Source organism: Marinobacter shunpengi, assembly GCF_045449695.1.
Classification (GTDB): Bacteria; Pseudomonadota; Gammaproteobacteria; order Pseudomonadales; family Oleiphilaceae; genus Marinobacter.
Genome location: NZ_JBJJKZ010000018.1, coordinates 57,672 through 115,342, shown reverse-complemented (window position 1 = coordinate 115,342; position 57,671 = coordinate 57,672). Strand labels below are relative to the sequence as shown.

The following is a 57,671-nucleotide window of genomic DNA, read 5'->3' as shown; positions in this document are numbered from 1 at the left end:
CGCCATCACCACCATGGCTACCTACGTCATCGTGTTCATCGGCATTGCCGCGTCGCTGGCGGTGATCGGTCTGCAGTGGTCCAAGCTGCAATGGCTGGTGGCGGCCCTCGGCGTTGGCCTGGGCTTTGGCCTGCAGGAAATCGTGGCCAACTTCGTTTCCGGCATCATCCTGCTGTTCGAGCGCCCCATCCGGGTGGGGGATACCGTGTCCATTGGCGGCACCACCGGCACCGTCTCCCGCATACGAATCCGCGCCACCACCCTGGTGGACTGGGACCGCAAGGAGCAGATCATCCCCAACAAGACGTTCGTGACCCAGGACCTGACCAACTGGACACTCACCGACCCCATTACCCGGGTCATTATTCGCGTGGGAGTGGCCTACGGTTCGGATGTGGACACGGTACGGGACCTGCTCTACGACGCAGCCATGAAGAACGACCGGGTGGTGGACAATCCGGCGCCGGCGGTTTTCTGCGTGGGCTTTGGCGACAGCAGTGTGAACTTCGAGGTGCGGGCGTTCGTCCGGGACCTGCTGGACATCATGCCATTGTCCCACGAACTGCATTCCGCCATTACCCGGTCACTACGGGAGGCGGGCATCGAGATTCCCTTCCCGCAGCGGGATATTCACATCCGCACCGCGTCGGGGCCCTGGAATCCCGGCCAGCCCGATGGCGGTCAACAGAAAGAGGATGACTGAATCGCCAGCAGCGGGCTACTCCTCCACCCGCCGGGTAAGGCACTGGGCCAACTGTTCATCAAACGCCCGGGAGAGCTGGTCCATGAACGCATCAGCGCTGTCACCGGGCACATGGGCCTCGCCCACGACGACATCGCAGTTGAACGGCACGATCATGGAGCCCCCCTTGGGCATGGCACGGCCAAGTCCGTGCATCACTACCGTGGTCACATTGACGCCGGTCACACTGCGGGCCAGGTGATAGATCCCCTTGCGCAATGGCTGCATCTGCTCCGGATCACCACGACTGCCCTCCGGAAACAGCAGCAGGATCTCCCCGTTGTCCAGCGCGGCCTGGCACTCGGCAAACAGCTCCTCCTTTGACGCACCACCCTGCCGATCCAGGGGAATAATGCCGATAACCCGGAGGGCAAACCAGGCCAGCAGCCGGTTACGCAGGAAATAGTCGGCCGCCGCCACCGGTCGCACCTTTGGCAACTGGCGGATGGGAAACAGCGCCATCAGCACCATGGTATCCAGGTGGCTGTTGTGATTGGCCGCGATGATGGCCGGGCCGGAGCGGGGAAGCCGCTCACGGTTATACAGGTTGAGCCCCAGCCCGATGAACACCACCGGCTTGACGATCAGCAGGAAGAACAGCTTTTTCAGGCTATTGCCAAACATGACGCCCCCTTCAGTACTTGAGGTAGTAGATGAAGTGGAAGAACAGCGGCGCCGTGTACATCAGGCTGTCGATGCGATCGAGGATGCCGCCATGACCCGGAATCAACTGGCCGGTATCCTTGATGCCCAGGTCCCGCTTGGTGGCCGACACCGTCAGGTCGCCCACGAACCCCGCCACGCCAATCAGCAGGCCGGCCCCCAGTCCCTCGAACCAGGACAGCGGCGTCAGCCAGGTGGACAGCAGCATCGCCAGTACCATGGTGGTGCCCACGCCCCCCAGGAATCCGGCCCAGGTCTTGTTGGGGCTGATCTTCGGCACGATCTTGCGCTTGCCCAGGGTCTTGCCCCAAAGGTACTGGGCCACGTCGTTGAACTGGGTCAGGAACAGCAGGTAGAGCACCAGCCCGATGGGCCCGCCCGCCGGGTTGCGCTCCCCGGGCAGGATCAGCAGGTAGGCAATGTGGCTGATGGCGAACACCGTGGTCATCACCGCCCACTGGTAGGAGGTGGCGGACCGGATAAAGCCCCGGGTTTCCCCCAGCATCAGCAGGGCAAAGGGAATGAACAGGAACAGGTAAACCGGGATAAAAATGATAAACACCCCGTACCAATCCAGGGCGACCCAGTAGTACTGAACCGGGATCATCAGGTACAGGGCCAGGATCACACGGCGGTCCGTATGCCGTACCGGCAGGATGGAGAAGAACTCCCGCAACGCCAGGAAGCTCAGTACGGCGAAGAACGCCAGCGACGCCCCGCGGCCGATGATCAGCACCACGAACACCACGCCGACCATGATCCACCAGGAGTTGATACGCTGGCGCAACTCCCGGTGAGCTTCCTCCGCCATACGGCTCGCCAGCAGGCGTTCCGCCACCGAGCCAATGACCAGCAGCAGGAATACCGCCAGCATGGCGTACTGGATGCTGGCGGGTAGCGAGAGAATCAACAGGAAAGACAGATCCATGGTTTATGCCTCCCCCCGGCTGAGCGCGTGATGGATACCCATCAGACGTCTACCACAGGTCACAGCGCTCCCCACCGCGACCACCCATAACGTCAGCCAGAGCGCCATACCGGGCGCTGCCCAGGTGCTGTCAAAAACGGATACCACACAGGCAATGGTCATCAGAGCCATTCGATGCTGCTTGGCCATGGGCCCCCGGAAATCCGCCGGCACCCCGAGGGAGCTGCCCAGCACCCGGACGTAGGCAGTGAGCACCGCCAGCAATGCCCCCAGCCAGCCCAGCCAGGGCGCGGAATCGAACCCCGGCAGTGAGTACCCCAGGGCCACCAGTAACAGGGCGTCACTGACCCGGTCCGGTACATCGTTGAACAGTTCGCCGGCGGGCGTACTCTTGCCCCCTTCGACCGCCACCATGCCATCGAACAGGTTGCACAGCAGGCGGCCCTGGATCATCGCCGCCGCCAGCAGCAGGCACAGCCAGCGCCATCCGCCATCCAGCACGCCACTGGCCAGGAAGGCGCCGGCCCCCAGCAGCGCAAACAGGATACTCCCCAGGGAAATCTGGTTGGGGGAGATCTCACGCTGCGCCAGCCAATGGGCGAACTGGCCAGACCACTGTTTCTGTCGAACCTTGAGCGGCCTTCTCTGGCCTTGTACATCATCCATTACTTACAACTCCGGGATATGAGTGACTTTCAGGGTAAGGACGCCTGGCGCTGAAGCTGGAGACTCAGAAACAGGCAATAGCAGAACGCCACCGTCGACGGTGGGACGATGGTCCGCCAGACATCGGGGGTCTGGCCAAGGGTATGCGCAAGGTAGAGAAAGGCCCCGGTCACCGACACGGTCAGGAAAGGAGGCACCAGCACCCGGCCAACCGGGGTCCGAAACCGCCGGACCTGCCAGGTCACCGCAGCTGCCATGATCAGGGTGACGACAAAACTGATGGCGCCCTGCACCAGGCAGGCAATCAGTGCCGGCTGCCAGCCGGCTTCCCGGTTGACCACCAGTGCCCAGCCTCCCCAGAGGGCAAAGGCCAGGCTGGCGGCCAGCAATTTTCCGGATGTCCTTTCCATGGTCTCCCGTCCCTGGAACAACGGCCTTTGGATTACCTGAATGTAACAGCGAATGCTACACCATGCATCCGACCGGTACTATCAGGGCCCGGCTCCCGCCCCGGCGAGCCGCAACGAAAAAGGTGAACCCGGTTCACAACCCGACCGCTTTTACATCAATTGACAATTCAGGGCTCCGCCCCCGGCACCGCCTCCGATAAACTTTATTCCACCCTAACCATCACCTTCGTCGCCCCGGTGGTTTGACCCGACCCTGTAAGGATACTGTTCATGATACAACGGATTCTGATCCTGCTGGCCCTCCCGGTCCTGCTGATGGCGTCGTCCATCACCCACGCCGGGGTGTACAAGTGCGAGATGAGTGACGGTCGCATCGCCTATTCCGACAAGCCCTGTACCAATGGCAGGTCCAGCGAGGTGCGGGTACGCAGCCACTCCGGTTCCAGCACCACCAGCCGGGCCAGCAGCGCCTCGCCCGTATCCGCTTCCGGTGACGGCCTGGACTGTTCAACCTCGGTGGCCAATGGGCAGGAATGGATCGAAAGCATGCGCAGCGTCGGCCATCGCAACCTGGATACCGGCCACATGTCGCGGGAGCAATATAACAACGGCATGAAACAGATTGACGACATGGCAGGCAACATCACGGTCGGTAACTGTCAGAGCTCAACCGGCAATACCCGCAAGTTCTTCGAGTGCCTGGGCGACATCTCCAACCACCTGGCCCGTTGCGGGCAGCGTCATAACCCGGTGTTCTGACGGAATAAACACCTTCACTCAACCGGGCTGATACAATCGGGCCGGATCCGGAATCCATTCCCGCTGATGTGTCATGGCTGGCAGAATTGATCATGAATATCCGTTAATGTCAGTCTGATTCCAAGCAGAGCAGGGAAAGCCTGGGCCCATGACGCAGATTGTTGTTATCGCCGTACTCCTGGTGGCCATCGCCTTCGCAGCGATGTTCGTGGCCGCCTATCGCCAGATCCGAAGCATGCGCTGGAAGCAGGCCCCTGTTTTCACGCCCATCGATGCACATCGTGTCCCCGGGAACGAAAAATCCCTTGTGGAGGAGAAAGCGCGCGAACTGGAAGCACTGGGGTTCGAGCCCCGCTTCTGGCTGGTGATCAACCCGCCGATGAGTCATCCGGATAGCACCCTTCACGGTCTCGTGCTTTTCCATCCCGACACCGGTAGCTACGGCGAAGTCACCATCCACCCGCAGCCCGAACCCGGCCATGAGTTCAACGTGGAATTCCTCCACTTCCCCGTCAACGGTGACATCCTCTACACCACCAACCGCATTCGCCATGTCCTGGGCGTAACCCCCCAGGGCTACCAGTGGGAAGATCCTTACCTGGATACCCTGGACGAACTCTGGGACTACCACCGGAACCGTGTTTCCGGTCAGGCAGCCAACGCAAGGGAAGTGTCTGCCAGCGAATTCTGCCGGCATGGCCATGCGTTCTTCGACGGCCTGGCGACCGAACTCTGCCACCGTGGAGACCTCACCATGGGCAATCGGGAAGCCGGCTACCGATTCAGCCACCTGGGAGCCTGGCGTCTCATCCGACGCATGCAGAAGGCGGGAAGCAAACTCGCAAAGGCCACGACACACAACGACCCTCAGACGCCCATGTTTCCCGATCCCCGGGTTTCCGTCATCGCCCACGCGAACAACGAGGCGGATATGGCCCGCAAACCCGCACCCGCTTCCCACAAGCTGGGCCTGTTGCTGGTTTCCCTGGTGCTGTTCATGATCAGCTTCGGTATGCGGCTGGACCTGACCGCCCTGATCGTCCTTGTGGCGGTCCTGTTCTTCCACGAAATGGGCCATATAGCGGCCATGCGGCTGTGTGGATTCCAGCGTTTGCAGGTGCTGTTCATCCCCTTCCTTGGCGCCATTGCCCGGGGCGAGAAAGAGGGCGCCTCCCCCCTGCAGGGCACCTTCATTGCCCTGGCGGGACCGGTGCCCGGCATCCTGCTTGGGGCTGCACTCTGGCTCACCTACCCCGAGTGGAGCCCGGAGTGGATGAGCACACTGATTTTCATGTTGTTGTTCATCAACTTCTTCAACCTGCTGCCCATCTACCCCCTTGACGGCGGCCAGGTGGCCAACCTCCTGATATTCCAGCGCTGGCCCGGACTCCAGGCCGCCTTTGGCGGGACCAGTATGCTGGCCTTCTTCGGGCTGGCCTGGTGGCTGTCCGAGCCATTACTGGCCGGTATCGGCATACTGCTGGCGTTCGGCCTGGTTCACCAGTACCGGGAAGCACAGGTACTCGCCCATATCCGGCGTGGTGCCCGGGATGGGCAGAAGACCGGAGAGGCACCTTCCCTGCATGCCATCTATCAGGGCTTCGAGGCCACGCGGACCATCCTGCCCTTCCATGGCCGCTTCCAGCTTGCCAGAGGGTTGAGCAAGCGACTCAAGGAGCCCACACCAACACTGCGGGACAGCGTTATCGGGCTTGCCCTGTACCTGCTCTTCCTGCTGGGAACACCGGTAGCCGCCGCCTATCACGGCATTGTGGACTGGCCGTTCAATGACTACGAGACCGTAGACTGGGAAGCTCGCCTCGCCGAGACAGAGGACGATGCAACGCGGGCCCAGGTACTGTACTCCGCTGCCCGGGACGCCTATTACATGGATCGCTTCCAGAAAGCGCGGGAGTATCTGGACGAGTCCCGGGAATTGCTGGCCAGACTGGGTCTGTCGGAGTCGCTGTCAATGGCCCGGAACCTGCACCTGTCGGCGGAGATCGCCCACTACTACGACGAGGAACTGGCAGGCGACGATACGGAAGCCCTTGAGCAGCTACGGAAAGACGCCATCAACGATCTGCAGCGGGCCGTGGAGCTCTATCAGCTCAACGAGTCAACGGTTGAGGCCATTGACGGCCACGCCGAAGCGCTGGACCAGCTGGCCAGCATCGCAGAAACAGACGATGCGCCAGAACAGGCGTTGGCATATCTCAAGGAAGCCGAAGCACTCTGGAGGCAACTGGCCGCGGAGGACAACGGCTACAGCCTGGTTTACAACCTGAATCATCAGGCCAGGGTGTACTCCGAACTGGAGAATCACACTGCGGCCATCGGTCGCCTTCGGGAGAGCATGTCAGTAGCCAGGAGCATGGACGAATTCTCCCGCCCTTACCTCCTGCGGACTTCCGCCAACCAGCTCATCGACCTGCACCTTGACCTTGGTGAGTACAACAGGGCCCTGGCACTGGCGGACGAACTCCGCGACCAACCGGACATGGAACCCGACCTGTCGGAACGACGCGCCTGGGCACACTTCAAGCTCAGCGACCATACCAGTGCCAGGGCCGACCTGGAGGCTGCCATTACCACCCTGGAGTCCAATGAAGGCGAAGACTACCGCTATTATTACGACAAGGAGAAAGCAGATTACCTGGCCCAGTTACTGATGGTGCACCGTGAGGAAAGCCATGGAGGCCTGACCCGCGAACCACCTACCCGGGATACCGAACGTTTGCTGGCGGAGCTTGACGCCATCGACCTGAGTCCCGAAGACTACAAGGCCCACCTGCAACGCCAGTGCGAATGTGGCGACAAGTCCGGCTACCGCTACCAGCGTAGCCTGCTGATGCGAGATGCGGTTCACGAATATTTGCCCTAGTTCGGTATCCGCCTCTCTGAAAAGCGATAGGTTAGCGGGCCAGCCCGCACCCGGAAAGCCACTCTGGAAACGACTGCCAATTTGAGAACTGCTGCACGTTTGCCCATACCTCTCTGGACAGATTAATTAATTTTGGGCAATCTTTTTGCCCAACCTGCAATGGCCATAGGTCATTTCGCTCTTTTTAATGCATTCTCAAGGAATCATTACCATATGGATCTGGTCTACAAGAACGAAAAACCGTTATTCGTGATTGCTGCCCTTATCTCCGGGCTCTTCTGGCTGGCTCTGGTGCTGGGCACCCTGGGCATCTTCCTTATCTATGTCCTGCTTGCCTACGTCATCTTCCTGTTCGCCCACTCTGCCTTTATTTCTCACCTGAAGGGGTCGGGGGTGAAAATAACCCCCGAACAATATCCGGACCTGCACGCCAAACTGGTCAAGAGCTGTGAGCGGGTAGGACTGAAAGAGGTGCCCGATGCCTACCTGCTCCGGACTGACTTCTTCAATGCGCTGGCCACGCGGTTCCTTGGGCGCAGCTTTGTGGTCCTGTTCACGGATGTGGTGGACGCCCTGGAAGATCATCCAGACGCTATCGACTTCTACATCGGCCACGAGCTGGGACACATCCACCGCAATCATCTGTTGTGGAAGCCTTTACTCATGCCCGCCTCCATCCTGCCACTGCTGGGGCCGGCACTGCGACGGGCGGAAGAGTATACCTGTGACCGTTACGGCACCGCCTGCTGCGAGGCTGAAGATGACGTGAAAGCGGCTCTTGCTGCCATTGCTGCGGGTGACTCACGCTGGAAAACCATCAATGTGAGTGCTTATCTCGAGCAGACCAGGATCACCAGCGGGTTCTGGATGTCGTTCCATGAACTGACTGGCGACTACCCCTGGCTCACCAAACGCATGGCCACGGCACTCGCCCTGCACCGTGGCGAGAAAGTATCCCATCCGTCCCGTCACGGGCTGGCGTGGCTACTGGCCCTGTTTATTCCCAGAACTGGAGTCGGTGGCGGTATCGCCTCGATCTTCGTCGTTATTGCCATCATCGGTATCCTGGCGGCGATCGCCATTCCGGCATACAAGGATTACCAGCAGCGCGCCGCCATGACATCGGGTTATGGGGCATATTCCGACATGGATATGGCCGGGGCGGAGGCGGATACCACCGACTCATCGATCCGGCTTCGCGCAGCCTATTTTGAAGCTTACCCGCTTCAGCAGGAGGTGACGGATTACGCCATTGAAAACCAGGAATGGCCGGCGTCCCTGGAAAACCTGGGCTACCCGGACGTCACCATCGCCAACCACGAGCTCAGTTACGACATTGATCTTTACGATGGCGGCATGATTGGCGTCTGGATGGGCAACGATGTGTACGGCGAAGGAGAGTACCTGGTGATGGAGCCACAGGTGGACGAACAGGGGCAGATTAGCTGGCTTTGCTATGGGCAGAATGTGGACACAGGAGCGTTGCCCGCGGAGTGTCGCTGAGGGGGAAGGCCCCCTCTTTCGCGACCTGGACTGTCGAATGAAACGGACCGGTAACGGGGTGTAAACATCCCTGTTTCTGTAGACCACCACCGACCGATCTAACGCCTTTCCGAAACCGGGGCCAGCCCCATGCGTCGTGACTGCCCCGGCAGAGATAGTCCGGGCTACCGTGGGCCGTCACTCACCAGCCACGGGGGCAACACTACCCAACCATTGCCGCAGGTCGTCACCCAGATGGTACTGGGGATAGGACCAGTCATCCTCCTCCATACCGATCTCTTTCTCCCACACCCGGATCTGCTTGCTGATCTGGTCGAACATGGCGTCCGGGTCGGTGAGTGACAGTCCCACGCTTCGGTACACCGCCTTGGTGAACCAGGTCATCTTCGAGTCATCGCCGCACCCGAACGATGTGCGGTCTTTCCGGGCGGAGGTCATGATCAACGTGTTGCTGTCCTTGAGCTGATCCACCCAGTGGCCGGAATAGCAGGCCGACACCACCAGCAGCTTTCGGCGGGCTTCCAGGGGTTCCAGCATCGCCGCAAAATCCTCGGGGGTCAGGTCAGGAAGATCGATACCGGGTTGCCGCAGCACCAGTTGCCCGTCGCTTCCGCCATGGCTGACCAGGTGGATGACCAGCAGGTCTTCCTCCGGGTTCATGTGCTGATCCAGGGCTTCCAATGCCGTTGCAATGGAGGGCCTGGTTGCCAGGGGAAGGGACTCGTAATCCCGGTGGTTGAGCAGCATGATGGCGCGATTCTCAGTATCGAACAGCGTCTGCACGCCTTTCCTGGCCACCTTGATGTCGCGCATGAAAACGGACTCGGTGCCGTCACCGCCCACGGCAAGGAAGTAGGCGTCCGTCACCCCCGGACGCTCCGGTGCCAGGTTGTCGATCTGTTGGTCCAGGCGCTGGCGGTCCTCGGCAAGAATGGTTTCGGTGAGCGCTTCTGCGGGTTCCTCCGGAACCGGCGCTTCGGGGATGTATTCATCCCCTCCGACAAACTCACCCTCTTCCCAGATACCCGAGAGGCTGCCCAGTTCCGCCGATTCCCCGGAATAGTAGTAAGTTCCCTCGCCGTGGTAATACCAGTCGCGGAATTCCCCCTGGTAGGTCCCGTACTCGTCGATATGCATGCCCTTTACGGGGCTGCCATTGGCAAACTCCGCCACGTAAACGCTGTTGCCGACTTCATAACGACCATGACCGTGGAAGTCATCCTTCCGGAAGCCGCCCTCATAGCGGCTGTGCGCATCCTCAAGCACACCCTGGCCCGACATCAGGCCTTCCCTGAAGCGACCCTCGTAACGCCAACCCGCCGGGGATTCCAGCACACCCTGACCATGCCAGTACCCGTTCCTGAACTCCCCGCGGTACACCATGCCGCTGTTGAATTCCTGGACGCCCTCACCGTGGAAACGGCCCTCTTCAATATCGCCCGTGTAGGTGCTGCCGTCGGGGAGCTGGGCATCGGGGGGGAGCAGTTGTGCCGTGTCGCAGGCTGCTAGTAGAAGGACAGCAATCAGTGGGAATGATAGTCGCAAATGGCATGGTAGTACGGTTGGCATCTTGCTGTCTTTTGGGTGAAAGGTCAGTGTACAGTCAGTGCCAGTTTGCCAGTGAATCGGGGGTTAGTCACACCGAGCGCCTTCCAGCGTTCCATCGAACAACCAACGGGGCTTTCCCAACTGGGGACATGTGTCAGGTGAATACTGTCACTGTATACTTACCTGAATTCAGGATGAACCCTATCTATTTTGACAAAAAATCAGCCCCAGCCACGCAAAACAATAGTCGTTACAGAAAGTACGAAGACCAAGAACATAAACAGAAAAAAAGAAACAATGAAGCACAAAAAACCCACTTTGGAGCCAGAAACATTAACCTTACTACGCCAACATACCCCCCCCAAAATGTACAAAGGCAGAAACGCCACCAAAAACAATGACGGCCAATAACCAAAAAGTCTGATCACGTATCCAGAAAAAGTGAAAACTGCCTCCATGTGAGCCATCCTCAAACAATTCCTTCTGGCCCTCAAATTACTACTCAATTTCGAAAGGGATATCAGGGACGAGCCGCAACGGGACATCTTGTTCAGTCTCAACGACTACTTGGAACTGGCGGAATATACCGACCGGATCGTAAAGCCGGATATGCGAGGGAGCATTCCGGACCATCAGCCTCCCATCCTCCCACGACTGGGGGTAAGTGCCGACGAATGGCTGGCGAGAGCCACCGAGGCGAAACACATTACCAGGGCAACGGCCGCGATCACTTGGACCGTCGACGACCCACCGTGACATAACGACTGTTTCTCTACTTTACACCTTGCTGGTCGCTATCGGGGATTAGACTCGCCTTCAAACTCAACATATCGAACGATTTTCGGCCAAAATCGTCTATTTCAGGCCACTTTTCTCCTCTCCGTCAGACAAAGACTTCCCGGATATCTAGGCATATATTCCCTATCTCACAGCATGAGGGATTGAAATGGGCAGCTTCTTTGGTTACCTTGTCTGGATCGCCCATGAATATTATCTATATTTGATACAGACGGTGAGTGCCTGGAACTGACCTGGCCGCCTCGAGAAAAATAAGAAAAATCTATTATATGTCAATGCTCGATTTTCTCGGAACGTACTATTTTTTCCCACGGCAACTACTCTATGGACCAATCGATAGACGCCTTTAACCTGCTTATCCTCACCAAAGGTGATATATTAGTTTAAGATTACCAACGCACAATTACACACTCTACTTCATGTAGGAAACACAGTATGACTCTCCACCTTCTTATCCAACCTAAAGTTTAAGGTGCCTTGATCGCCACTTAAACGATAAATCAATTCAACGTCAACACCCTCAAGATTTTTAACATCATCAAGATTAATTACGAAAAGTTTAACGCTATTACTATAAAGATCGACTTTACTCTCGGTCAAATCAACGCTGACATCGAAATTATTCGATATACTAAAACCACCTTCACTTAACGTCGCCTGAACTAGCTCAACAGATGCGCCCGGATCTTCCGAGTACAGTCCCAGCCAAACCCAGTATTCCCCCGGCTTAGCCTCTTTCACGTCTACAACAAATAGAACCCCATCGTCCTTAAAATACGAAAGCTCATTCGCATCAAAATTCCTTGTTTCGTAAAATACCTCTGAAGGATCATGTTCAAAAACAACAACCTTAGAACTTTGACAACCCGTCAAAAAAAAAGCGATAGCACCACATAAAGCAATCTTAATAGCTCTCAAAATAAATTCCTTTTCATGCATTTAATATTAGTGTTCGCCTCGAACATTACCACCAAAAAAGTATGGTACGACGTCTGCAGCAGTGTGGCCCGCGCCCTTTGCAGCCCACTCTCCCCATCCTTTAATATCAAGATAGTTCTCAGGCATAGGCGCTGGATTTACATAGTTGAACGTGCCAACGTACTTTGGATCATCAACAATCTCAAGAGTATCCCCATCATAAACAACCTCACGTCCATCTGGATTTATAAACTTCAGTTCAGGCTCGCCTACACCATTATCGTGAAACACCGATTGGGCCGGAGATAAAAGCTGCCACTCAGAACCCTCAGACACAACCTCATCATAAGATGGAATGTCCCCATTGCTGGCAATACGGCCCTCAAAGTGCCAACCTGTCAACGAGTGCCACGCTTGAGATGCTATACGAGTAACGATGTTCGACTCTTCCGTCGCGGCTTCTAACTCAGACATAGTCGGGGCAGACATATTTGGCCCCATTCCAAATGACTCCGCTAATGCGAGTTCAGGACTGACTCCTGAGACACCACAACTTGCTAGTCCCATCGAATCGATGAAATCGAGTGGGTTAGGGGTGTAACAAAAGCTGTTTCTCCCCCCCTTCAAGCCCAGTGGATCCGCCGTCAAATAACGACCTCTGCTGCTGTTGTACTCCCTAAACCGATTCTGCACGATGCCAGTGAGCTCATCCTCAAACTGCCCCGGCAATCGAATAGGCTGATGAACATAGCCTTTCGGCATCTCCGGCTGGCAGTAACCCCATGCATCTGCATTGGCCTGCCAGACCAATTCGCCTTCCTGATTCCACAACCGAACCGGCATCATCCGCCAGTCGAGTTCGTAGTAATGGGGCTGGCCGTCGATCAGGGTGAGCAGGGGCTCGTCTGTTTTCGGATCACGGATGTACCACTGCCAATGCCCTTCCGGGGTCTGCTCGCCCAACAGCACATCGTTGTGCCACAGGTAGGTGGTGGTGCCTGCCTCGCTCGTGCGCCAGGCTCGTCTGCCCAGGGCGTCGTAGCCGTAGATGACGTGGATGCCCGGCTTTTTGACTTCAATGAGCTGGCCTTCGGCGTCGAACTTCCTGCTTTCGGTGGTTTTGCCGATGACACGGATTTCCGCGCCCAGGGTGTCGTATTCGCGCTTGTCATCGGCGGTTTCAATCAGCCGGTCATTCTCGATCTTGCCGCCGTCGGGGATTCGGTTGCCGCCCAGGTCGTAGTGGTAGGTGGTGTCATTCTCCCGGATGAGCTGGCCCTGTGGATCGCGCTCGTAATAGGTGTCGCCGGTGAGGCTGTCGATGGCCGCTTCCAGTCGGGATTCGGCGTCCCAGCGGTAACGTCGGGTCGCCGGGGTCTTGCCCTGCCAGCGCCGCTTGATCAGGCAGCCGTAGCGGTCGTGGATCTGGGTTTGTTTGTTGTGACCGGCCTGGCGTTCGGTTTCCCGGCCCTGGTTATCGAGGGTGCGGCGGATGGCGGGCTGGCCGTTGAGGTCCAGGTGGGTCCAATGGCCGTGCTTGTCGTAGCGATAGCGGACTTCGGTGCCATCGGGCAGGGTGATGGTTTCCAGCAGACCGTTGCTGGTGTAGGAATAGCCGACGGTGTGCCGGTCCTGGTGGTGTTCGGTGACCTGGCCACGGTTGTTCCAGGTCCAGCGGACCTTGCGGTCGGCGCAACTGGCGTGGGTACGGCGGCCATACTGGTCGTACTGGTAGTGGCGGGTGACCGGGGCCCGGTCCCTGCCCTGGCTGGTCTGGGTGATGACGCGGCCGCCTTCGTCCCGTTCCACGGTCTGTACCCAGACGCCCGGATGCTCCCGGCGGATGATCTCGCCGGTGACATTGTAGTGGAAGTGGATATCCCGACCGTCCGGTGCCTGGCAGCGGTCGACCTTCCCCCGGGCGTTCCAGCCCAGTTGCCACTGGTTGCCATCGGCCCGGGTGACGCGGGTCAGGCGTTCTTCCAGGTCATAGTCGTAATGGACGCTATGGCCGTCTGGGCGGCGATAGGCGATGGGCCGGGCCAGTTGGCCGTAGTCGTAGTGGTGGGTGTCGCCCACCGCGTTTGTGTAGGTGGTCAGCAGGCCGGAGTCGTTATAGCCAAACTGTCGGCTGCGTCTCTGGTCCGGGGCCTGTTCCGGATACTGGTGGACGGCAAGGAGCTTGGCGCCCTCGTAGTCGTATTCGGTGACCAGGTCCTGTTGCAGATAACCCGCTACACGGCCCTGGGGATCGAACGCGAAACGATGGAGGCTGCCCTGTCGCTCGTCGGCCAACACATCACCGTTGGGGCTGTACCCAATCCGGCGGACTTCGCCGGTGTCACTGGTGGCCTGTGTCATCCAGCCATTGGCATCGTACTGGTAGCGCCACTGGCGGCCATCCGCACGTTCCTCGCTGAGCAGGCGTCCGACGCTGTCGAACTGGCGGCGGGTGGTCAGGCCATCCGGGGTCTGCTCGGCGGTACAGAAGCCCATGGCGTTGTAGTGCCAGCGGTGCTGGCGACCATCCGGCAGTTGTTCGATGACCTTGCGGCCCCAGGCATCATAGCCGTACTGTGTCGTGCGACCATCCGGCAAACGGTAGGCCACCAACAGGCCACTTTCGTCGTCATAGGCCCATTGGTAGGCGGCGCCATCCGGCTCCTGGCGAGCGGTGATACGACCCTGGTCGTCGTAGTGGAAGACCTGGGTGTTGCCAAAGGCGTCGGTGACGGTGGTCTGGTATTGGTCCGGCTGGTAGTCGAAGTGGAATTCGTGGTGGCCATCGTCACCCCAGCTGTGGAGACATCTGGCGGCAGGCCCATGGCCCTGCCATTGAAAGTTGATGCCATAGCCCGTTGGCAACTCACGGCGCGTGAGCAAATGGCCCTGATACTGATAGGTCTCCCGGCCATGATGACTGGCGCTGGCGACCAGGTCGCCCTCTTCGCTGTAGTCATATCGGGCAAGTTCAGAGCACTGATCATCCTGACAGAGCAACACCTGAACCAGCCGCTCCCGGGACTGAGGCGTCGTCCGTTTCCAGACCAGTTGAAGGTATCGTTCCGGTGCCACTTCAATGCGGAACAGGCGGTGCTCCCGGTCGTACTGGAAGCGCCACTGCTGGCCGCTCAGGTCCTGGACGGAGACGGGGTGCCAGAGATGGTTGTCGGTGGTGGCGAATCGCCAGGCGGTACCATCCTTCTCGGTGAGCACCATGCGGCTATCCCGCTTGTACTCCAGGCGCATGCCGGCGCTGACCTGGACGCTGATTTCCCCTGGTGATAGTGCATCGAACAAGACAACGCGGCCCTGATGGTCAAGGACCCCAATGCCGTCTTCCTCCATCCAGATATAACGCAGGCAGTCGACACTCCAGCCTGCGCCGAAGCCCAGATCACGATCGCAGTTGCCGGAGCGGTAGCGGCGTTGCCAGGAGAGGGGCATCGGGGCGGGGACTGTGAAGTCTTCCAGGATCAGCACCTCCTCGCCTGTGGCGGGTGCTACCGGATCACCGACTCGCTCATCATACTCATCGTCATTTCCAACGGCGGTATCGCTGATGCCAGCAGATTCAGACGCGCCGCCACTGTCGGGGGCGGAAGCCACCTTGGGCTCCTGAGTTCGGGTTTCGGACGGGCCCTGTGCACCCTCGCTGGACGGCATGGTTACCGGGGCTTCCGATGGCAATTGGTAGGCAAGCAGTTCGCCCGACTCAAGTCGCTGCCCCAGGCGAATGTAATAATGGCTGGCCGAGGCGTTGCGCGCCATCTGCCCGGTAGGTCTGCCACCCAATCTGGCCCAACGCTGCCGATAGTCGTCGAAGTACCGATTGAATGCACGGTTCAGCCACGCGGCATAGTCCTGGGCGGAAGTCTTTTCGATACGGGTACCGGTACCTGCACCAGTATCGGCGTCGGCGGCACCAATGGCGTACATCGTTCCATCGATCGCGGTGAACTTCTCCATGCTTTCCCTGTTTCCCTATGCGTTGTAATCAACCACCGATAACCCCACCAGCGGGCTCGTATCCATATCCAGAATCACGGTGGGTGCCTGCCAGTCCCCCAGCCGGTACCCCTCGTGCATCCAGTACCAGTTAAACAGGCTGCCAACCGTGCCCAGCGGCCCGATACGGGCCTCGGCGAACTCCCAGCGCACGTCCCGGCCCACCCAGTTGCCCATGGCGGACAGGCTGGGCAACAGCCGGTCGAGGCTGCCGTCGCTGCCGGTGCCCGGCAGGAAGATCACTTCCGGGTCCGATACCACCGCCCGGGCCTGGTCCAGCAGGGTGGTGAGGTCGGTGTCGCCATCCAGCCGGCCGTCCACCAGGTTGAGCATCAGGCCCAGACCCGCCTGCGACGGTTCCAGGTCCACCAGCAACCGGCTCTCCACCACGGTCTGCGGTTGCGGGCCGGGCATCCGGTCCAGCGCCACCAGGGTGGCCGGTGCCTGCAGGCGGTTGATCTGGCTCAGGGCCAGGGTGACACCGGAACGCCCGAAACCCACTTCCACCTGGCCAGCGGCCAGGTCCTGCCAGAGATGCCGCTCGCTTCTTTCCCGGTCCGGAAGGACAACCCAGGTGGGGCGGTCGCCGCCCAGGTAATCGCGGAACGACTGTTCCAGGCAGGCCTGCTCCCCGGCCTGGTCATCCTTTTGCGGTACGGCCTCCGGAACGCCTGCCAGTACGCCGCCGTTGTCCAGGATATCGTCCAGGGAGGCCCCCGCGAGGAGGCCTTCAGCCCGGGTCAGTCGCCAACGCACCACTGGCCTCCGAACAACGACCAGGGGGATCCGTTAATCTGCTGGCCACTCCAGTACCAGCAGCGCTCTCGAAAGCCCATGGGCAGGGCCGTGAACCGTTTCTGCCAACTGGCGGGCTTCAGGCCGTGGCCGTCCCTGAGGATCTCGCCCCAGCACTGGTAGCCGAAGGGGGATGGCTCCTGCTGACGACCGCGACGGTCTCCCATAAGCCAGCGCAGTTCCCGTTCGGCGGCATCGGCCACGTCCTCGTTACCATCCAGGCCGGTACCGGCACCAATGGCCTCCAGCCAGGACAGGAAGCGCCGGGCACAACTGACACCCATGGCCTCGACAGTGGTTGTGGTGTCCACCTCCGCCAGCAGCCAGTTCACCATCCACAGCTGCCAGTCGTTGTGGGCGCCGACCATCAGCGGGTAGAACCAGTCCTTCCAACTGGCGAAACCTTCGACCCGGGCATCGGCGGGCAATATGTCCCACAGGGTTGCCACCAGTGACCTGGACAGCTCCTTGTGGCCATCCACCACCGCTGCCCATTCCCTCCAGGGCTGGGGCAGCTTGTCGTTCTGCCCCCTGCGCCAGTACGCCCGCGCCGCCAGCACCTGTAACTCGGGTGCCTCCGGGAATTCACGGGTGACTGACAGGCCCGGATAGTTGGCCGCCAGCCACCAACTCAATGATTCACCGCCGGGTTCTTTCGCCAGGGCGTCCAGCGCCGGGCGCACCCGGACACCGCCGATCGACACCGCCACCTCCAGCCAGAGCGTGGCTTCGTCCACCGGCAGTGAGGCCAGGGGCAGCAGGCTGCCTTCCGTCAGGTTGTCCGGCAACGGCGATGCGGCGTCACCCCGTTCGGCCCGGGTCAACAGACGGCGATCCACCTGGCGCAGCTGTTCCAGGGAGGCGTCGTCGCTGGCCAGCAGGGCACGCCGGGTGGCGATCAGTTCGTCGAGTGTCTGTTGCATCATGCGACAGCCATCAGTTCAGGTTGATTTTCGGCGCTTTGAGGTTAATGGCCGAGGAGCCTTTGACATTAATGGCGCTGCCTTCGATGTTGATCAAACCGGAGCTGTACATGGTGATGGACGCTGCACCAGTCTTTATCGTGATGCTGTCGCCGGCTTCCAGTACGTGGTTCTTGCCGACGTTGACGGTCTGGTTGTTGCCGACGGTCTCGGTATCATCGTTGCCAATGGTCGTGGTTCGGTCCACACCCACATCGTCGGCCTGGTTATTCTCTACCGTCAGTTCGTGGTCCTTCTCGGCATGGACCCGCAGCCACTCGCTGCCCAGGGTGTCGTCAAAGCTGATCTCGTTGTAGTTGGCCCCACTGCCCTTGGTGGTGGAACGGGACTTGATGCCGGAGATGTTCTTTTGCGACTCCGGGTCATAGGGCATCTGGTTCTTGCCGTTGTAGACGGAGCCGGTGATCAGGGGCTGGTCCGGGTCACCGTTGACGAACTCCACCAGCACTTCCTGGCCCACCCGGGGGATAAACTGGGCCCCCCAGCGCTCGCCCGCCCAGCTCTGGGCCACGCGGATCCAGCAGGAGCTCTTCTGGTCGAGTTGGCCTTCCCGGTCCCAGTGGAACTGCACCTTGACCCGGCCGTGCTGGTCCACGTGGATTTCCTCACCGGCCGCACAGGTGACGGTGGCGGTCTGCAGGCCCGGCATGACGGGTTTGGGGATGCGGGCCGGCACGTAGGGCTGGTTCGCGGGCCGGCACAGGAATTCGTTGTGGTAGGCGATGGTGCCCATGGACGGCTGGTTGTCCGCGTTCAGGGGCACTTCCGCCTGGATGAGGATATCGGTGATCAGGAACTCGTTGGGGTCCTGGGGGCCGTCCTCGTGGGACTGGAAGCTAAAGGTCAGGCCAGCGCCAAAAGACCGATAGGTGGAGATGGCCTCCAGGGTTTCCGCTTCCATGGCCAGGGCCTGAAGGTGCTTCTTGGTCAGGTTGGCCTTGTCTTTCAGGGGGCGGTCTTCGCCATGGTAGGCAAACAGTTCCCGCTGGCCGAACAGGTCACCCGGCACCTTTTCACCGGATTCCACATGGACGGGGTCCGCGGGGCGGGTAAAGTCGAAACCACGTTCGATCATATGGTCGGACATGGCACGGTAGCCCTTCTCCCAGTGGGAAATACGGGCCGACCCGATGTTGCGGGAGGTAAACACCACCTGGTTTTCCAGCGCCGGCTGGAAGGCCGTGTCGCTGTCGGTAATCACCATGGTGTGGGCGCTGTCGGTATGCTCGAAGAAAAAGGTCAGGCCCTCGTTGGCCAGCACCCGGCAGATAAACTCCCAGTCGCTCTCGTTGTACTGCACATAGTAACGGTGCGTATAGAGCGCGCCGTTGAGCACCTTGCGGTGGTCCACATCGTGCTCGCCCAGCAGGGTTTCCACGATGTCCAGGGCGGTCTTGTCCTGGAAAATACGGCAGTTGGTGCGGCTGGTGGCGGACCAGGCACGGGGGACGATGACCGCGGAATAACGCTGCCCGTCCTTGTTGTGCATGGGCTTGCCCAGCTCGCTGATATGGAGGAAGTGGCCGTGGAAATAACGTTCCCTGGATCCCAGTTTGTCCGTCATGGCGAGACTGATGACAACTTCCTCACCAATGTGCTGTTTCATATCCCTGATCCGCTGATTGGCGGTGAAGCCAACCTCGATCTGGAACAGCCGTGACATACCCTCGCTGACCGTGAGTCTTTCGAGGATCAGCTCATCCTCGCCCAGCGAGCTGTGAATCTTGAGAAAATGATGCTGAGTTTCCTTGCTCATGAACGTCCACGCCATCCTGAATGAATCGGGGGAAGAGGGCACCCGCAGGTGCCCTCCCGGAGACAGAGAACCCTGTTTTAGAGCTTCTGACCCTTGACACCGCTGTAGCCGTAAACCTTCGGCTGAGTGATGTCGTTCTTGTCGTTGCTCGGGCTGGCCGTCATGGTCAGCTCGGTGTAGGAAATGGTGATGCACTCGGTCGGGCGATCACCCTGTACAGACAGGCTGTAGTTGGAAATCATGGCGTCGGTCAGTTCGATCTTCATGATTTCTTCGATTTCATCGCCCTGCTTGGTGATGAAGAAAGTGGCCTTACGGCCCTTGCCGATGGTGGCTTCACGGAACAGGTCAGGAGACGCGTTGTCCTGCAGCTTGGTGATAGTGATATCGCCCAGGCGGGTTGCAGAGGCTTCGCGGTCCATCGCGGTACCGGTGTAGGCAGTGATTTCCCGATGAACGTTAAAGTCCATGGAAAGCACGGTGATCATGTCTTTGTACTGGTTAGCAGTCGCTTCACCAGAAATGCCTTCATAGTCCAGATAGGTATTAGCTTGCATGTGTATCTCCTTAGGTTTTTTGTACGTCCTGTAACAAGGACATGGTCATCCTGGCCGCCGCTCAAGCGCCGTCCATGGATTCGGTCTGGCGTTCGGGCACCGCCTGTGTACTGACGACCACATCCAGATCGCCGTCGTTCACAGTGATGTCCACCGCCGAAATCGGGGTTTCATCCGCCAGGCATTCCAGGATTTTCCTGGAGGCCGCAGGCAGCACATCCCGGTGCAGGATCTGCTGGATATTACGGGCGCCGGAACTGGCCTCGGTGCAACGTTCCACCACAGCGTCCACCACGCCATCGTCGTAGCCAAGCGCAACGTCGTGATGACGCAGCAGGCGCTGGTTGATGCGTTCCAGTTGCAGACGGGTGATCTCCGCCAGCTGTTCGCGTCCCAGGGGCCGGTAGGGCAGCACGCTGGTGCGCCCCAGGAAGGCCGGCTTGAAGATCTCCAGCAACTGGTCCCAGATGGCCACTTTCAGGGTCTTCGGGTCTTCCGGCGCGGTCATTTCATCCGCGTACAGGTCGGCGATCTGCTCGGACCCGGCGTTGGAGGTCATCAGGATCACGGTGTTGCGGAAGTCCACGTCCTGGCCCTCACCGTCCCGCAGGGAGCCCTTATCGAACACCTGGTAGAAGATGTCCTGCACGCCCGGATGAGCCTTTTCCATCTCGTCCAGCAGGATCACGCTGTAGGGCTTGCGGCGCACGGCTTCGGTGAGCACACCGCCCTCACCGTAGCCGACATAACCGGGAGGGGAGCCCACCAGTTGCGAGACCTTGTGCTCCTCCTTGAACTCGGACATGTTGATCACGGTGAGGTTGGACTCGCTGCCATAGACCTGCTCGGCCAGGGCCAGGGCGGTTTCGGTCTTGCCCACGCCGCTGGGGCCCACCAGCAGAAATACGCCCAGGGGCTTCTTCTCATCCGCCAGGTCGGCACGGGCCACGCGAATGGTCTCGGCAATGTCGTCCAGGGCATGGTCCTGGCCTTTCACCCGGGTTTTCAGGTTCTGGTCCAGCGTCAGGATGCCGGCCACTTCGTCGGCCTGCATGCGGCCCATGGGGATACCCGTCCAGTCGGACAGCACTTCCGACACCAGTTGGCTGTCCACCTGCCAGTGCACCATGGGCTGCTCCCGCTCGGCGAGTTGGTCCCGCAGTTCGTTCAGCTCGGAACGCAGTTCTTCGTCGGCTTCCTCGCTGAGCTTCTCGCCCAGTTCGGAGGCCGACGCCACCAGGGTCTGTTCGGTCTGCCAGATCTTCTCCAGGCGTTCGACCTGTTCCTCCGCCTGCTGACGGCTTGAGGCCAGTTCTTCCAGGCGGCGACTGTGGTCGGCACCAGTGCGGCTTTCCCGGGCGAGGATTTCGTCCTCCAGCTCCAGGGCCGCCAGTTCGGCACGGGCCTTCTCCAGCAGGGTAGGCATGCTGGCCTGGCTCATGGCCACCCGGGCACAACAGGTATCCAGCAGGGCCACAGCCTTGTCAGGCAGTTGCCGACCGGCCAGGAAGCGCATGGACAGGCGCACCGCCGTGCCCACGGCCTCGTCGGTGATGATGACACCGTGGTGCTTCTCCAGGGTGGGCGCCAGCCCTCGCAGGATCTGGATGGCGATGTCCTCGGAGGGCTCGTCCACCTTCACCACCTGGAAGCGGCGGGTCAGGGCGGCGTCCTTCTCGAAGAACTTCTTGTACTCGGCCCAGGTAGTGGCGGCGATGGTGCGCAGCTCGCCCCGGGCCAGGGCCGGCTTGAGCAGGTTGGCAGCGTCGTTCTGGCCTGCCTGGCCGCCGGCGCCCACCATGTTGTGGGCTTCGTCGATAAACAGGATCACCGGGTCGACGGAATTCTTCACTTCCTCAATCACGCCCTTGAGACGATTCTCGAACTCCCCTTTCACGCCAGCGCCCGCCTGCAGCAGCGCCAGGTCCAGGGTCAGCAGCCGGGCCTTTTTCAGTGCCTCGGGTACGGAACCGTCGGCGATGCGCTGGGCCAGCCCTTCCACCACGGCGGTCTTGCCAACGCCGGCCTCACCGGTGAGGATCGGGTTGTTCTGGCGACGGCGGGTGAGGATGTCGATCATCTGACGGATTTCGTCGTCACGCCCCAGCACCGGGTCCAACTTGCCTTCCCGGGCCTGGCCGGTCAGGTCGATGGTGAACTGGGACAGGTGTTCTTCCTTGCCCTTGCCGACCGGACGGCGGGGCTCGCTCGCTTCGCTGCCACCCAGCTTTTCCCGCAACTGGGCCCAACTGGACAGCAGTTGCTGTGGGTCCAGGCGCTCCAGCTCCCGGGCATGGCGAGTGGCCAGCGCGGCCATGGCGGTATCGTTGAGCAATGTGTACAGCAGGGTGGCTCCGCGCATGGCGGGCTCACCGAACTCGATGGACGTGTCCAGCCAGCACTGGCGCAGCAGGTCCACCAGCCGTGGGGACAGGCTCGGGGTGGCGCCGCTGCCGGTGCGGAAGCTCTCCAGACCTTCATTCAGCTGGTCTTCCAGCCGTTCCAGGCTGAGGCCGAAATGGTCCAGCACCAGCACCAGGTCTTCATCCCGGGACTGCAACAGGGCCTTCAGCAGGTGTTCGGTCTCCACGGTGTGGTGGGTCCGCTGGAAACATTGCCCGACAGCGCCTTCCAGGGCCTGACGGGTGCTGTCGTTCATTTTCTCTACCAGTGACTTCAGCGTCATTGAGGACATCGCTCTTATTCCTTTCCTTGGCTTGGCTTGAAGCTGACTTCCACCTGCCGGTCAGAGGTCGGCCCAGCGGCTATAAAACTGTCGGCGCCGAGTCGGCCCTGCTGGCCGAGGCGCGCACCGGTCAGGTCCCGGGCCTTGGCCACCAGCAGGTAGCGGACCCGGGTCTGCCCCCCCACCAGGCGGTGGGCCATTCGGGCGATGGCGGCGCTACAGCGCCCCTTGGGCAGAACATCCTTTACCTGCTGGCGATTACGGGGGTAGAACACCACGTCGGCGCCCCGGTCCGCCATCCAGGCCCGGCTGCCCAGCATGGCGTCTCCCAGCCGGGCGTACTGACCTTCCGGATCCCGACGGGTCGGCAGCCTGCTCTGGTCTTCCGGGGCTACCCGTACCCAGCCACCCTGCAGGGTACGAACCGCCACCGGCATGCCGGTAACATCCGACAGCACCGCTTTCAGGGTGGCAGCAGAACGGGCGCCCCGGGACATGGCACCGCCGTACCAGATCTCCCACTGCTGTTCGCTGCCGGTCAGCGACTTGAGGATTCGGGTGAAATCGTCCTCGCCCTTGCGTTCCTGATGGACCGCCGGCTGGGTCTTTTCCCAGCTTCGGTAGTACAGCGACAGTAGCCGGTGATTGAACAGGTCGAAGAAGTCCCGCATCGCCGGTGATTTCTGTTTCAGCTGTGCCAGCACCATTTCCGAGTAGTGGGCCGGCAGGGCACCGCGGGCGCCCGTGAGCCCCATGGTGTCTACGGTCAGTTCCGCCTGCTGCAGGCCGTTGTCGAGCCGGTTCACCTTGCGCTCCACCACGTCCTGGCCCGAGAATCCCATATGCTGGCTCGACCGGAAATGCACCAGCTCCCGCTCCGGCCAGCCGTCGTGGCCAATGCGGTGGTAGCCGGCCTTCTCGCCCGGCAACTGGCGTTCCGTACGCCAGACTTCGCGGAAGAAGGTGCCCAGTGGCTGCTTCATACCAGCTCCCGCTCCCCCGCCCGGGCCGGCCAGGCGTGATAGTCACGGCTGTGGCCACTGAGGCGGATCCGCAGCCGGGTGAAACTGTTTAGCTGGGCAAACTGGGCCAGGAAACGGTCCAGTACCGCCGAAAACAGGTAGATGCTGGTGCCGGCATACCGGGGCCGGGAAAAGGTGATCCGGAACTCGGTGCCCTGGGTCAGGCCACTACGAACGCCCTTGCCTACCCGGGCAGCGACCCGGCGTACCTCGACCTTTTCGATACCTTCCACCATGGCCCGGGATTCCGGTGTCTGGCGGAAGTCGTACAGCTGCAGCACGGCCTTGAGGCGCTCACGGGCGTCATCGCCGGTGAAATATTCCAGGTTCAGGTGGCGGATAAACTGCCACCGGCTCGCGCCGGACAGTTCCGGGCGCACCGTAGACGTGGGCGCCAGCAGTGCCACCGCCCTGTCGATCAACGGTTCGGAGACCGCCTTGAAGGTGGGATCACCTCCGCCGAACGGCAGTCGGTCCGGCACGTTGCGGTTGCAGCACTGGGCCTTGATGACCAGTGCCTCGTCGTCGGGGATGGCATTCAGGTCGCGATTTTCGTAGCGGTTGTCCACCAGGCTCAGGACGGTTTCCGTGCCCGGTTCCATCTGACCGCCCACCCAGTCCGCCGGCCGCCGCTGAAGGTGCCAGAACAGGTCCAGGTCGGTCTGCCAGCGGGGGTGTCCCAATCCGTAATAGGGAGCCATCTCCCGGATCTTGCCGCTGTTCACCAGGGACACGGAGTCCACATTGACCACCTCAAAGGCGTCCGCCTTGCGGTAACGGGACACCAGGCGATGCTCGTGGCGGGTATCATCCAGCGGCGAGGGTTCCAGGGTTTCCTCGAACAGGTTGACCACCGGCACGCACCACAGCCGCATATGATCCGACTGGAAACTCTTTTCCAGCTCGGAGGAGGTTTCCGACAGGTAGAAGGTGATGTCAATTTCCTTCGCCTCCGGCCAGCAGCCGGTCATGTCATCAAGCTGGGTGAACAGGAACTTCTCCGGGAACAGGAAGAACTCCGTCAGCAGACGGTAACCCGCCATACTGCGCTTGCTGTAGGGGACCAGCGCCTCGTTCTCATCGAAGCCCACCGGACGAATGCGGTTGGCCGGCAGGAACGTCGACTGGCGTCGGTCACTCACCGGCGCGATGGCCACACCCAGGCCGGTACGGTGGATCAGATCGTAAAGTTCATTGCTCAGGTGGGCCTGACCGTGGAGGAAGAACCTCAGCCATGGCAGGTCAATCTCGCTGAACGGAGTCGGCGCCGACAGTCGCAGGGTGATCACGCTCTGGGCGCCCTCGCTGCCCGGCGGGCGTGGCGCATCGAACGGCGCGTTCTGGAAATCGGCGCTCTCCACGGTCACCGGTGCGATGTAGTGGTCACCGGGGGCGCGGAACTCGCAGTCCGGCATCTTTTCCACCCGAGTCTCGAAGGCCTGGCCTTCAGTCAATGGCGAGCAGTGGGTCTGGGCCCGGGAGGCCGTCAACTGCAATACCGTCATGGACGGGATCGGCGCCTGGTAATCGGGATACAGGCTGCCCATCAGGATATCGGTCAATTCCGGAAAGTGGCCATCCAGGCGCTGACGGATCTGCGCCGTCAGGAACGCCACCCCTTCCAGCAACCGGGATACATGGGGGTCTTCCACGGCTTCATCACTCACCCGCAGCCGGCCTGCCACCTTCGGGTAGGCACGGGCAAACTCGGCACCCTGACGTCGCAGGTAGGCCAGCTCGCGGTTGTAATACTGAAGAAGCTCTTCGCTCATCAGGCACACTCCTGAAGGGTCACCGCCAGGGTGACCGGTTCGACTTCCGAATCAAACGCCACCGGTTCCGGCACCGGATCCACCAGCAGTACCGCATCAATACGCAGCCTCAGTTGACGGTCCAGGGGCGCCTCCGCATCCCGCATGGTGACCTGGACACGGGTCAGGCGGGGCTCAAACCGGTTGATGGTGTTGCGGACCTCATCGCAGAGCCACTGGCGACCGTCCTCCGTACTCAGGTCCATGACCGTGAAGTCCGGCAGGCCGTAGCCCAGCACCGAGGTCTGTAGTTCCCTGCCTCCCTGATCCAGCGGTAACCAGGACCGGCGGGCGTTCAGCAGACACTCCAGATCGCGACGGACAGCCTGGCGGATACGAGCGAGGGTCGGACGGCTGTCGTCCCCCTCCGCCAGTCTGTCGAGCACGCTCATCTGGAGTTTGGTGTTCATCCGTTGGCCCCTGCGTCCGCGGTTTCACTGGTGGCCGGTTCGTCACAACACGCCAGGAGACGGACGCTCTCCAGGGTGACGGCGTCGTCACCCAGCAGGAAGGTCTTCAGGCCAAGACCGGTGACCAGCCCGCCATCGTGCTCCTGCCAGTCGGTTTCACGCCCCAGTTTCTGGTTCGCGGTCTGGCTGCGCAGGTAGGTCAGCGGCACGAACACCTCGCCCTGGCGGCCATCCTTCAGGGTGACGCTGGCACGTCGCCAGATCAGTTCCACCGGTGAGGTGGCGGTATGGAACTCCACTTCCTGGATATCGCTCCACAACCACAGGTAATAATGACCGTCGGTGCCCAGGCCTTCGAAAAAGCCGGCAAGACTGTCGTCGCAATCGCGGAAATCGCCTTCCTGGTCACCAACCTGGTAACGGGTGTCGGTGCGGCCGGCTTCCAGGTTGCGGGCCGCCTCGGACGCGGCTTCCGGCTTGCCTTCGGTCAGGTTCAGGTTGACCGCCAGCAGCGCTTCAAGCTGCTCACCCGGGGTGGCTACCACGTCGTCGGCGAGTTTGCCGTCAGCCAGGGCCAGGCGGGCATGCTGCGCCCGCATCAACTGGCGCAGATTGGCAGCGCCAGCCAGCCAGTCCGGCTGGTGCTTGGCGAGGGACATCAGCATGTCGTCCGCCCGCTCCAGCTGGCCGTCCAGGCACAGCAGTTCGATCAGGCAGGCACGCACATCGGTGGCTGAGGGATCCTTGCGGAGTATGTCCTGGGCTTGGGTAATGGCCTCGTCCAGTTGGCCTGAAGACAGCAGTTCCCTGATCGCTTCCATTCTCGGTTTCCTTCTTCCGTGGCCGATTGCCGGCCAGTAGGTTGTCCTTTCATCCAGCGTCCTGGCTGCATGGCTTGCCGGAGCAAGCCAACGCATTATATTCGATTAACAGGCGTTAACTCGGTGATCAGCTTCATACCTGTGACCAGTTGATCAATCTGGAAATGGGGTTGCAGGCGAATGACCGAGTAGAACTTGCCAGGGTCGCCCGCCCGGGCCTTCACCGACACATGGGCATCCCGTAGCGGGAAGCGGGCGCGCATCTCGTCCGAAGCACCTTCGGTGGCCATGGTGTAGCCCCGCAACCATTTGCGCAGTTGCTCCTCACAGTCCTCCGGCGTGCGGTAGCCGCCCACCCGGTCACGCCCCATCACCTTCAGGTAGTGGGCAAAGCGGGAGACGCAGAGGGTGTAGTGAAGCATGGCGGACAGACGCGCGCTCATTTCGGCCGATGGCTTTTCGTAGGTCGCCAGTTGCTGCACCGAAGGCACCGAATGAAACGCCAGCATCTCGGTGTTGGCCAACGGCGACAAAGGCAGGAAGCCTTCATCCGCCAGAGCCCGCTCCATCCTGTCGGTGATCTGCCAGTCCACGGCGTGGCGACTGGGAAAGAGCACCCCGGTTCTGGTGTTTGTCTGGATGGAGGGCAGGTTATCCACCACCCCATGGGCCACCTGACCCGCCCGGAACCCGCGGATCTGGGCAAACCAGCCGGATTCGCAGAAGGCGCGGATCGCCACCGAGCCAAATCCGAAACACGCCGGCCCCCACAGGTAATCCGTGGCGGTCTGGCTGCCGGACTCCCGGAACCGGAAACCCTCGACGCCCTGCCCCGGCCCCAGATGGGGGGCCCGCAACATGATCCTGGGCATGGCCAAACCCAGGAAGCGGGCATCCTCTTCCTGTCGCAGCGACTGCCACTTCACCAGTTCCGGCTGGCTGAAATGGCTCTCCAGCTCGCTGACAGCGGTGAGGTCGGCAAACTGGTCGACGCCAAAGAAACTCGGGTCCGCATTCACGATCACCGGCGCAAACGCCGCCGCACCCACCCGCGCCAACTCCTTGAGGGTATCCATATTGGACTGGCCACCCTCGGTGCGATGGCTGACCGTATAGGCCCCCAGCAACAGGCCAAAGGGCTCACCACCCGGGTTGCCGAACTCCTCGGAGTAGATCTTGGCAAACAGGCGGGAGTGGTCGAATTCGATGGACCGGGTCAGGTCCTTGCGCAACTGGTTCCAGCTCAGGTCCAGGAAACGGACCTTCACCAGGCCCTCGCTGTCGCTTTCCACCACCTGGTCCGACAACAGTTGCAGACCACGCCAGTTGGCTTCCAGGGACTGGAAGTCCGGGTGGTGGAGAATCGCATTGATCTGGTCGTTGAGCAGCCGGTCCAGCTTTACCAGCATGCCGGCCAGCAGTGCCGTGATATCCGGGCGTGTCCACCGCTTTTCCGGATCCGTCCGGCCCAGCAGCAGCAACAGCGCCTGCATATCGTCGGCCTCGGCCACCAGCCGCTCGGCAAAGCCACGGTCCGGTATGACCGGGGCCTTCGCCGGTGGCTGGCGGTCAAGGTAATCCTTGTCAACGAAGCTCATCGCTGCGCCCATAAAGCATCCCTGCTTATCGTTCATTCCTGATTCCCGTTGGGGGTGTCACCCGTCAGGATCAGTTACCCATTTCCGGAATCTTGGCGACCATACGGAGGGAGGTGGTCAGTTCCTCCATCTGCAGCCAGGGCCGGAGCCAGGCGATGGCATTGTAGGAACCGGGACGACCCGGAATCTCACGCACCTGCACCCGGGCATCCGCCAGCGGGAACTTGGCACGGATTTCCTGACCACCGCCCTCGGAGGCGTTCACGTAGTTCAGGATCCAGCGGTTCAGCCAATGTTCCACGTCCTCTGCTTCCATGAAGGAACCGATCTTGTCCCGCGCCATCACCTTCAGGTAGTGGGCAAACCGGGAGGTGGCCATCATGTACGGCAGGCGGGCGGAAATGGCCGCGTTGGCGGTGGCATCCGGGTTGTCGTAGATCTTCGGACGCTGGCAGGTCTGGGCCCCGAAGAACACCGCGTAATCCGTGTTCTTGTAGTGACACAGGGGCAGGAAGCCCAGCTTGCTCAGTTCCGCCTCACGACGGTCGGTAATGCCGATCTCGGTGGGGCACTTCAGGTCCGGGTCGCCATCGTCGCTCTGGAAGATGTGAGCCGGCAGGCCTTCCACCTTGCCACCGCCCTCGGCGCCACGGATCGCGGTGCAGAAGCCGTACTTGGCGAAGGCGTTGGTCATGCGGCTGCCCATGACATAGGCCGCGTTCATCCAGCAGTAATCCTCGTGGTCGGGCTCGACCGCCATACCGGTATCCGAATCCACCTCGAATTCCTCGAAGCCGAACTCCTCCACCGGACGGGTGGCCTGGCCGTAGGGCAGGCGTGCCAGCACCCGGGGCATGGTGAGCGTCACGAAGCGGGAATCCTCGCTCTCGCGGAACGAACGCCACTTGGTGTATTCCAGGGACTCGAACACCTTCTCCAGGTCCCGGGGCTTGGACAGCTCGGTCCAGTCATCAAAGCCGAACAGGCCGGAACCACCGGCGGAGATGAACGGACAGAAGCCGGCAGCCGCCACGTTGGACATCAGGCTCAGGGTCTCGATGTCGTTCGGGTGGTTGGTGAACTGGTAGTCACCGATCATGGCGCCGTAGGGTTCACCACCGGCGGTACCGAACTCGGATTCGTAGATCTTCTTGAAGACCTGGCTCTGATCGAATTCCACCGCCTTGGACAGATCCTTGTGCAGCTCCTTCTTGCTCATGTTGAGCATGCGGATCTTCAGGGTGGCGCTGGTTTCAGAGTTCATCACCAAGTGATGCAGACCACGCCAGGTGCCTTCCAGTTGCTGGAACTCCTCCTGGTGCATGATTTCCGATAACTGGGTGGAAATCAGCTTGTCGATCTGGGCAATGGCCTGACGGAAGGTAATGGTCAGGTTCTTGTTCCAGGTTACCGTGCCCTTCATGGCTTCGTCCGCCAGCGTGCGGATCAGCTCCCGGGCGCGGTCGCTCTCGGTCTGCTTGGTGGCGCCAATGGCCTGGTCCAGCAGACTCAGTGATGCTTCTTCGGCTAGTGCGGCTTCGTTTTCCGCCGCCTGGGTTTCGGCACTCATTCCTTGTCCCCCTCTGTCTCACCAAGATCGGCGTTCAGCTTCTGCAGATCGTCGGAATTGTTCAGGACCCGCTCCAGCAGCTCTTCCAGTTCCTCGGAACGGTCCACCTTGGTCATCAGGTCCCGCAGTTTGTTACGGGTTTCCATCAGTTCCCGCAGCGGTTCCACCTGGTTAACCACGGCAGCCGGCTGGAAGTCGTCCATGGAGTTGAATGCCAGATCAACGGCGATCTGGGAGTCATCATCGGAAAGCTTGTTGTCGACCTTCAGCCTGAGCTTGGGAGCCATACGGCGCAGGACGTCGTCGAAGTTGTCCCGGTCGATCTGGATAAACCGGCGGTCTTTCAGCGGCTTGGGACTGTCACTGTTATTGCCAGAGAAATCCCCCATGACACCGACCACAAAGGGGAGCTCTTTCTTGACCATTGCCCCTTCGGTTTCAACATCATAGGTAATGTGTACCCGGGGTTTCCGGACCCTGGATAGTTTGTCGTGAATGCTGTCCATGTCTCTGTCTCCTGTAGCGCTTCACTGGTTAGCGAGCCTGTGATCAGGCCCTCTGGTGCCGCTATTTACTCCCGCGGCTCGGGGGCCGGCACTCCGGTCAGACGGTAGAACCCATCGCGGGCGCCACCGTCGTCAATCAGTTCCTGCATCAATTCCGGCAATGACATGTCGCTCCAGCGCACGGCCTGGCGAATGGCATAGGACACCGGGGAATGGGGTTCGGTCTTGAGGAAGAAATCCGACAGCCGGCGCAACTCCGCCAACGCCTCGGCCCGGCTTTCAATAGCCACCTGCACCGGATCCACCTTGCGGGCCGGCGCGGCGCCATCGGACGCTTCCTCAGCGGAGTCGGTATCGCTGTCCACGCCACTTTCGGCGACGGGCTCGGGGGCATGCTGCCGGGTCCATTCATCGATACGTGCACCGGCGTGATGGGACAACACAGCCAGGCAACGATCCAGGGCCTGCCGGACATTGGTGGTGGGCTGCGGCTCGCCCATCACCTCGTCCATCACATCGGACAATTCACTGAAGGCCTGCTGGGCGCGATGGATAGCCTCGCGGGTAGAGGCCAGTTCCTCGACCGGTGTACTGGCAACCGCTGTCGTAAGCTCATCCGGGGAGGCAGCACCCGCCTTGATGCGGTTGAGGGCCCGCTCTTCGTCCAGGCGGCCAACCTCGGCGGCCTGCTCGGCGTGCCAGGTGGCAAAGGAACCGCCATCGTCGGACTGGAACAGGGGCACCGAGAGGATCGGCTGGATCAGGGTACCTTCGGCATCCAGGCCGTTCAGGCCCACCAGAGGCGCAATGCGGGTGGCAAACCCTTCCTCGTCGGGGGCGGGATAGAGGTTATCCCAGTGGTTCAGCAGCAGTTCCCGGGCCAGCATGAAGCCATCCGCCAGACCGACGAAACCGTGCTCGCGACACAGGGCTTCAATCAGCCAGGCCACGTATTCCAGGTCCTTGGTACGCTCGGTAAGCAGCACGGGGATCTCCCGGGCCATTTCACGCCATTGCGGAACCTGGACCACTTCATCGTCGGCGAGTACCTGACGTTCCAGGGCACGGGCCTGACTGCGCAGATCCTTCAGGGTGAAGTAAGGCGATGCGGGAGAGGCGTCCTCACGGGTATCGTCGCCACAGGGTTGATCCTGGGAGATATCAGCCAGTAGTGAGGGGATGTCCAGAAGATGGGGGGTTTGATCTGTCATGAGGCTTCCTGCCGTCGTACTCCATTGATCCTTCAATCGTGTTCCTTCACGTTACGATAACCGGACTTTCATCGGGATCGTCTCATCGTCCCCTCCGGTCACGTCGCCTGGACTATAACAACGATCAGGTACTTTAACAATGATACAGGTGATGTTGTCATTGCATTTCTTAATCAGCAGTGAGTGCATCATTGCCTGACTGACGTCGTGGATCGGACCGCCGTTCAGGAACTCCCTGATCTCGGCATTTTCCAGCTCCTTGCTGACACCGTCACTGCAGAGCATGAAGTAGTCGCCGGGTTCCACCTGACCGGACCGGTAGTCCAGGGTCAGGCTGTCATCCACACCGAGGGCCCGGGTGATCACATGGGCCAGCGGGTGGCGTTCCGCTTCACGCTCGTCCAGCACTCCCTGTTCCACCATATCAGCCACCTGGCTGTGGTCACGGGAAAGCTGGGTCATCTCGTTGTCCCTGAGCCGGTAACAGCGACTGTCGCCGGCCCAGAACAGGTGGTACGCGTCCCCTTCGATCAACAGTGCCACCACCGTGGACCCCAGGGTCTGGCCACCCAGTTCTTCACGACCGAATCGCCGGATACGCTGGTTGGCCTGCTGGATTGCCTGCTCCAGCTCAACTTTGCCCAGCATACCGTCATGTCGCCGCCGGGCACTGGTAACCGTGTCACAGATCAGTTGACTGGCCACATCCCCGGCGCGATACCCCCCCATGCCGTCCGCCACCACCCAGAGACCACTGTCGGTGAACTCAACGAAGGCATCTTCGTTGTGTTCACGGACCGCTCCCCGATGGGTAAACGCCACGGACTCCGCCTGCATGGTGTTACTGCTCCTCAAGTTCTGCCTGCTGCCAACCATGATTCTGCCACTTTCCCACCATCATCGCTGCAAATTGCCCAACCTTGGGCAGGCCATCGGTCAGCAGGGTGGCCGGCTCCACGAATGCCGAGCCCTGCGTCCACCAGACAGCCAACCCGTTCTGTCGCCGCAACAGGGCATCCAGCCATTCGGACTCCCGGGCCGCGCCCGGAATCATCAGGTTGCCTTCGGTAACCGGCCACGCCAGACGGCTGCTGTCGGACGCGGGCAGTGCCACATCCACCAGTTTCTGGCGCCAGGGTTCTTCCTCCCAGCCGTCGTCCAGCACCGCCAGGATACAATCCTCCATGGCCGCCGCCCAGTCCGGGTGACGCCAGGCATCCATGGCCACACCGCCGTAGTCCGCCACCGCCAGGAACGGGAAATGGCGACCCACCCGATCCACGGAGGGGATCATGGTACCCACCACGCCGGTTTCCGCCATGCCGCCGGGCCCGGCACAGAAGTGCCAGATGGGCGCTGTCAGGTAGGCGTCCATCCAGTTATCCCCCAACTGGTCACGACTGACCGCCAGGCTGGCCTGACACCACTCGAAGAACAGGTCGCGGATTTCCGGGTGCACATTGTGGGTGAGGAAGTCTCCCCGACCCGGCACCTTTCCCATGTATCCCCAACTCATGATGGCTTGTCCTCGTTATTATCAGAGTCTCGATGGCAGCCGGAAGCTGTTCAGCACCGACAGGTCGAACGGGTGCTTAACCGAATCCGGTGTCAGTTCCAGGGTGGCAAGGTAACCATCGGACAGGATGTCCACGTTGCGGCTGCGACCGGAGCCCGACAGACCACCATAGGCACCGAGGAAGCGAAACAGGGCCCAGTCACCATCGAAGTTTGCCTGGATGGCGGTATCGGTTCCCGTCCCACGGGTCATGGTCACCCGTACGCCCGACCCGGATTGCAGCGGCCAGTCGAAGGCCACAGTCCGCGGGGGACCGTGACGATAGCCCAGGGTCTGGTCGCCGATCCTCAACTGCAGCTTGGCCACCCGGCCGTCCAGGTAGGCCGGCTTGAGCGTGAAGGACGCCTTGAGTGTCTGGGTGCCATTGATAAAAAAGGCCTCGCGGATGCGCCTTGCCTGCAGGAACACCTGCAGGCTGGACTGACGGATACCCGCCGCCGGCGACAACGACCAGGGCGATGTGCTGGTGTCCACATGCTCGGCCACATGGTCCTGGAAGAAGGTGTCCAGCACGCCGCCATAGCCGAAGAAGGCGGCGAAATCCGCCAGGGCGACTTCCGCGTCCGCCTGGGGGGCAAGCGGATACTGTCCCGCGATGGCGTCCTGATACTCCCGGTACACATTGGACCGCCAGATGTCATTCACCCGCCGGGTGGAGGACACCTTGACCAGCCGCCGTGCATCCCCGGGCACTTCGCCCAGCCAGGTCTGCAACTGGGGCGACTGGCTGTTGCCAATGGCCGCGTGGAGGGTTTTCACCGCATTGTCGAAGTCAGACCGGGACACCGTGGCATAGGCCTCGGACATACCCTGGTCCTGCTCCGCCAGGTAGCGGGCCATGGTCCTTGCCCGGTCCTTGATGGTGCCCAGGGTTTCCTCGCTCACATCATGGAGGGGGCGGAAGGCCCGGTCCACCGGCGTCAACGTGTGCTCGGCGACCATGTTCTCCGGCATGATACGGCTCATGCGATCGAAGGCGCGGCTCTTGCGACGCAGTTCTTCCTGCGCCATGTCGCTGGCGTTGCCCATAGCCTCCCCGGCCGCCGGGTCCATTTCCTCCTCCACGGACAGGCGGGTATTGAAACGGATAGCCTCCACCAGACGGTCAATGGGCGCCTCCGGGCCGGACAGCAGGCTCATCAGGTAACGACCCTCACGGGTATTGTCGAAGCGGCGCACCTGCAGGTCGGCCAGCAACTGCTCCCAGGCGTGGATGTAGTCCCGGAAGTAGCGATCCTCCACCAGTTGCTTGATGCGCCCCTCATCCAGGTTGCGGAAGTCCTCCGTCTCCTCTCCGTAGACCCAGGAATCCTCCAGCAGATGGCCAACCACCTGGTCCCGTTCCGCTTCAAACAGGCCACGGTAGCCGTTGGCGGTATACAGCCCGGGGATGCCCTCCCGCATGGGCGTATCGGACCGCCGTTCAAAGACCTCCTCGGCCACGGTACCCAGCACCTTGTTGACGGTGAACTCCGGCAGTCCCGCCCCCAGGGCATCGGCGCGGATGCGCTGGTAGGCCCGCTCGTCCAGGGGCATGGCGGTCAGTTCACCGCGGGCCCGGGAGACCAGTTCCCGGTCCGCCGGGATCGTGTGATTCAGGGCCAGGTATTGCCCCAGGTGCCTGCCAAGCTCCTCCCGTGACGGCCGGTTGACCTCTCCGGGAATCTGCCGCGACAGCATGAACTCGAACCAGGCGTCCACCTGTACCTGCTCGAAATGCTCGCGGTTACTGACCATCAGGTAGGTCTTCAGGCTCTCGTAGAGGTAATCCAGGTTGCCCAGGTTGGCGGCAATCTCGCCTTCCATGGACTGGCGAAGTCCGTCCGCAAAGCGATACTGCAACAGACGCCCATAGGCCCCTTCCGCCGCCTGGGCCAACGCGCCGTTATGGAAGAACCCCAGCGGATAGTTGCCGCCTTCAGGTAACGGGGTCCCCATCACTCCGGGCATGTGGGCGGCGGTGTTCAGGGTGTCGTTGAGCACCAGCCAGTTGCCATCACTGGTTTCCAGACGATTCATGTCGTCCTGGAGCTGGTCCATATCGCCACGGTAGGTGGCAATCAGGTCCCGGTTCCACTGGTACTCAAGGTACCAGGAAGCGCCGATGCCGGCGGTTATCAGCACCATGGCGGCCACCGCCACCTGACGTAGGCGCCGGTACCGCCGGTCCTTGGCGCCATCGGCCATGGCCAGGCCGTACTCGGAGAAGATGATGCTGTCGAACAGGCGATGCAGAAAAAAACCGTCGCTGGGCAGGCCATTGCCGGGACGCCCGTGGCCCGGCACGTTCAACCGGAGCTGGCGATCCACCAGCGAGGACACTTTGTCGCTGGTGCGACCGTCCTGCTCCGACGACACCAGGTATATGCCCCGCAGCAACGGCACGTCCTCATAGGCGGAGGGGAAGAACACTTCCTTCATCAGGTTCCACAGCGGTGCCTTCAGCAGAGCCACCTGCTTGGGGAACTGGTAGATACGCCGACGGGTTTCCGGGGTACGTTCCTGTTGCAGCCGATGCAGCAGGAAGTGACTCAGGCGCTCCTGCAAGCCATCGAACTCCTGCTCGAAGCTGGCCGGAAGCTGCTCCGGATCGCGGACCGAATGCAGGTCGAAGGTAATGCCGAAGACTTCCTCCCGCTCCTGCTCCGAGAGCATGGCGAAGGTATCGGAGAAGCCTTCCAGCAGGTCGAACTTGGTAAGCAGCACGTAGACCGGGAATACCACGCCCAGACGGTTGCGCAGCTCCTGCACCCGCTGTTTCAGGGCCCGGGCGTGCAACTGCCGCTCGGTGGGGGTCTGCTCCAGCAGGTCGGCCACGCTCACCGACAGGATCACGCCATTGATGGGCTGACGGGAGCGGTACTTGCGCAGCAGCCCCAGGAACGACTTCCAGCCCTTGGCATCCCGCTTGTCGCCGGACTCCTGGGTGGTGTAGCGACCGGCGGTATCGATGATGACGGCGCGGTTGGTGAACCACCAGTCACAGTAACGGGTACCGCCGACGCCCTTGACCGAGTCCAGCCCCATTTCGCTCTTGAGCGGGAACTCCAGCCCGGAGTTGAGCAGTGCAGTGGACTTGCCGGAGCCGGGGGCGCCAATGATCATGTACCAGGGCAACTCGTAGACGGAACGGAAGCGACCCGGCTTCCACTGCTTCATCAGCGCCAGGGCCTTGCGCAGGTTGTTGCGCTGGGTTTCCATTTCCTCCTTGAGTAGCTCGTCCTGCTCGTTGCCCGCCATCATCTCGGTGACGACCTTTTCGTTGTCCTTGCGCTGACGGCGGGCCCGCCACAGGCTGACCGCCAGGAACACGATGACCAGGCTCAGCAGGAACACCAGCCGTGCCGTGACCGAGGCCAGGGGCTTGTAGTCGGCGATGGCCAGCAGCGGGCCACCGAACCAGATCAGCAGCACCAGGGCCAGCAGGCCCAGGAACAGGAATACCCTGCGCCAGGTGATAAAACCGGTTATCCGGCGAATCCATGCCATAACTCAGACCTCTTCCTTAAGTTTCCGGTACCAGTAGGATTTCCACGCGACGGTTGCGGGCGCGATTCTCGGCGGTATCGTTCTTGAACAGCGGTTCGGCTTCACCGCGGCCTTCCGGCCACAGCCGGCCCTTGAGGTTGCCGTTGCGCCCCAGCATGTCCGACACCGAGGTGGCCCGCGCCAGCGACAGGTGCCAGTTGGATGGATACTGGCTGGTGGCGATGGGCCGGTTGTCGGTATGGCCGGTCACCAGGATGGATCCACTGGTGGATTCCAGGGCCCGGGCAATCTTGCTGATCACCGGGACCATGTCTTCGCTGACATCCACACCGCCGGGCGCGAACAGCGCTTCGTTACCGATACGCAGGCGGGTACCGGAACCTTCGCCGTCCAGTTCCACCAGCCCCCGGTCGATCTCGGTCTGCAGCATCTGCCGCAGGTATCGCAGGTCGTCCGGATTACCCGGCCCCTCCTCGGCAGGGCGCTCCGGAATGCCGACCTGATTCAGGTCCGCCAGCACCGGCTCGGCATAGGCATTGAGTTGGTGGGTCAGCCACAGGTAACCCAGCAGCAGGGCCACCGCGCAGATGGCCGCCCCCACCCACAGGGGCACGCCGTGGGTCAGGCCCGTTCCGGGGGTCACCCGGTCTTCCCAGCCACGGTCGAACGGGGTGGTGAAGCGGCCCTGATCGGCGCAGATCTCGTGGTAGAGACAGTCCCGCAGGATATCCAGTTGCTCCTCGCCCCGTTCCTCCACCCGGTAACGCCCCTTGAACCCGAGGGACAGGCACAGGTACTGCAGCATCATCAGAGGGATGTTGGAGGTGCGGCGGGCCTTGTCCACCAGCTCGAAGAAGTGGGTGCCGGACCAGGTCTGGGAGTGGAACTCCGACAACAGCGATGCCGCCGCCCATTGGCCGCTTTGCCCCCAGGTGCTGTTGAGCACGATCTCGTCCAGCAGGGCGCAGACGCAGTAGGACGCCACATCGACGGTTTCCGGGCTCTGATCCGCCGCCTTCAGGGCCGTCCGGTATTCACGCACCAGGTCCATGCACTGGCGCCGCAGGTGGGTCATGTCTTCCACGCCTTCCGCACGGGACAGGCGGTTGGCCACCGACAGCAGGCGTGATGCCTCGTCGCAGATCGGCCCCAACTGGGTGGATGGCAGCCGGAAGCGACTGGCCGATTCGGTGGGATAACCCCCATCGGTGACGCCGCCGGACGGTGATGACAGCAGGGTGCGGTCATCGTCGGCGGACGGTCGGTCGGGCCTCGGCTCTACCTGCCGGGCCCCCGGCCTCGGTTTGATTACGGTACTGTCGTTCATGTCATCGTCCCTGTCTGATGCTCAACGTCCCTGAAACGGGCTACTGCCTGATGGCCCAGAGTTCCAGCTTGAGTCCGGGGTAGTTGCCGGACACATGCAGCGCCAGGCCGCCACTCTGCTTCAGCTGCTCCCAACGGTCGCTCTTGTTGTCCAGCAGGAAGTAATGATAACCGGCGTGGAACGGGATCTGTCGCGGCGCCACCGGCAGTGCGCTGATACCGATACCCGGCAGGTGGTTGTTGACCAGGTCGCGGATATGCTCCACCGGTCCCAGCTTGATCTGGGCCGGCAAACGGCGGCGAATATCCTCGGTGGTGAGGTCAGCCTGCACCGCCAGCACGAACTGGGCGGACTCCAGCATGGACTTGTCCGTGAGTGGTGCCACCTTGATGCCGAACTGGGCCTCTTCCAGCTTGAGGGCCACGGCGGTCTGCTCCAGTACCGTGCTCAGGGACTGGCTCAGCGCCGCCGCCAGGTCTCCGAATGTTTCGGTGAGCCGGTCGTGGCGGTATTCCGGCAGCTTGGGGGGCACCTTCTCGGCGCGGGTGAAAGTGGCCAGCTCACCAATCAGGGTGACCACCAGCTCGTAGAACCGCTCGGGATGGACCAGCGGGCTGTCCTTGAGGTGTTCCAGGGTGGGCTGCCAGCGGTTGAGGGTCTGCAGCATCAGCACATCGAACAGCGTGGTGGACTGCTCGGCGCCCTTCTGCATACGCCCGGCCAGGGCCTTGGCCCGCTGCTTCACCATGGCCAGGGACTCCCGCACCAGGGAGGACAACGGCGCAATTCGCTCCACATCCAGGCATGGCGGCATGAAGTTACGATCCAGCCGCACTTCCTTGTCAGCAATGACCTCCACCACCCGGGCCACCGGGATGGCGGCGTAGCCGGACAGGTCCTCACGGCCCATGCGCAAGGTGGGGTTCAGGCGGGCCAGGCCCAGGGTTTCCTCTTCACCGCTCTCATCGGAGTCGTCCTGCACGCTGCTTTCCTGGAACATATACCGGGCCACCTGCCCCTGGTCCTGAACGGCGATGTTAACGCCGGCCTGGCGCTCGGTGGGCACCGCCAGCCAGACCAGTTCGTCCCGGGCGTCACCGGGCACTTCCAGTTCCAGGCCGTCGCTCTGGTCAAACGCAAAGGGCATGCCGTCGGGAAAGATGCCGGTGACCTTCACCAGGCTGATCTGGCCCAGGGCCGGGGCCTGTTGGTCCATGACCAGTTCCCGCACCCCGTAGCCGTGGGGGTTCATCAGATTGTGCCGCTGGCAGGCAGCGTGATACAGGAACCGGTCCTGCTGCTGGAAATGCTGGGGCCTGAGCAACATGCCCTCAGACCAGGCGACCTTGGCCAATCGTTCCATGATGTGCTGTCCTTTCGTGTGTAAAACTTCGCGGTTCTGGTGGCGCGACTCAGTCGCGGACCCGGGTCATCTCCAGACCATCAACGGCAATTTTTATGTCCTTGTACCCCTGGGGGTTCGCATCCAGGATCATCTTCCACTCGGCGTCGTCGATGTTCTGGAAGGCCGCCACGATGCCGATATAGCGGGTGTTCTCATCCAGCCTTTTTTCCGGCAGTTTTTCCACCAGTTCCGGCCGCAGTACCACCTCGCTCATGGAAAGCAGATCCCGGTCGAGGACTCCTTCGGGCTCGTCGTACAGATCGAAGAAGCCGGCACTGCGGAAGGTGTCCACGCTGCGCAGCTCGTAGATCCGGATAACCAGTGGTGACGCCCGCCCGGAACCATCCGGGTTGATGTCGTCGCTGGCCTGGAAGCTCATTCGGGTATACGGGTCGACCACATAATTGGCCACCGTACAGCCGCTCAAAAGCACCACACCGACAAGGAACAAACACTGAAACCATCGCATTGTCTGACTACTCCCTTTCACTACGACTCACCGCCACTTCATAGGCGTCCACAAAAGTATCGCTGCGCAGCATACGGTCGGCATCACCGTATTCCTGCAGGTGCTGCTGGCGCCGCTGATGCACCGCCGCCAGTGCCTTGCGTTTCTGGAACAACCCGCTCTCCTCACTGCCAGAGGGGGGCTGCAGGATGTCCCGGATCACTTCTTCCACGCCCACGAGCAGGGCGCGTTCATGATTGACCACATCACTGAATGCCTGGGACACCGCTTCCTCGGGACCGAGGAAGGACGGGTGCCGGCGGAAAAGCAGGCTTTCCAGGGCATCACTGGAGGTGGCTGAAAATTTCAGGGGATTGTTCTCGCTGCGCTGGAACAGCGTCTGTTTGACCCGAAGCTGCTGTTTCTGACGGGCCCGCATATGCAGCAGGTCCAGCAGTCGATCCAGCAGGGTCCGGGTCAGATTCCCCAGGGCACGGCACTGGTCCGTTGTCAGCGAGGCGGATTCCATGCCCCCCAGCCCCAGACCGTCCAGCAGGGCCTGCAACTGATCAACCTGCGTTCTGGTGGTGCGTTCCCGTTCCTCGTCGGGTCCGGACACGGCTCCCCAGTCCCACTGGTCCGGAATTTCCGCCTTGGGCATATCCACATGGCTGTCACCCAGGAATCGTTCGTTGAGGCCGGACGCCAGAACCGCATTCATGTCACTGCTGTCCTGCTCAGGCTTGGCCGGCTCGGCAATCGGGTCCGACAGCCCACTGGCCAAAGGGGATGGCGAGGACTCAGGCTGCCGAGGGGCAGCGGATGGCGCCTGGACGGCACTGTCTGACGGGGTGTCCGCGCCGGCAATGCTCACGGCGATCTCATAATCGCCAAAACGCAGGCGATCGCCGTGCCGGATCGGTGATTCGGCGTCGCGCCCCAGGGGCTCCTGGCCGTCGTTGATAAAGACGCCATTGGTGGAGGTGTCGCGAATCAGGAAACGCCCGCCTTCGGAACGGATTTCGGCGTGACGGGAGGAAATCACCTTGCCCGGGTCCGGCAGGTGCCAGTCGCAGGAGTCCGAACGACCGACCACCCAGGTCTGCCCCGGCGCGAACCGTCTGATGGAGGTAACGGCGGGTGAAAGCCGCTGATAACTGGTGATGGCGAGCTCGAGTTCCATGAGCCTATCCTTCCTTTGACATCTGTCCTGGCCCGACAGCCTGGCGGCTGGCGCGCATTCCCGACCTGCGACGCAGGTACATCCTGGGTGAACCGGTGACGCCCGAAGGGCTCCGGGTGACCGACCGCACAGAGATTATTCAGTGTCCCCGCCAATGTCAATCACGGTTGTCCCGGGCTGGGATCGCCTGATCAACCATAACTGGAGATGCGTCACATTACCGACCTTTAAGGAAAGCAGGCCGCTTGACTTGATGCACTCAACCTGAATAGCATTCGACTTTCAGGAAGTTTAATCCTCAGGGAGCATGAGGAATCGTCACCAGGCCATTCAAGAACCCGTCTGCGTGACCATGCCGACTCAGTACGCTGGCCCGGCCCCTCCTTGCAGCCTCCCTGATTGACGTCACCAGCAACAACCGGTGCGAGTTGCCCGGCCGGCATGAATAATACGCCGGACCAAGGCAGCGCCCGGGCAGTTACAGGCGCCGTGGAGTCTGCCACCCTAGTTCCGCAGGTCTCCGGCGCTAATCCATGGATGAAGAGCGGTAAGGATCTCCGGATGGACGCCAACGACACCATTCTTGACGACAGCACCCAAACCCATAACCCGGGCTTCCAGCCCCAGGGGGAACGGGACCAGGACGCGCCGGAAAGTCCTCGCCACAAGCGCCTGGGGCTTGTCCTGAATGGCCGCTACCGGATCGTGTCGCTGATTGCCTCCGGGGGCATGAGCGATGTCTACAAGGCCGTGGACCAGAACCTGGAGAAGTCCGGCTCCCGGGACAGCCTGGTGGCCCTGAAGATCCTGCGCACCAGCCTGACCCGCGACCCCGGCGCCCGCAGCCTGCTGGCCCGGGAGGCCGCCAAGTCCAAGCGCCTGTCGCACCCCAACATCATCCGCATCCACGACCTAAACCACGATGGGGATACCTGGTTCCTGGTCATGGAAATGCTGGAGGGCGAGCCCCTGTCCCGCATCATCCAGCGGGCCAAGCCCAACGGGCTGAAATGGAAAGGCTGTGTGGCGGTACTGCGCCAGGTGGCGGAGGCGCTGGAGTACTCCCACAGTCAGGGCATCGTGCACGCCGACCTGAAGCCGTCCAATATCTTCTTTACCCGCGAGGGGCGCATCAAGCTGTTGGACTTCGGCGTCTCCCGGGCCCTCCAGGCCCAGCAGCCGGAGGACTACCTGAACCCCCGTACCGAGGACGAGACCTCCATCTACGGCTATACACCGGCCTACGCCTCGCCGGAGCTGATCGACGGCAAGGACCCGTCGCCCCAGGATGACCTCTACGCCCTGGCCTGTATCAGCTATGAACTGCTGTCGTCCCGGCACCCCTTCGACCGGCAGAAACTGAGCCTGGAGGAACTGGGCAGCTACAAGCTCAAGAAACCCAAGAGTATGCCTCACCGCTTCTGGCGCGTGGTCAAGCGCAACCTGCGCTACGACCCGCGCTACAGCTCCCTGGAACTGCTGCAACGGCGCATGGAGCCGCTTCGCTGGCAACCCTGGGCGGCCTCGGTACTGGTGATTGCCGCGGCGGTGGGAGCCAGTTTCCTCTGGCACCAGCAATACACCCGGGCCATGGCTGCGGAGCAGGCTCTGGCGGAAAAGGACGAGCACCAGGCCAACATCAGCCGGATCCTCGGATTGCCGCCGGAACAACTGCTACAGGAGGTGGATACCCTGCCCTCCCTGGAGCGCAACGGCATCCTGCGCCAACAGTCCGGTAGCCTGCTGGAATGGTACCTGTCGCAGATCAACGGCATCCTCGTCGGCGGCCGCAGCGGGCAGGAACTGCCCGACATCCCCGCCGCCCTGGATCTGCTGACAGAAGCCCAGCGAGTCTACCCCCGGGACCACCAACTGGCGGAACTGGAAACACGGATTGTCCGCCGCCGCCAGTCCCTGGAAGCCGCGCTGGGTGACGAACTGACCACCCGTCTGGACGAAGGGGATTATCGCAGCCAGCAGGCCTGGGAGGATGTCACCGAACTGACCCGGGACCTGCAACTGATCGGAGCAGCCCCTGCCGCACCCTCGGAGCAGGCCACGGAACAGTTCGACCAGCAACTCACGGAAGCCCTGGACTCCGACAACGACGCCGCCCTGGCCCGCCTGCTGATCCTGGGCGAGCAGCTGTTCGCCGACCAGCCCGGGGTTGCCGAGAAGCTGACCCGAGCCGCATCCATGGAGTCGTCCATCAAGGAGTTGGGCACCTATTACGCGGCGATCGCCAACGGCAACGACCAAGCGGTGTTCCCGGCCAAGGCGGCGGAGGACTTCTACGCCGACCGTTTCGAACGCTGGCGCGACGAGATCGCCAATGCCGGCAGCCGTGACCAGCTGGACAAGGTCTACGAGGAAATGATCGCGGTACTGAACCGACTGCCCCCCTCCTTCGAGCCCCTGGCGGATATCCGCCAGCAACTGTCCGACGCCTACCTGGCCATGGCCGACAGTATGCTGACCCGGAATCGGACACGGCAGGCACAGCCGTTGCTGTCGCGGGCCAGGGAGTTGATGCGGGCGCCGTGATGATTGGCGCCCGAAACGTCCCAGTCCCGTCTGGCTTACCTGCTGGTCTACTCTTTGCCATTGTTGGCGCTGGACAAGGCGCCTCTGAATAACAGATCGGCAGCCAACTGTCTCAGTTGCGACTCGCCGTCCCTTTTTCCTGAGCACAGCCCCTGTTCACGGGCTCCGTGCCAGGACTGGTTCTGCAGGATACCGTGAATCCACAAGGGGGCACCGATTGACTCCGAGAGTTGCCGGCTAACATCAGTCTGGACCGTCAGCCGCTTCAACGCCGGCAAGGTCAACTCAAATCCCCGGTGACCATGGGCAAAGGCTTCCAGTTCTGTGATTTCCTGATCCGCGAGTGGTGGTGCCGGCGGCAGGTCGGCGCTGATGGCCAGTACCAGCTCGGCTGATAGCGATGCCCAGATCACCGGCAACAGGACTGGCCACTGCTCTGCGAATCTTGAGGACAGGCGCTGTTGGGCAGCCTTGCCGGCTTCTGACAGCCCCCGCAACATCTGCACCGCATACTCGCCGGAACTCGCCTCCCGACTGATCCCCAGCCGGACCGTGGCGAAGCCCGCAGATTGCCAGAACGGCAGCAGCTCAACGGCGGCGCCGAAACTGGTGCCGATGGCATCGAGCCCGGCGGTCTCAGCCTTTTCAGTGACCGCTGCCAGCAGCCGCTGGCCGATCCCCTGGCGGCGGCGGCCATCATGGACCGCCACCCGCACCACCCTCAGCATACGCAGCGTCGCAGCCTGCGCATCACCGCCGTGGTTGGCCAGGGACTGGGGCAGCAGGTGACCTTTCAGTCGACGTTCGCCCCGGAGCACCTGGTCCGCCAGGGCCGGTTCCAGGCCCCCTTCCACCGTGGCCCACAACACGCCGACAATGGCACCCTGCCGCCGGGCCACGAAGGTCATCGCTTTCGGATCATCCATCCACTGGCGCAGGTCCGATGGCGTGGTGCGGTAATGGGCGTCCACCAGCAAGCCGAAAGCCTGGGCCAGTGTCGCCTCGCTGGCTTCATCCGGTCGCCATGACTCAATGGTGATGTCTTCCCCGGCTTCGGCCCCGGGGTTTTCCGCATCCAGCAGGAACAGCCGGTTCACCAGCGGCTCCAGTGGATCACTGTCGGCCCAGCGCACCGGCTGTCGGAGGGTCAACGACTGCCAGTGGGGCGTCTCCCGATCCAGTACCGCGCGGAAACGGAGGTTGAATCCGCGACCGGAGCCTTCGTAGCCATGCACGGTGGTGGAGAACACCACCCGGGGCCACCCCAACAGGACCTGCCTAAGCAGGGGCGCGGGGATAGCGGCGGCTTCGTCCACCATGATCAGCTCCGCCTCCGGTCGACGGGCCAGCAGGTCATCAATGGGGAGCCATTCCAGGGTTGCGCCGCACGCCAGTTGGAGGCGGGTCTGCTCCTGATGATCCAGCCCGGCCTCCCTGGCGGCATGACGGAACAGCGTTGCCACATTGTCCTTGCGGGGCGACACCACCAGGATTCGCTCACGCCCACCCTGTAACAAACGGGTGGCGGCCATGCCCAGGGCCGCGGACTTGCCACGCCCCCGGTCGGCGGTGATTACCAGCGGTCGCCGCCGACGGCCCTGGCCGGTTCGCATGATGGCCTCGATGGCGCGGTCCTGGTCCGGTGTTCCAGTCACCCGGAATGGGGCGTTTTCATGGTTCTGAATGGAAGGTGGCGACGGTACATCATCGCTATTTGCGGCACACCGGATAACGGACGGGGAGGCGTCAATGATTCTCGCCAGGCGGGCGAGGAACGGATGATGACCGTCCTCCGGCAAGCCCATGCGGGCATGGTCCGGGTCAGGATAACTGCCCCACTGGTCCAGCGGCGGCATCAGCCAGAACCAGAGACCACCGGCCACCAACGTACCGGTGATGGCGGCCAGGGCGTCCGGCGGATTGCCCTGCCAGCCGTCCCATACCACCACCGGCGTTTCGGTGCCGAGTCGCTGACGGATCTGGCCGGCGGCCAAGGTGTCAAGGGACGCATGCGGATTGTCTTCCTTGCTACCAACCCACAGGCCTGCGGACGGCCCAAGCTGGCCCAGAATGCGGCGCACGCAGGCCACCGCCTGATCACGCCCGCCCTCGATCAGCACCAGCCGCCGCTCGCCCCGGACGGCCAACTGCGACGCCAGGGTCTGCCAGGGATCATGGGACACTAGCTGAGGTCCACCGCAAACCGTTTCAGGTCGGCCAGATCGCAGGATTCCAGGGCACCCCGATGGGTGGCCCGCAGCCGGACTCTCGGCGCACTTCCCGCTTCGAACGCCTCCTGCCAGCGAGGCGCGCACAGACACCAGCCATCACCGGCCCGCAGCCCCGGGAAACCAAACTCCGGCCGGGGCGTACTGAGATCGTTGCCCCGTTCCCGGGAGAACGCCAGGAACTCGTCCGTCATCACGACGCAGACGGTATGACTGCCCAGGTCGTCAGGACCGGTGTTGCAACAGCCATCCCGGTAGAATCCGGTGACCGGGTCGTTGCCGCAGGCCTCCAGGGTCTCACCCAATACGTTGACCGACTCTTCCAGTACCGTTGCCATGCTGTCGCTCCTTGTCTGAAATGAGACGCCATTATGGGGCAAGGATGCCCGGGTGTCAGGGGGCACCAAAGACCTGAAGAGACCGTTCGGGATTTATCCGCCGGTTCTATACAATGGCGGCCATGACCAGCCAACTCCCCGATTTTCTCACCCAGGAACAGCGCGACATTATCACCGCGGGCCACGAGCATGCGCTGATCACCGCGGTGGCCGGCAGTGGCAAGACCACCACCCTGGCCTGGCGCCTGCGCTGGCTGCTGCAGAAGGGCCATGATCCCCGACGAATGCTGGTGCTGATGTTCAACCGTAGCGCCCGGGTCGACTTCGAACGCAAGCTGCGGGACATCACCCGGGATCTGGGCCTGGCCCTGCCGGAGGTGCGCACCTACCACGCCATGGGGCTGCGGCTTTATAAACGTTTCGTGCGGGAGGGTGTGCTGCCAGGGTTCTCTGAAAAAATCCTCAGCGAGCAGGAAGTCAGCTACCAGGCCTGGCTGCTGACCCGGCAACTGGCGCCTGAGGACCTGGCGGATGAAATCCGCCGCAACAAGAAGGACTATGTGGAAACCGCCACCGGGTTTATCGACCTGGTGAAGACCACCCTGTCTCCGGCGGAAGTCATGTTCGAGGAGCTGGGCTACAGCGACCGCCACCGCTACCTGATCGACCTGTTCCACGCCTTCGAACAGTGGCGCAAGGAACGCAGCCAGATCACCTACGCCGACATGCTCTACGAACCGGTGATGGCGATCCATCAGGACACGGCCCTGCAGCGGCTGGTAGGCAACAAGGTGGACCTGATGCTGGTGGACGAGTACCAGGACACCAACGAGATCCAGCACCTGCTGCTGCGCTACGTGGCCGGCGAGCGGGCGAAAGTCACCGTGGTAGGGGATCCGGACCAGACCATCTACGAGTTCCGGGGGGCCAAACCGGAGTTCATCCTGCGGCGCTTCCGGGAGGAATTCGACAATCCCCTGCAACAGACCCTGAGCTACAGCTTCCGCTACGGTCACCGGGTGGCCTTGCTGGCCAACCACCTGATCACCCACAACCAGGGCCGCAACGATGTGCTCTGCCACGCCCATCCGTCCACACCCGCCAGTCGTATCCAGCTCCATGAGAGTGAACAGGATGGTGGCGTGGTGGTGAAGCTGCTGGAGGGATTACCGGAAGGCGAGCAGCAACAGACCGCGATCCTGTTCCGGGTCTGGAGCCAGAGCGTGCCCATCGAGCTGCGCCTGCTGGCCCGGCAGATCCCCTACCGCATCGATGCCGGCAAGGGCGCGTTATTCAGCCGTGAGGTGGAAGCCATCACCAGCCTGCTGCAGGTGGTCACCGGCCAACTCCCGGGGATGACGGCCCAGGATCGCCTGGAGGCAGCCCGCAACCTGCTGCGCTTCCCCCACGTGGGGCTAAAGGAGCAGGAACTGGGACACATGGCGCAGATGCTGGCCGGGTTCGAGTCCGGCTGGGGCAACCGCCTGCTCAGCCTGGATGACTCCGCCATGGGGCCAATGCCGGCCCGCAAACTGCGACGCCTCGGCGAAGCCCTGGTGTCCCTGCATGGGTTTTCAGGCCCGGTGGCCACGTTGCTGGGGCGCTATGCCGAACAGACCGAGCTGTACGACGGCATCCGCAGCCTGGCCCTCACCCATGACACCGCCAACGAGCGCATTGACACCGTACAGGGCTTCCGGGCCTACCTGGCCAGCCTCGACATCCCCCCGGCGGAGGCCCTCGCCCATCTGCAGACGCTTCGCCACCAGGCGCTCCAGCGCCAGGACACGAACAACGACGACACCCGGGGTGTGCTTCTGTCCACCATCCACCGCACCAAGGGGCTGGAATGGCCCCGGGTGATCATTCCTGGCCTGCAGGAAAAGTACCTGCCCTACAGCCCCCGCCAGCAGGATGACCTCAAGGCTTTCATGGAAAGCGAACGGCGCCTGCTCTACGTGGCCATCACCCGCTCCCGCAACGAACTGCACCTGATCACCCGCCCCGGTGGCCCGCGCCCCGCGGTGGATGCAGACCTGGCCCCCAGCCGCTTTGTGGCGGAGCTCTGCCACGACCTGAGTGACCAGTTCGGTCGTTGGCTGGACCAGAACGACAGGGATGACGGCGAAGGTTTCAGCACCGACCTGCCACTGACCCCGGTCAGCCAGCGCTACGCCAGCCGGGAAGGCGTGCAACTGTCCGGGGAACCGGCTCGGGCAGAGACCGGCAACCAGCCCCTGTGGGCCTGCCAGCGGCTCAGCCATGCCATCTTTGGCGCGGGCTCGGTCACCGGCGAAGAGGAATCCTCCTTCGATGTGAGATTTGATGACGGCCGCACACTGACCTTCAGCAAGAAGAGCGCCCACCTGTATTTCCGTGCCATGATGGAGCAACAGCACTCGGGGGACGGACCATGACAGCACCGGATACGATCAGCGGTTTGCGCCACGCAGCCATCCTGTTGTTCGCGATCCCGGCCGTCTTTCCGACGAGCGGCTCCGCCGACACCGCTACCTTCTACAAATGCGAGGGACCAGACGGTGTGCAGTTCTCCGACCGCCCCTGTAGCGCTAACCCGGACACCGTGACGGTCAGGGATACCCAGGTGGGTGGCAGCGTCGGCGATAACCTGCCCGAGTTCAGAGCAGCGCCGAAGGACGCGGCGGAACAGGAAGAGGCCCCGGCCGGCAAAGACGAGGATACCTGTCGCTTTATCAACTCCACCGACCTTCGCACCTACCTGGCCCGGGAACAGGTGGTGCCCGGCATGACCCGTGAACAGGTGGAGCAGGCGTTCGGCCGCACCTCGGAGGTCTACCCCATGCCCCAGGAAACCTGGGTTTACCAGACTAAATATTACGGCGCCATTTATGAACTAACTTACGTTTATTTTAGGAATGGCTGCGTGGAACGGGTCGAGTACCGCAAACCCTGAGCCAAATTCTCCAAAGGTTTCAAAGGATTGAGACTCACGTCACACCAAGGCCGTATCCAGCCTTCCGTAACAACTATCTGTACATCCCGAAATATCGTTAATTTACACTTGCATAGGCGCAGTAACAAAACTTAACTTACTGCAAAGCGTCGGGAGCATGACGCCTTCAATTGCCATGGAAAGAGGAAACCTCATGAACGCACTGCGCCCCCTGTCAGCGGCTATCATCGCTGCTGCCGTCAGCACGCCGGCACTGGCATACGACGACCTGCAGACCATCTACATCAATCCGTTTGCCGGGTACCAGTACTTCGACGACAAGCGCGACCTGGACGAGGAAGCCACCTACGGTTTCGGCCTGGAATACCGTTTCCTGCCGCAGTGGGCCATCGAGGCGGTCTACTCCACCGCCAATCCCGACATCAAGCACAGTAGCGGCGACGTGGATTTTGATGAGATCCGGGTGGATGGCCTGTACTACTTTGGCAGCCAGGCAGACCGCTGGAACCCCTACCTGGCCGCCGGTGCCGGCCACGCGGATTTCGATGGCGGCACCATGAAAACCCCGGGCACCGAGCATGACGAGACCCGCGTCAACCTCGGTGGTGGTGTGCGCTACAACGTGACCGATCTGCTGTCACTGCGCGGTGATCTGCGTGCCTTCCACGGCATCGACGAGAGCACCTTCGACGCCCAGGCCTCCCTGGGGGTCAGCCTGGCCTTCAGCCGGGGCAGCAGCGAACCCGAGCCGGCTCCGGCCCCCGCTCCCCAGCCGGAACCGGACGCCGATGGTGATGGTGTGCCAGACAACCGCGACCAGTGCCCGGGCACCGTGGCCGGCGCCATGGTTGACCAGAACGGTTGCGAGCTAGACACCGATGGTGATGGCGTAGTGGACCGCCTGGACGACTGCCCCGGAACCGAGCCGGGCGCGAAAGTGGATGAGCGGGGCTGCGTGCTGGTGACCCTGGAAACCATCACCCTGTACATCACCTTCCCGCTGAACAGTGCCGAGATCAGCAACCAGTACGATGACGACATCCGTGAGATCGCCGACGCCCTGAAGGCTGACCAGGACGTGACCACGGAAATCGCCGGCCACACCGACAGCAGCGGTCCCGCCGCCTACAACCAGAAACTGTCCCAGCGTCGTGCTGAGGCCGTGGCAGACCGTCTGGTTGAGCTGTACGGTATCGACAGCAGCCGCGTGTCCCCGGTGGGTTACGGCGAGTCCGACCCGGTCGCCAACAACGAGACCGCCGAAGGCCGCGCCCAGAACCGCCGGGTTGAAGCCCACATCCAGGTCCGTCGCTAGTAGAGAGGCGCGGCCCGGAAATCGAAAAGGCGCCTTCGGGCGCCTTTTTTCATGGTTGTGTGATAACTGCATCCACCAGCAGGTTGCGGGGGGTAAGGGCCCGGTCGCAGAAGGTACCCAGACGAACCTCGTAGCCCGATTCCTCCAGGAACAGCCCGTAGTCCAGCACCAGCCACAACTCCAATGGCCTGCGGAACAGGTGACGCACCAGTTCGTACCGGCGCACCCGGGCAGCACGGTCAGCGCCATAATCCAGCCATTGCCCGTAGTCGATACCAACTGGCAGGGTCAGGCCCCTGTGGTCCGCCGCCCAGTGACAGAAGGCCTCGAAGCCCTCGCCCATCAGGCGCTTTGGGTGGGGTGGCAACGGCAAGTAGTCATCCACACCTCGAAGCCGGCGCTGGAGACCATCGAAACCCAGCCGCCACTGACTTACCCGGGCTGACTGCTTCCGGTCCCGGGTCGGCGCGGTGACGGTTTCCTGGACGGCCAGTCGCAGATCGTCACGGGTCAATGCCAGGGCATTGGTGTCAGCCCGGGTGCGTTCGGACAGCAATGCGAGATGGCGGCTACCGGTCAGGTGATAACAACAGGGCGAGAAGCTGATGCGGGGCTGTCGCCGGGTCACCACATCGCGGATCAGCTTGCGATGGAGGTCGCCACAGGCATGCAGGGCCACGCCGTGGGCCCCTTTCGGCCAGGGCAGGTCGGACGCCATGACATCCTGACACTGGAGCGTCACCGCATCGCCATAGCGCCGGACCAGGCGATTACCGTCTTCCACCAGCCCGGCATTCCATTCATAGCCGGTTACCGGAACCCTACCCTGCCTGGCCAGGGTCCGGGACAGATGCCCCTTGCCACAGCACCAGTCCAGTGATGGCCCGGACAGGGGCAGAAGGGCGGCAGCAAAGGCGCCCGACTGCAGGCGCTTGCGCCCGGGCATATCGACGGCGTCCTTTTCCTCCAGCGTGATCCCATTCACCGTGTCCGGCCCCGGACTGAGATCCGGCACCGTCACCAGGGCCGGATAGTCCGCCAGCCCCGGTAGCCAGTTACGGAGCCGGGCCGCCAACCGTTCCGGATACTGTTCGTAGAGGTCGCACTGCGACTCGTCGAGTGCTTTCAGCCAGTCCGCCAGTTCCCGCCATTGGCGGGTCCATGCCGGTTCCGGCTCCGTAAACGGCACCGGGCGCCACAGCAACTGGTGCTCATGCAGCCAGTCGTTGAGTCGCTGCCAATGCCGATAAAGGCCGTCGCCGGTGTCAGGCAGATTCTGCTCCGGTGATGATGTCATGGCACTGGCCTTTGTGCTGCTCGAACCCATGATAACGACTTCCTTCAAGGCGAATCGGATGCCGGGCGCAGCAGCCCCTGGCGTGGCACCCGGGCAACCAGTTCGTCCCGGGCCAGCGGTCGGCTGAACAGGAACCCCTGGCCGATATGGGCACCCATGCCCAGCACGCAACTCAGTTCCAGTTCGTTCTCGATGCCCTCCACCACCACGGACAGATCAAGACGTTCACACAGGGTCAGGATCATTTCCAGGATCGCTCGTTTCTCGTTATCGCGGTCCACCCCGGATATCAGCGACCGGTCAATCTTGAGCTGGTCCAGGGGCAGTTGCCGCAGATAACCCAGGGACGAGTAGCCGGCGCCGAAGTCATCCAGGGCCACGGCAATCCCGTGACGCCGCAGCTCGTTCATCACCGACAGGGCGATATCCGCGTCGGCCATGACCGCCGTCTCGGTAATTTCCACCTTCAGGCGGCGCGGATCCGCTCCCGCCTCGTCCAGACTCGCCAGCAGGTTCTCGGCGAGCCTGGGGTCATGGAGCTGGGCCGGCGACAGGTTGACGCTGATAGTGAACGCCGCCCCGTAGGCATCCACCAGTATCGGGTCGTTCAGCAGCGGCAGGGTCAGTCTGAGCATTTCGTCGGACAGGTTGCGGATCAGGCCGGTCTCTTCCGCCACCGGGATGAACAGTCCGGGCGAAATCAGCCCCGCCTCCGGATGGCGGATCCGGCACAGGGCCTCGAAGGCATCCACCTCCCCGGTCTGCAGGTTCACCAGTGGCTGCAGGAACGACTCCACCCAACGCAGGCGCAGGGCATTACGCAGAGTCTGCTCGGCGTCCAGGCGCTCCCGGTTCCGCTGCCGCATGTCGTCGTGGTAGACCAGGAAGCTACCGGTGCCCACCGTCCTGATCCGGCGCAACATGGTGCGGGTTGCCTGCAGCATGTCCGCCGAGCCTTCGAAGCGGGTCTCGTCGGATGGCACCGCCCCAATAACCAGCGACAGCCAGATTCTGCGATCGTCGATCAGCAGGGGCTCGTCGAACTGCTGCATCACAGCTTTGGCCCGGTCCCGCAGGCCGCGTTCAGTGTCGTCCCTGAGCAGCATGACCGGGGTGTTGTCCGCCAGCAGGGCCACCAGTTCACCGGGCTGTATGCAGCGGTCCAGCCGGTATCGGACTTCCCGGGCCAGTTTTCTTTCCTCATGGGGCCGCAGGGAGTCCCGGACCAGGGACAGGTTGGAGATCACCACCATCAGCAGCCCCACACCGTCTTCCGCCCGGCTGTCCAGTCGCTGTGACAGCATCAGTTCCAGGTAGGCGGCATTGGGCAGCCCCGTGCGGGGGTCGATAAACTTGCGCCGGGTGATATCCGTCTGGGTACCCGCCATCATCCTGGGTTCGCCGGTATCCGGATGACGGTCGCAGATGCCCCGGGCCACCATGGCACGGTACCCGCCCCGGCCGTCCTCCAGCAGGTACTCGCAGTAAAAGCGCTCCTCCAGACCATTGGCGTGTTTCAATACCGCCTCGCTGAAGCGATCCTGGTCCTGGGGATGAATCCGCTGCATCCACTTCTCGGGCGCGATCCGTGTACCCAGGGGTTCGCACCCGGACATGGCCAGCCAGCGCCTGGAGACATGGAGTTCGTCGGTCTGGAAGTCCCATTCCCAGACCCCGTCGTTGGCGCCCCGGATAATCAGATCCAGGCGACGGGTGCGTTCCTCCACCCGCTCCTCCAGCAGGTCACGGGCCTTCTCCAGCTCCAGGATGTTCCGCCGCACGGACTCCAGCACGAAGTTGGACAGCACCGACAGCTTCTGGATATCCAGGTCATCGGAATCCGTATGCACATGGAAGTCATAGCGCCCGTCGATGGCCATGCACAACTGGTCGGCAATACGGTTGATGCTTGCCCGCAGGCGCTTTTCAGAGTCACTCATCGCCGGATCCCGGTTTCAGGCAGAACCGGCAGGCCTCCGCACCCCGTTTCTGGCAGGCCAGTATTTCCATACTGCCGGTTTCACCAAATTCCTCGAGAACCCGGTTGAACAGCGCCTCATAGAGCCCGCAGAGGCGATTCGGGGAGCGGTAGGTGACCATCAGGTCATCCCCGTTGCGCTCGATATCAAACTTGTCACGGACACGGTCCCGCGACGCCTCGCCACGCAGACCCGCTGCCAGCACCGTATGCACCCGGGGTTGACGCTCCAGGAAGTCCCGCGCCGAACCCGCCATCTGATAGAACATGGGGAACCGTTCCCGGGACTCCCGGATAAACCGGTCCGCATAGAGCCGGAACAGGCTCTCTTCGTCCAGCCCGAAATAGGCGCCGGTCTCCGCGATCATCCGCAGGCATTCGTCGTCGGGATAGTCCTGATCGATGCGAAATTCCGGAATGCCCTCGACGCCGGCTCGCTGACAAATGATCGCCAGTGCCTGTTCGCCCCCTTCCGCGCGGATCGTGTCCACCAGAACTTTCTGGATATATCCAATCATGGTGTGGTTCCTGTCTTTGTGCACGCCCTGTTAACGGCGTCTGGGCCTGGAACCTATCCATGTTCAAGCAGGGCCCGGTACTGTTCCAGTACCCCCTCGTCGTAACGGGGATACTCCGGAGCCAGGTGCACCAGTTGCTCGGCAAGCAATCTTGCCACCAGCGCCCTGGCGACCGGCTTACGGTCCCCCGGAATGATGAACCATGGTGCCTGCGGGGTATGTGTCGCCGCAATAGCTTCTTCTACGACGTTCAGGTAGTCGTCCCGGCGGTTCCAGGCCTCGATGTCCGAGCGGTCGAACTTCCAGCGTTTACGGGGTTTGTCCAGGCGCTTGAGCAGGCGACACCGATGCTCTTCCGGGGACAGACGAAGCCAGAACTTGATGATCGTGGTGCCCTCCTGAGTCAGGTGCTCTTCAAAGGACCGAATGGCGGCATACCGGGCCTGCCAGTCATAGTGGCCCGCATCGCGGACCGGCCACAATCGCTCCGCCATGACCGCCTCATGATGACTGCGGTTGAAGGCCACAAGTTCCCCCAACGCCGGCAATAAAGGCACAACCCGCCACAGGAAATCATGGGCCCGCTCGGTTTCGGTGGGTCGGCCAAAGGACCAGGCGTGAAAACCGGCCGGATCCATATAGGTAGCCAGGGTGCGGATCAGGCTGTCCTTGCCGCTGGCATCCAGGCCATGGAAGACCAGCAGGCAGGCCTTACGGCCGGTGGCCCACAACCGCCGCTGGTGCTCGCCAATCAACTCCAGTTCCGGTTCCAGGGGCGGCACCCGATCATCATCGATGTCCGCCGGATAGTCCCGCAATCGGGGCCGTCGGGGATCATAGAGCCAGGTTTCGTTGAACGCTGTCGTTATCATGACGGGGCTGCACTCCGGATTGGACGGCCTGATGGTCCCGGGCTATCGGGGCGATGGTTCGGAACCCAGGGCATTGATGATAAACTGAGCACCTTTTGGAACAGGTTAGCAACTATGAGCCGCAAGAGACGCGAGATTCCCGTTTTTGACCAGCCACTGATCGAGACTCACTGCCATCTTGACTACCTCAAGGACCGGCCGCTGGAGGAAACCCTCGAGCAGACCCGGGGTGTCAACATCGAGCGGGTCATCACCATCGCCGTGTCACCGGACAACCTGGCCACGGTGCGCGAACTCAGTGGCCGGCAGCCGTGGCTCTACGGCACCCAGGGTGTCCACCCCCATGAGGCGGAAACCTACACCGACACCTGCGAGGCCGAGATCCGCCAGCATGGCGGTGATGACAAGATCGTCGCCATCGGTGAAATCGGCCTTGATTACTTCTACGACAATGCCGACCGGGAAGTTCAGAAGCAGGTATTCCGGCGCCAGCTGCAGATTGCCGCAGACCTGGATCGGCCAGTGGTGATCCACAGCCGCGAGGCGGACGACGATACCATCGACATCCTGTCGGATTTCGAGGACACCCTGAAGCGCCGGGGCGTGATCCACAGTTTCACCTCCGGCCCCGGGCTTGCCCGCTACGCCCTGGACCAGGGCTGGTGCCTGGGTTTTAACGGCATTACCACCTTCAACAAGGCGGAGAACGTCCGGGACATCGTACGAATGGCCCCCATCGGGCAGATCCTGCTGGAAACCGATTCACCGTTCCTGACGCCGGTGCCCTATCGCGGTCGCGAGAACGCCCCCTTCTACCTGCCCTTCGTGGCGGAGAAGATTGCCGAGGTCAAGGAGCTGGACCTGGATGACGTGCTGGCCCGGACCTACCAGAACAGCCTGCGCACCTTCTTTCCGGCGGGCTGAGGGGCAACGATCAGCCGAAAGGGCGGACGATGCCACCAGCAGACATCAGGCCCTGTCCAACTGTCGGATAATCCGCTGCACGCGGTTGGCCGCCTGGCGGTAGAGTGTCAGCAGGCGCGGGTCCCAGACCTCCAGGTCCCGCTCCATGGCGACATCGTGTTCCATGGTCACCGCCAGGCGCAGCAGGCGGCCAAGCCGCCCCTTGCGCTGCAGGACGGCCTGGCGCACATCCTCTTCCAGGTCCAGGCGGTCAATAAACTCCCCCACCGGCACCCCCAACATGATGTCGGTGCCCGATATCAGCCCGGCAAGGAAGGCCTTGTCCGGAGCCGGTGCATCGGCCTTCATACGACCCGCCAGGGCCTCGCAGACATGGGCCCGCACCAGTACCACCCGTGCATGCTCGGTGTTCACCACCTGCAGTGAGCTGAGCAGGGCCGCCCAGTGCCTGAGGTTGGTAATACCCAGCCGGATCACCACCTCACGGATGGATGAGATCTTGCCCTGGCCCCGATAAAGCGGGCTGTTGACGATGCGTATCAGGTTCAGGGACAGTTCCGGGTCCTCGGACAGGATCGCCGTGAGCTCACCCACTTCCGGATCAGGCCGATAAAGGGTGGCCAACAACTGGGTCAGTCTCAGCCCCGACGGTGACAGCTTCTGCCCGGAGATGATCCGGGGATGGGCCATATAGTAGCCCTGGAAAAGATCAAACCCCATCTCCAGGAATCGATCCCGGGTGGCTTCATCTTCGACCCGTTCCGCCAACCAGAGGACATCCAGGTGTGCCAGGTCAACCTTGTGGCGAGCCACTTCCTCCGGCGTGAACTGGGTGACATCCACCTTGATCACGGACGCCATGGGCAGTAAGGGTGCCCAACTTGGCTGGAAGGCAAAATCGTCCAGGGCAAAGCGGAACCCCTGGTCATACCAGTGCTGTACCGCAGCCACCAGATCCGGAGTGGGGTCGATGCGCTCCACCAGCTCGATCATCACCCGTTCCGGATCCACCGGCAGCACCATCCCGGATAGCAGCAGGTCGCCGGAAACGTTGATGTAGGCCCGGGCATTATAGTGGGCGGCGTGATCCGTGATACCCGTGCAGAAGTTGAACAGCACCTCGCTGGTGGCCCGGTGCTCGCCCACGGTAAGGGCGCTCTCCCCGGCATCGTTCCGGTAGAGCAGCTCGACAGCCTGCATCCGGCTGTCACGGTCATAGATCGGCTGGGCGGCCAGCAGGGTCTGCGAAGACATCAACTGTCGATTCCCTTCTCCTTGGGGGGATACGGGCCGGGTTCTCCTGCCCCGGACCCCCCTCATCGCAAGTTCAGCGGTTTCCCAATAATGCGGCACGAAACGATCAGAAAACAAGCGATCACGCTCGCTCCTTACACCAGCGACAGGAACAGCCCCATCAGTACCGGCGAGATAAACGACAGGATAAAGCCGGAGGCAATGGCCACCGGCACACAGTCCAGACCGCCACTACTGCGGATCACCGGCAGGGTGAAATCCATGGCCGTGGCCCCGCCATAGCCAATGGCCATGGCCGGACGCCGGAGGATCACCAGTGGTATCAGGGCCAGGGCGATGATCTCCCGGAGCACATCGTTGAGGAAGGCCACACCACCCCAGGCCGGCCCCAGGGCATCGCCGATTACAATGCCGGAGAGGGAATACCAGCCAAAGCCGGATGTCAGCGCCAGCGACTGGAACACCGGTACCTGCAGTAACGGCGCCA

Annotated in this window: 44 protein-coding genes (2 of these 44 cut by a window edge); 9 read left to right on the top strand and 35 right to left on the bottom strand. The window is 62.0% G+C overall.

Annotated elements, in window-relative coordinates; genetic code table 11:
* Positions 1 to 703: the 3' portion of a mechanosensitive ion channel domain-containing protein gene (locus tag ACJO2E_RS16990; protein ID WP_406965418.1), read on the top strand. It extends 2,126 nt beyond the left edge of the window; only the last 703 of its 2,829 coding nucleotides appear in the window; its start codon lies off the left edge, out of view; it ends in the stop codon at positions 701 to 703.
* Positions 704 to 718: 15 nt separating this feature from the next.
* Here the strand turns inward: ACJO2E_RS16990 and ACJO2E_RS16985 are convergent, their stop codons facing one another.
* The 4 genes from ACJO2E_RS16985 to ACJO2E_RS16970 are packed head-to-tail and all read right to left on the bottom strand — an operon-like array spanning position 719 to position 3,409.
* Positions 719 to 1,366: a lysophospholipid acyltransferase family protein gene (locus ACJO2E_RS16985; protein WP_406965417.1), complete on the bottom strand. Its 648-nt coding sequence runs from the start codon at positions 1,364 to 1,366 to the stop codon at positions 719 to 721.
* 10 nt (positions 1,367 to 1,376) lie between these two features.
* Positions 1,377 to 2,333 (bottom strand): phosphatidate cytidylyltransferase, encoded by a 957-nt coding sequence (locus ACJO2E_RS16980; RefSeq protein ID WP_406965415.1) that lies wholly within the window; start codon positions 2,331 to 2,333, stop codon positions 1,377 to 1,379.
* A gap of 3 nt (positions 2,334 to 2,336) precedes the next feature.
* Complete coding sequence (locus ACJO2E_RS16975) at positions 2,337 to 2,999, bottom strand: CDP-alcohol phosphatidyltransferase family protein (protein WP_406965414.1); 663 nt, start codon at positions 2,997 to 2,999, stop codon at positions 2,337 to 2,339.
* Positions 3,000 to 3,028: 29 nt separating this feature from the next.
* The gene (locus ACJO2E_RS16970) at positions 3,029 to 3,409 is read right to left on the bottom strand and encodes a hypothetical protein (protein ID WP_406965412.1); all 381 of its coding nucleotides are present in this window, start codon (positions 3,407 to 3,409) and stop codon (positions 3,029 to 3,031) included.
* 270 nt (positions 3,410 to 3,679) lie between these two features.
* Between ACJO2E_RS16970 and ACJO2E_RS16965 the strand changes: the two genes are divergently transcribed.
* The 3 genes from ACJO2E_RS16965 to ACJO2E_RS16955 all read left to right on the top strand — a co-directional run bounded on the left by ACJO2E_RS16965 (position 3,680) and on the right by ACJO2E_RS16955 (position 8,555).
* Positions 3,680 to 4,168 carry a DUF4124 domain-containing protein gene (locus ACJO2E_RS16965; protein ID WP_406965411.1) on the top strand — a complete coding sequence of 163 codons (489 nt, stop codon included), beginning with the start codon at positions 3,680 to 3,682 and terminating at the stop codon, positions 4,166 to 4,168.
* Between the two features lie 148 nt (positions 4,169 to 4,316).
* Positions 4,317 to 7,052, top strand: coding sequence for a site-2 protease family protein (locus ACJO2E_RS16960; RefSeq protein WP_406965409.1), 2,736 nt, complete (start codon positions 4,317 to 4,319; stop codon positions 7,050 to 7,052).
* 213 nt (positions 7,053 to 7,265) lie between these two features.
* Positions 7,266 to 8,555 (top strand): M48 family metallopeptidase, encoded by a 1,290-nt coding sequence (locus ACJO2E_RS16955; RefSeq protein ID WP_406965408.1) that lies wholly within the window; start codon positions 7,266 to 7,268, stop codon positions 8,553 to 8,555.
* A gap of 177 nt (positions 8,556 to 8,732) precedes the next feature.
* Here the strand turns inward: ACJO2E_RS16955 and ACJO2E_RS16950 are convergent, their stop codons facing one another.
* The 23 genes from ACJO2E_RS16950 to tagH form a co-directional block, all read right to left on the bottom strand.
* Positions 8,733 to 10,124, bottom strand: a complete 1,392-nt coding sequence (locus ACJO2E_RS16950) for a C13 family peptidase (protein ID WP_406965407.1) — start codon at positions 10,122 to 10,124, stop codon at positions 8,733 to 8,735.
* Positions 10,125 to 11,318: 1,194 nt separating this feature from the next.
* Positions 11,319 to 11,840, bottom strand: coding sequence for a hypothetical protein (locus ACJO2E_RS16945; RefSeq protein ID WP_406965406.1), 522 nt, complete (start codon positions 11,838 to 11,840; stop codon positions 11,319 to 11,321).
* Between the two features lie 6 nt (positions 11,841 to 11,846).
* A complete protein-coding gene (locus tag ACJO2E_RS16940; protein ID WP_406965404.1) occupies positions 11,847 to 15,788 on the bottom strand; it encodes a DUF6531 domain-containing protein in 3,942 nt (1,313 codons plus the stop codon).
* Between the two features lie 15 nt (positions 15,789 to 15,803).
* Positions 15,804 to 16,583, bottom strand: coding sequence for a hypothetical protein (locus ACJO2E_RS16935; protein WP_406965402.1), 780 nt, complete (start codon positions 16,581 to 16,583; stop codon positions 15,804 to 15,806).
* Positions 16,568 to 17,548, bottom strand: coding sequence for a hypothetical protein (locus tag ACJO2E_RS16930; RefSeq protein ID WP_406965401.1), 981 nt, complete (start codon positions 17,546 to 17,548; stop codon positions 16,568 to 16,570). Before ACJO2E_RS16930 ends, ACJO2E_RS16935 begins: the two co-directional genes overlap by 16 nt.
* 10 nt (positions 17,549 to 17,558) lie before the next feature.
* Positions 17,559 to 19,361, bottom strand: a complete 1,803-nt coding sequence (locus ACJO2E_RS16925) for a type VI secretion system Vgr family protein (RefSeq protein ID WP_406965400.1) — start codon at positions 19,359 to 19,361, stop codon at positions 17,559 to 17,561.
* Between the two features lie 77 nt (positions 19,362 to 19,438).
* Positions 19,439 to 19,918, bottom strand: coding sequence for an Hcp family type VI secretion system effector (locus ACJO2E_RS16920; protein WP_328189679.1), 480 nt, complete (start codon positions 19,916 to 19,918; stop codon positions 19,439 to 19,441).
* Positions 19,919 to 19,979: 61 nt separating this feature from the next.
* Positions 19,980 to 22,604, bottom strand: coding sequence for a type VI secretion system ATPase TssH (gene tssH, locus ACJO2E_RS16915; protein WP_406965399.1), 2,625 nt, complete (start codon positions 22,602 to 22,604; stop codon positions 19,980 to 19,982).
* Between the two features lie 14 nt (positions 22,605 to 22,618).
* A complete protein-coding gene (gene tssG / locus ACJO2E_RS16910) occupies positions 22,619 to 23,587 on the bottom strand; it encodes a type VI secretion system baseplate subunit TssG (protein ID WP_406965397.1) in 969 nt (322 codons plus the stop codon).
* On the bottom strand, positions 23,584 to 25,398 hold the full coding sequence (gene tssF, locus ACJO2E_RS16905) for a type VI secretion system baseplate subunit TssF (RefSeq protein ID WP_406965396.1): 1,815 nt from the start codon (positions 25,396 to 25,398) through the stop codon (positions 23,584 to 23,586). Before tssF ends, tssG begins: the two co-directional genes overlap by 4 nt.
* A complete protein-coding gene (tssE, locus tag ACJO2E_RS16900) occupies positions 25,398 to 25,847 on the bottom strand; it encodes a type VI secretion system baseplate subunit TssE (protein WP_406965394.1) in 450 nt (149 codons plus the stop codon). Before tssE ends, tssF begins: the two co-directional genes overlap by 1 nt.
* On the bottom strand, positions 25,844 to 26,668 hold the full coding sequence (locus ACJO2E_RS16895; protein ID WP_406965393.1) for a type VI secretion system accessory protein TagJ: 825 nt from the start codon (positions 26,666 to 26,668) through the stop codon (positions 25,844 to 25,846). The genes tssE and ACJO2E_RS16895 overlap by 4 nt, the downstream gene beginning before the upstream one ends.
* A gap of 95 nt (positions 26,669 to 26,763) precedes the next feature.
* Positions 26,764 to 28,302, bottom strand: coding sequence for a type VI secretion system contractile sheath large subunit (gene tssC / locus ACJO2E_RS16890; protein ID WP_406965391.1), 1,539 nt, complete (start codon positions 28,300 to 28,302; stop codon positions 26,764 to 26,766).
* 34 nt (positions 28,303 to 28,336) lie between these two features.
* Positions 28,337 to 29,836, bottom strand: a complete 1,500-nt coding sequence (tssC, locus tag ACJO2E_RS16885) for a type VI secretion system contractile sheath large subunit (RefSeq protein ID WP_406965389.1) — start codon at positions 29,834 to 29,836, stop codon at positions 28,337 to 28,339.
* Positions 29,833 to 30,342, bottom strand: coding sequence for a type VI secretion system contractile sheath small subunit (tssB, locus tag ACJO2E_RS16880; protein WP_406965387.1), 510 nt, complete (start codon positions 30,340 to 30,342; stop codon positions 29,833 to 29,835). Before tssB ends, tssC (ACJO2E_RS16885) begins: the two co-directional genes overlap by 4 nt.
* Before the next feature lie 65 nt (positions 30,343 to 30,407).
* Complete coding sequence (gene tssA / locus ACJO2E_RS16875) at positions 30,408 to 31,553, bottom strand: type VI secretion system protein TssA (RefSeq protein WP_406965385.1); 1,146 nt, start codon at positions 31,551 to 31,553, stop codon at positions 30,408 to 30,410.
* 51 nt (positions 31,554 to 31,604) lie between these two features.
* Complete coding sequence (locus tag ACJO2E_RS16870; RefSeq protein WP_406965383.1) at positions 31,605 to 32,390, bottom strand: PP2C family protein-serine/threonine phosphatase; 786 nt, start codon at positions 32,388 to 32,390, stop codon at positions 31,605 to 31,607.
* A gap of 4 nt (positions 32,391 to 32,394) precedes the next feature.
* Positions 32,395 to 33,069 carry a type VI secretion system-associated protein TagF gene (tagF, locus tag ACJO2E_RS16865; RefSeq protein ID WP_406965381.1) on the bottom strand — a complete coding sequence of 225 codons (675 nt, stop codon included), beginning with the start codon at positions 33,067 to 33,069 and terminating at the stop codon, positions 32,395 to 32,397.
* A gap of 21 nt (positions 33,070 to 33,090) precedes the next feature.
* On the bottom strand, positions 33,091 to 36,618 hold the full coding sequence (gene tssM, locus ACJO2E_RS16860) for a type VI secretion system membrane subunit TssM (protein ID WP_406965380.1): 3,528 nt from the start codon (positions 36,616 to 36,618) through the stop codon (positions 33,091 to 33,093).
* Positions 36,619 to 36,634: 16 nt separating this feature from the next.
* Positions 36,635 to 37,945 (bottom strand): type VI secretion system protein TssL, long form, encoded by a 1,311-nt coding sequence (gene tssL, locus ACJO2E_RS16855; RefSeq protein ID WP_406965379.1) that lies wholly within the window; start codon positions 37,943 to 37,945, stop codon positions 36,635 to 36,637.
* A gap of 40 nt (positions 37,946 to 37,985) precedes the next feature.
* On the bottom strand, positions 37,986 to 39,308 hold the full coding sequence (gene tssK, locus ACJO2E_RS16850; protein ID WP_406965377.1) for a type VI secretion system baseplate subunit TssK: 1,323 nt from the start codon (positions 39,306 to 39,308) through the stop codon (positions 37,986 to 37,988).
* 49 nt (positions 39,309 to 39,357) lie between these two features.
* The gene (gene tssJ / locus ACJO2E_RS16845; RefSeq protein WP_406965375.1) at positions 39,358 to 39,819 is read right to left on the bottom strand and encodes a type VI secretion system lipoprotein TssJ; all 462 of its coding nucleotides are present in this window, start codon (positions 39,817 to 39,819) and stop codon (positions 39,358 to 39,360) included.
* 7 nt (positions 39,820 to 39,826) lie between these two features.
* Entirely contained in the window at positions 39,827 to 40,981 is a 1,155-nt protein-coding gene (tagH, locus tag ACJO2E_RS16840; protein WP_406965374.1) for a type VI secretion system-associated FHA domain protein TagH, read from the bottom strand.
* 561 nt (positions 40,982 to 41,542) lie between these two features.
* On the opposite strand from tagH, the gene ACJO2E_RS16835 reads away from it, so the two are divergent.
* A complete protein-coding gene (locus tag ACJO2E_RS16835; RefSeq protein WP_406965373.1) occupies positions 41,543 to 43,525 on the top strand; it encodes a serine/threonine-protein kinase in 1,983 nt (660 codons plus the stop codon).
* Between the two features lie 47 nt (positions 43,526 to 43,572).
* On the opposite strand, the gene ACJO2E_RS16830 is transcribed toward ACJO2E_RS16835, so the two are convergent.
* Positions 43,573 to 45,708: a tRNA(Met) cytidine acetyltransferase TmcA gene (locus ACJO2E_RS16830; protein ID WP_406965371.1), complete on the bottom strand. Its 2,136-nt coding sequence runs from the start codon at positions 45,706 to 45,708 to the stop codon at positions 43,573 to 43,575.
* Positions 45,708 to 46,091: a DUF2237 family protein gene (locus ACJO2E_RS16825; protein ID WP_406965370.1), complete on the bottom strand. Its 384-nt coding sequence runs from the start codon at positions 46,089 to 46,091 to the stop codon at positions 45,708 to 45,710. Before ACJO2E_RS16825 ends, ACJO2E_RS16830 begins: the two co-directional genes overlap by 1 nt.
* Before the next feature lie 122 nt (positions 46,092 to 46,213).
* On the opposite strand from ACJO2E_RS16825, the gene ACJO2E_RS16820 reads away from it, so the two are divergent.
* The 3 genes from ACJO2E_RS16820 (at position 46,214) to ACJO2E_RS16810 (ending at position 50,341) form a co-directional block, all read left to right on the top strand.
* The gene (locus ACJO2E_RS16820; protein WP_406965500.1) at positions 46,214 to 48,508 is read left to right on the top strand and encodes an ATP-dependent helicase; all 2,295 of its coding nucleotides are present in this window, start codon (positions 46,214 to 46,216) and stop codon (positions 48,506 to 48,508) included.
* Positions 48,505 to 49,026, top strand: coding sequence for an outer membrane protein assembly factor BamE domain-containing protein (bamE, locus tag ACJO2E_RS16815; protein WP_406965369.1), 522 nt, complete (start codon positions 48,505 to 48,507; stop codon positions 49,024 to 49,026). Before ACJO2E_RS16820 ends, bamE begins: the two co-directional genes overlap by 4 nt.
* Positions 49,027 to 49,219: 193 nt before the next feature.
* A complete protein-coding gene (locus tag ACJO2E_RS16810) occupies positions 49,220 to 50,341 on the top strand; it encodes an OmpA family protein (RefSeq protein WP_406965367.1) in 1,122 nt (373 codons plus the stop codon).
* A 49-nt stretch (positions 50,342 to 50,390) separates the two neighbouring features.
* On the opposite strand, the gene ACJO2E_RS16805 is transcribed toward ACJO2E_RS16810, so the two are convergent.
* From ACJO2E_RS16805 to ACJO2E_RS16790, 4 genes are read right to left on the bottom strand one after another with little or no spacing between them, the layout of a single operon-like run.
* Positions 50,391 to 51,668 carry a methyltransferase gene (locus ACJO2E_RS16805; protein ID WP_406965366.1) on the bottom strand — a complete coding sequence of 426 codons (1,278 nt, stop codon included), beginning with the start codon at positions 51,666 to 51,668 and terminating at the stop codon, positions 50,391 to 50,393.
* Positions 51,669 to 51,682: 14 nt separating this feature from the next.
* Positions 51,683 to 53,578 (bottom strand): putative bifunctional diguanylate cyclase/phosphodiesterase, encoded by a 1,896-nt coding sequence (locus ACJO2E_RS16800; RefSeq protein WP_406965364.1) that lies wholly within the window; start codon positions 53,576 to 53,578, stop codon positions 51,683 to 51,685.
* Positions 53,571 to 54,134: a heme NO-binding domain-containing protein gene (locus ACJO2E_RS16795; protein ID WP_406965363.1), complete on the bottom strand. Its 564-nt coding sequence runs from the start codon at positions 54,132 to 54,134 to the stop codon at positions 53,571 to 53,573. Before ACJO2E_RS16795 ends, ACJO2E_RS16800 begins: the two co-directional genes overlap by 8 nt.
* A gap of 53 nt (positions 54,135 to 54,187) precedes the next feature.
* Positions 54,188 to 55,006 (bottom strand): polyphosphate kinase 2 family protein, encoded by an 819-nt coding sequence (locus ACJO2E_RS16790; protein WP_406965362.1) that lies wholly within the window; start codon positions 55,004 to 55,006, stop codon positions 54,188 to 54,190.
* A gap of 114 nt (positions 55,007 to 55,120) precedes the next feature.
* On the opposite strand from ACJO2E_RS16790, the gene ACJO2E_RS16785 reads away from it, so the two are divergent.
* The gene (locus ACJO2E_RS16785; RefSeq protein WP_406965360.1) at positions 55,121 to 55,930 is read left to right on the top strand and encodes a TatD family hydrolase; all 810 of its coding nucleotides are present in this window, start codon (positions 55,121 to 55,123) and stop codon (positions 55,928 to 55,930) included.
* Positions 55,931 to 55,975: 45 nt separating this feature from the next.
* On the opposite strand, the gene ACJO2E_RS16780 is transcribed toward ACJO2E_RS16785, so the two are convergent.
* A complete protein-coding gene (locus ACJO2E_RS16780; RefSeq protein ID WP_406965359.1) occupies positions 55,976 to 57,184 on the bottom strand; it encodes an EAL and HDOD domain-containing protein in 1,209 nt (402 codons plus the stop codon).
* Between the two features lie 134 nt (positions 57,185 to 57,318).
* Positions 57,319 to 57,671: the final stretch of a LysO family transporter gene (locus tag ACJO2E_RS16775; protein WP_406965357.1), read on the bottom strand. It continues 556 nt past the right edge of the window; only the last 353 of its 909 coding nucleotides appear in the window; the start codon falls outside the window, past its right edge; the stop codon is at positions 57,319 to 57,321.

Bases quoted from the DNA above. Each gene is read 5' to 3' on its own strand.
- ACJO2E_RS16985 (WP_406965417.1), bottom strand. From the start codon at position 1,366: ATGTTTGGCAATAGCCTGAAAAAGCTGTTCTTCCTGCTGATCGTCAAG.
- ACJO2E_RS16980 (WP_406965415.1), bottom strand. From the start codon at position 2,333: ATGGATCTGTCTTTCCTGTTGATTCTCTCGCTACCCGCCAGCATCCAG.
- ACJO2E_RS16975 (WP_406965414.1), bottom strand. From the start codon at position 2,999: ATGGATGATGTACAAGGCCAGAGAAGGCCGCTCAAGGTTCGACAGAAA.
- ACJO2E_RS16970 (WP_406965412.1), bottom strand. From the start codon at position 3,409: ATGGAAAGGACATCCGGAAAATTGCTGGCCGCCAGCCTGGCCTTTGCC.
- ACJO2E_RS16965 (WP_406965411.1), top strand. From the start codon at position 3,680: ATGATACAACGGATTCTGATCCTGCTGGCCCTCCCGGTCCTGCTGATG.
- ACJO2E_RS16960 (WP_406965409.1), top strand. From the start codon at position 4,317: ATGACGCAGATTGTTGTTATCGCCGTACTCCTGGTGGCCATCGCCTTC.
- ACJO2E_RS16955 (WP_406965408.1), top strand. From the start codon at position 7,266: ATGGATCTGGTCTACAAGAACGAAAAACCGTTATTCGTGATTGCTGCC.
- ACJO2E_RS16950 (WP_406965407.1), bottom strand. From the start codon at position 10,124: ATGCCAACCGTACTACCATGCCATTTGCGACTATCATTCCCACTGATT.
- ACJO2E_RS16945 (WP_406965406.1), bottom strand. From the start codon at position 11,840: ATGCATGAAAAGGAATTTATTTTGAGAGCTATTAAGATTGCTTTATGT.
- ACJO2E_RS16940 (WP_406965404.1), bottom strand. From the start codon at position 15,788: ATGGAGAAGTTCACCGCGATCGATGGAACGATGTACGCCATTGGTGCC.
- ACJO2E_RS16930 (WP_406965401.1), bottom strand. From the start codon at position 17,548: ATGATGCAACAGACACTCGACGAACTGATCGCCACCCGGCGTGCCCTG.
- ACJO2E_RS16925 (WP_406965400.1), bottom strand. From the start codon at position 19,361: ATGAGCAAGGAAACTCAGCATCATTTTCTCAAGATTCACAGCTCGCTG.
- ACJO2E_RS16920 (WP_328189679.1), bottom strand. From the start codon at position 19,918: ATGCAAGCTAATACCTATCTGGACTATGAAGGCATTTCTGGTGAAGCG.
- tssH (WP_406965399.1), bottom strand. From the start codon at position 22,604: ATGACGCTGAAGTCACTGGTAGAGAAAATGAACGACAGCACCCGTCAG.
- tssG (WP_406965397.1), bottom strand. From the start codon at position 23,587: ATGAAGCAGCCACTGGGCACCTTCTTCCGCGAAGTCTGGCGTACGGAA.
- tssF (WP_406965396.1), bottom strand. From the start codon at position 25,398: ATGAGCGAAGAGCTTCTTCAGTATTACAACCGCGAGCTGGCCTACCTG.
- tssE (WP_406965394.1), bottom strand. From the start codon at position 25,847: ATGAACACCAAACTCCAGATGAGCGTGCTCGACAGACTGGCGGAGGGG.
- ACJO2E_RS16895 (WP_406965393.1), bottom strand. From the start codon at position 26,668: ATGGAAGCGATCAGGGAACTGCTGTCTTCAGGCCAACTGGACGAGGCC.
- tssC (WP_406965391.1), bottom strand. From the start codon at position 28,302: ATGAACGATAAGCAGGGATGCTTTATGGGCGCAGCGATGAGCTTCGTT.
- tssC (WP_406965389.1), bottom strand. From the start codon at position 29,836: ATGAGTGCCGAAACCCAGGCGGCGGAAAACGAAGCCGCACTAGCCGAA.
- tssB (WP_406965387.1), bottom strand. From the start codon at position 30,342: ATGGACAGCATTCACGACAAACTATCCAGGGTCCGGAAACCCCGGGTA.
- tssA (WP_406965385.1), bottom strand. From the start codon at position 31,553: ATGACAGATCAAACCCCCCATCTTCTGGACATCCCCTCACTACTGGCT.
- ACJO2E_RS16870 (WP_406965383.1), bottom strand. From the start codon at position 32,390: ATGCAGGCGGAGTCCGTGGCGTTTACCCATCGGGGAGCGGTCCGTGAA.
- tagF (WP_406965381.1), bottom strand. From the start codon at position 33,069: ATGAGTTGGGGATACATGGGAAAGGTGCCGGGTCGGGGAGACTTCCTC.
- tssM (WP_406965380.1), bottom strand. From the start codon at position 36,618: ATGGCATGGATTCGCCGGATAACCGGTTTTATCACCTGGCGCAGGGTA.
- tssL (WP_406965379.1), bottom strand. From the start codon at position 37,945: ATGAACGACAGTACCGTAATCAAACCGAGGCCGGGGGCCCGGCAGGTA.
- tssK (WP_406965377.1), bottom strand. From the start codon at position 39,308: ATGGAACGATTGGCCAAGGTCGCCTGGTCTGAGGGCATGTTGCTCAGG.
- tssJ (WP_406965375.1), bottom strand. From the start codon at position 39,819: ATGCGATGGTTTCAGTGTTTGTTCCTTGTCGGTGTGGTGCTTTTGAGC.
- tagH (WP_406965374.1), bottom strand. From the start codon at position 40,981: ATGGAACTCGAGCTCGCCATCACCAGTTATCAGCGGCTTTCACCCGCC.
- ACJO2E_RS16835 (WP_406965373.1), top strand. From the start codon at position 41,543: ATGGACGCCAACGACACCATTCTTGACGACAGCACCCAAACCCATAAC.
- ACJO2E_RS16825 (WP_406965370.1), bottom strand. From the start codon at position 46,091: ATGGCAACGGTACTGGAAGAGTCGGTCAACGTATTGGGTGAGACCCTG.
- ACJO2E_RS16820 (WP_406965500.1), top strand. From the start codon at position 46,214: ATGACCAGCCAACTCCCCGATTTTCTCACCCAGGAACAGCGCGACATT.
- bamE (WP_406965369.1), top strand. From the start codon at position 48,505: ATGACAGCACCGGATACGATCAGCGGTTTGCGCCACGCAGCCATCCTG.
- ACJO2E_RS16810 (WP_406965367.1), top strand. From the start codon at position 49,220: ATGAACGCACTGCGCCCCCTGTCAGCGGCTATCATCGCTGCTGCCGTC.
- ACJO2E_RS16805 (WP_406965366.1), bottom strand. From the start codon at position 51,668: ATGGGTTCGAGCAGCACAAAGGCCAGTGCCATGACATCATCACCGGAG.
- ACJO2E_RS16800 (WP_406965364.1), bottom strand. From the start codon at position 53,578: ATGAGTGACTCTGAAAAGCGCCTGCGGGCAAGCATCAACCGTATTGCC.
- ACJO2E_RS16795 (WP_406965363.1), bottom strand. From the start codon at position 54,134: ATGATTGGATATATCCAGAAAGTTCTGGTGGACACGATCCGCGCGGAA.
- ACJO2E_RS16790 (WP_406965362.1), bottom strand. From the start codon at position 55,006: ATGATAACGACAGCGTTCAACGAAACCTGGCTCTATGATCCCCGACGG.
- ACJO2E_RS16785 (WP_406965360.1), top strand. From the start codon at position 55,121: ATGAGCCGCAAGAGACGCGAGATTCCCGTTTTTGACCAGCCACTGATC.
- ACJO2E_RS16780 (WP_406965359.1), bottom strand. From the start codon at position 57,184: ATGTCTTCGCAGACCCTGCTGGCCGCCCAGCCGATCTATGACCGTGAC.